Annotated in this window: 56 protein-coding genes, 2 tRNA genes and 1 pseudogene (1 of these 59 running past the window's edge); 33 read left to right on the forward strand and 26 right to left on the reverse strand. The window is 41.3% G+C overall.

Annotated elements, in window-relative coordinates; all coding sequences use genetic code 11:
* Nucleotides 1-199: 199 nt before the first annotated feature.
* From J8L97_RS07385 to J8L97_RS07395, 3 genes are all read right to left on the reverse strand, one after another.
* Nucleotides 200-1,576, reverse strand: a complete 1,377-nt coding sequence (locus tag J8L97_RS07385; RefSeq protein WP_211048471.1) for a lyase family protein — start codon at nt 1,574-1,576, stop codon at nt 200-202.
* Between the two features lie 8 nt (nt 1,577-1,584).
* On the reverse strand, nt 1,585-1,956 hold the full coding sequence (locus J8L97_RS07390) for a hypothetical protein (RefSeq protein ID WP_211048472.1): 372 nt from the start codon (nt 1,954-1,956) through the stop codon (nt 1,585-1,587).
* 83 nt (nt 1,957-2,039) lie between these two features.
* Nucleotides 2,040-2,219 (reverse strand): hypothetical protein, encoded by a 180-nt coding sequence (locus J8L97_RS07395; protein ID WP_192506211.1) that lies wholly within the window; start codon nt 2,217-2,219, stop codon nt 2,040-2,042.
* A 172-nt stretch (nt 2,220-2,391) separates the two neighbouring features.
* Here J8L97_RS07395 and J8L97_RS07400 point away from each other — a divergent pair, with 172 nt between their 5' ends.
* The gene (locus J8L97_RS07400) at nt 2,392-2,985 is read left to right on the forward strand and encodes a DUF938 domain-containing protein (RefSeq protein ID WP_210997408.1); all 594 of its coding nucleotides are present in this window, start codon (nt 2,392-2,394) and stop codon (nt 2,983-2,985) included.
* Here the strand turns inward: J8L97_RS07400 and J8L97_RS07405 are convergent.
* From J8L97_RS07405 to J8L97_RS23780, 5 genes are all read right to left on the reverse strand, one after another.
* Nucleotides 2,965-4,086, reverse strand: a complete 1,122-nt coding sequence (locus J8L97_RS07405) for a GNAT family N-acetyltransferase (RefSeq protein ID WP_247688573.1) — start codon at nt 4,084-4,086, stop codon at nt 2,965-2,967. The two genes, J8L97_RS07400 and J8L97_RS07405, sit on opposite strands and share 21 nt — an antisense overlap.
* Nucleotides 4,087-4,185: 99 nt before the next feature.
* On the reverse strand, nt 4,186-6,891 hold the full coding sequence (locus tag J8L97_RS07410) for an ATP-binding protein (protein WP_211048473.1): 2,706 nt from the start codon (nt 6,889-6,891) through the stop codon (nt 4,186-4,188).
* Nucleotides 6,892-7,131: 240 nt separating this feature from the next.
* Nucleotides 7,132-7,224 (reverse strand) — tRNA-Ser (locus J8L97_RS07415).
* Nucleotides 7,225-7,244: 20 nt separating this feature from the next.
* Nucleotides 7,245-7,335: transfer RNA gene (locus tag J8L97_RS07420), tRNA-Ser, on the reverse strand.
* A 189-nt stretch (nt 7,336-7,524) separates the two neighbouring features.
* Entirely contained in the window at nt 7,525-7,656 is a 132-nt protein-coding gene (locus J8L97_RS23780) for a hypothetical protein (protein WP_263973681.1), read from the reverse strand.
* A 284-nt stretch (nt 7,657-7,940) separates the two neighbouring features.
* On the opposite strand from J8L97_RS23780, the gene J8L97_RS07425 reads away from it, so the two are divergent.
* Complete coding sequence (locus J8L97_RS07425; protein ID WP_211048474.1) at nt 7,941-8,780, forward strand: diacylglycerol kinase family protein; 840 nt, start codon at nt 7,941-7,943, stop codon at nt 8,778-8,780.
* A gap of 46 nt (nt 8,781-8,826) precedes the next feature.
* Here J8L97_RS07425 and J8L97_RS07430 read toward each other — a convergent pair whose 3' ends face one another.
* On the reverse strand, nt 8,827-9,738 hold the full coding sequence (locus J8L97_RS07430) for a DMT family transporter (protein WP_211048475.1): 912 nt from the start codon (nt 9,736-9,738) through the stop codon (nt 8,827-8,829).
* A 132-nt stretch (nt 9,739-9,870) separates the two neighbouring features.
* Here J8L97_RS07430 and J8L97_RS07435 point away from each other — a divergent pair.
* Nucleotides 9,871-11,312: pseudogene (locus J8L97_RS07435) on the forward strand (PLP-dependent aminotransferase family protein).
* A gap of 62 nt (nt 11,313-11,374) precedes the next feature.
* On the opposite strand, the gene J8L97_RS07440 reads toward J8L97_RS07435, so the two are convergent.
* The gene (locus J8L97_RS07440) at nt 11,375-12,157 is read right to left on the reverse strand and encodes a DUF2884 family protein (protein WP_211048476.1); all 783 of its coding nucleotides are present in this window, start codon (nt 12,155-12,157) and stop codon (nt 11,375-11,377) included.
* Between the two features lie 303 nt (nt 12,158-12,460).
* Between J8L97_RS07440 and J8L97_RS07445 the strand changes: the two genes are divergently transcribed.
* The gene (locus J8L97_RS07445) at nt 12,461-12,643 is read left to right on the forward strand and encodes a PA3496 family putative envelope integrity protein (RefSeq protein WP_211048477.1); all 183 of its coding nucleotides are present in this window, start codon (nt 12,461-12,463) and stop codon (nt 12,641-12,643) included.
* A 55-nt stretch (nt 12,644-12,698) separates the two neighbouring features.
* Here J8L97_RS07445 and J8L97_RS07450 read toward each other — a convergent pair whose 3' ends face one another.
* Together J8L97_RS07450 and J8L97_RS07455 are read right to left on the reverse strand one after the other, a co-directional pair.
* Nucleotides 12,699-13,178 (reverse strand): glutathione peroxidase, encoded by a 480-nt coding sequence (locus J8L97_RS07450; RefSeq protein WP_211048478.1) that lies wholly within the window; start codon nt 13,176-13,178, stop codon nt 12,699-12,701.
* Nucleotides 13,179-13,229: 51 nt separating this feature from the next.
* Entirely contained in the window at nt 13,230-14,093 is an 864-nt protein-coding gene (locus tag J8L97_RS07455; RefSeq protein ID WP_211048480.1) for a LysR family transcriptional regulator, read from the reverse strand.
* Between the two features lie 172 nt (nt 14,094-14,265).
* Between J8L97_RS07455 and J8L97_RS07460 the strand changes: the two genes are divergently transcribed.
* Nucleotides 14,266-15,420, forward strand: coding sequence for an iron-containing alcohol dehydrogenase (locus J8L97_RS07460; RefSeq protein ID WP_211048482.1), 1,155 nt, complete (start codon nt 14,266-14,268; stop codon nt 15,418-15,420).
* A gap of 192 nt (nt 15,421-15,612) precedes the next feature.
* Nucleotides 15,613-16,260 (forward strand): cytochrome b/b6 domain-containing protein, encoded by a 648-nt coding sequence (locus tag J8L97_RS07465; RefSeq protein ID WP_211048484.1) that lies wholly within the window; start codon nt 15,613-15,615, stop codon nt 16,258-16,260.
* A gap of 57 nt (nt 16,261-16,317) precedes the next feature.
* Here J8L97_RS07465 and J8L97_RS07470 read toward each other — a convergent pair whose 3' ends face one another.
* A complete protein-coding gene (locus J8L97_RS07470) occupies nt 16,318-16,767 on the reverse strand; it encodes a cytochrome c (protein WP_211048485.1) in 450 nt (149 codons plus the stop codon).
* Nucleotides 16,768-17,148: 381 nt separating this feature from the next.
* Here J8L97_RS07470 and J8L97_RS07475 point away from each other — a divergent pair, with 381 nt between their 5' ends.
* Nucleotides 17,149-20,646 carry a S8 family serine peptidase gene (locus tag J8L97_RS07475; RefSeq protein WP_211048486.1) on the forward strand — a complete coding sequence of 1,166 codons (3,498 nt, stop codon included), beginning with the start codon at nt 17,149-17,151 and terminating at the stop codon, nt 20,644-20,646.
* 69 nt (nt 20,647-20,715) lie between these two features.
* Here the strand turns inward: J8L97_RS07475 and J8L97_RS07480 are convergent, their stop codons facing one another.
* Both J8L97_RS07480 and J8L97_RS07485 read right to left on the reverse strand, forming a co-directional pair.
* Complete coding sequence (locus J8L97_RS07480; RefSeq protein WP_192506197.1) at nt 20,716-21,177, reverse strand: DUF2721 domain-containing protein; 462 nt, start codon at nt 21,175-21,177, stop codon at nt 20,716-20,718.
* A gap of 24 nt (nt 21,178-21,201) precedes the next feature.
* Complete coding sequence (locus tag J8L97_RS07485) at nt 21,202-21,708, reverse strand: TlpA disulfide reductase family protein (RefSeq protein WP_211048487.1); 507 nt, start codon at nt 21,706-21,708, stop codon at nt 21,202-21,204.
* A gap of 146 nt (nt 21,709-21,854) precedes the next feature.
* On the opposite strand from J8L97_RS07485, the gene J8L97_RS07490 reads away from it, so the two are divergent.
* Complete coding sequence (locus J8L97_RS07490; RefSeq protein WP_211048488.1) at nt 21,855-22,289, forward strand: YqaA family protein; 435 nt, start codon at nt 21,855-21,857, stop codon at nt 22,287-22,289.
* 13 nt (nt 22,290-22,302) lie between these two features.
* Here J8L97_RS07490 and folX read toward each other — a convergent pair whose 3' ends face one another.
* From folX to J8L97_RS07520, 6 genes are all read right to left on the reverse strand, one after another.
* A complete protein-coding gene (gene folX, locus J8L97_RS07495) occupies nt 22,303-22,662 on the reverse strand; it encodes a dihydroneopterin triphosphate 2'-epimerase (protein ID WP_211048489.1) in 360 nt (119 codons plus the stop codon).
* 9 nt (nt 22,663-22,671) lie between these two features.
* Nucleotides 22,672-23,226, reverse strand: coding sequence for a GTP cyclohydrolase I FolE (gene folE / locus J8L97_RS07500; protein WP_192506193.1), 555 nt, complete (start codon nt 23,224-23,226; stop codon nt 22,672-22,674).
* Nucleotides 23,227-23,240: 14 nt separating this feature from the next.
* Nucleotides 23,241-23,948 (reverse strand): dihydromonapterin reductase, encoded by a 708-nt coding sequence (gene folM / locus J8L97_RS07505; RefSeq protein ID WP_210997390.1) that lies wholly within the window; start codon nt 23,946-23,948, stop codon nt 23,241-23,243.
* 503 nt (nt 23,949-24,451) lie between these two features.
* A complete protein-coding gene (gene nadE, locus J8L97_RS07510) occupies nt 24,452-25,282 on the reverse strand; it encodes an ammonia-dependent NAD(+) synthetase (protein WP_211048490.1) in 831 nt (276 codons plus the stop codon).
* Between the two features lie 60 nt (nt 25,283-25,342).
* On the reverse strand, nt 25,343-25,963 hold the full coding sequence (locus tag J8L97_RS07515; protein WP_211048491.1) for a YceH family protein: 621 nt from the start codon (nt 25,961-25,963) through the stop codon (nt 25,343-25,345).
* A gap of 26 nt (nt 25,964-25,989) precedes the next feature.
* Nucleotides 25,990-29,322, reverse strand: coding sequence for an ATP-binding protein (locus J8L97_RS07520; protein WP_211048492.1), 3,333 nt, complete (start codon nt 29,320-29,322; stop codon nt 25,990-25,992).
* A 234-nt stretch (nt 29,323-29,556) separates the two neighbouring features.
* On the opposite strand from J8L97_RS07520, the gene J8L97_RS07525 reads away from it, so the two are divergent.
* Nucleotides 29,557-31,851, forward strand: coding sequence for a penicillin acylase family protein (locus J8L97_RS07525; protein ID WP_211048494.1), 2,295 nt, complete (start codon nt 29,557-29,559; stop codon nt 31,849-31,851).
* Here the strand turns inward: J8L97_RS07525 and J8L97_RS07530 are convergent.
* Complete coding sequence (locus J8L97_RS07530) at nt 31,848-32,912, reverse strand: diguanylate cyclase (RefSeq protein ID WP_211048495.1); 1,065 nt, start codon at nt 32,910-32,912, stop codon at nt 31,848-31,850. The two genes, J8L97_RS07525 and J8L97_RS07530, sit on opposite strands and share 4 nt — an antisense overlap.
* Nucleotides 32,913-33,072: 160 nt before the next feature.
* On the opposite strand from J8L97_RS07530, the gene J8L97_RS07535 reads away from it, so the two are divergent.
* Nucleotides 33,073-33,888 carry an MBL fold metallo-hydrolase gene (locus tag J8L97_RS07535; RefSeq protein ID WP_247688578.1) on the forward strand — a complete coding sequence of 272 codons (816 nt, stop codon included), beginning with the start codon at nt 33,073-33,075 and terminating at the stop codon, nt 33,886-33,888.
* A gap of 9 nt (nt 33,889-33,897) precedes the next feature.
* Here J8L97_RS07535 and J8L97_RS07540 read toward each other — a convergent pair whose 3' ends face one another.
* Nucleotides 33,898-34,770: a DMT family transporter gene (locus J8L97_RS07540; protein WP_211048499.1), complete on the reverse strand. Its 873-nt coding sequence runs from the start codon at nt 34,768-34,770 to the stop codon at nt 33,898-33,900.
* A gap of 254 nt (nt 34,771-35,024) precedes the next feature.
* On the opposite strand from J8L97_RS07540, the gene J8L97_RS07545 reads away from it, so the two are divergent.
* Nucleotides 35,025-35,408 (forward strand): MAPEG family protein, encoded by a 384-nt coding sequence (locus J8L97_RS07545; RefSeq protein ID WP_192506183.1) that lies wholly within the window; start codon nt 35,025-35,027, stop codon nt 35,406-35,408.
* A gap of 36 nt (nt 35,409-35,444) precedes the next feature.
* Here J8L97_RS07545 and J8L97_RS07550 read toward each other — a convergent pair whose 3' ends face one another.
* The 3 genes from J8L97_RS07550 to J8L97_RS07560 form a co-directional block, all read right to left on the reverse strand.
* Nucleotides 35,445-36,653 (reverse strand): TonB family protein, encoded by a 1,209-nt coding sequence (locus J8L97_RS07550; protein ID WP_211048501.1) that lies wholly within the window; start codon nt 36,651-36,653, stop codon nt 35,445-35,447.
* A gap of 1 nt (nt 36,654) precedes the next feature.
* Entirely contained in the window at nt 36,655-37,038 is a 384-nt protein-coding gene (locus J8L97_RS07555) for a BlaI/MecI/CopY family transcriptional regulator (protein ID WP_211048503.1), read from the reverse strand.
* A gap of 61 nt (nt 37,039-37,099) precedes the next feature.
* Nucleotides 37,100-37,798, reverse strand: coding sequence for a pseudouridine synthase (locus tag J8L97_RS07560; RefSeq protein ID WP_211048505.1), 699 nt, complete (start codon nt 37,796-37,798; stop codon nt 37,100-37,102).
* 283 nt (nt 37,799-38,081) lie between these two features.
* Between J8L97_RS07560 and J8L97_RS07565 the strand changes: the two genes are divergently transcribed.
* From J8L97_RS07565 to J8L97_RS07670, 22 genes are all read left to right on the forward strand, one after another.
* Nucleotides 38,082-39,269, forward strand: coding sequence for a hypothetical protein (locus tag J8L97_RS07565; RefSeq protein WP_211048506.1), 1,188 nt, complete (start codon nt 38,082-38,084; stop codon nt 39,267-39,269).
* Between the two features lies 1 nt (nt 39,270).
* Nucleotides 39,271-40,323, forward strand: coding sequence for a sensor histidine kinase (locus J8L97_RS07570; protein WP_211048508.1), 1,053 nt, complete (start codon nt 39,271-39,273; stop codon nt 40,321-40,323).
* On the forward strand, nt 40,307-41,095 hold the full coding sequence (locus J8L97_RS07575) for a LytTR family DNA-binding domain-containing protein (RefSeq protein WP_211048510.1): 789 nt from the start codon (nt 40,307-40,309) through the stop codon (nt 41,093-41,095). Before J8L97_RS07570 ends, J8L97_RS07575 begins: the two co-directional genes overlap by 17 nt.
* A 735-nt stretch (nt 41,096-41,830) precedes the next feature.
* Nucleotides 41,831-42,427, forward strand: a complete 597-nt coding sequence (locus J8L97_RS07580; RefSeq protein WP_210997375.1) for a hypothetical protein — start codon at nt 41,831-41,833, stop codon at nt 42,425-42,427.
* A gap of 1 nt (nt 42,428) precedes the next feature.
* Nucleotides 42,429-43,124 (forward strand): ABC transporter ATP-binding protein, encoded by a 696-nt coding sequence (locus tag J8L97_RS07585; RefSeq protein WP_211048512.1) that lies wholly within the window; start codon nt 42,429-42,431, stop codon nt 43,122-43,124.
* Nucleotides 43,124-44,338: an FtsX-like permease family protein gene (locus J8L97_RS07590; RefSeq protein WP_211048514.1), complete on the forward strand. Its 1,215-nt coding sequence runs from the start codon at nt 43,124-43,126 to the stop codon at nt 44,336-44,338. The genes J8L97_RS07585 and J8L97_RS07590 overlap by 1 nt, the downstream gene beginning before the upstream one ends.
* Nucleotides 44,331-45,086, forward strand: coding sequence for an outer membrane lipoprotein-sorting protein (locus J8L97_RS07595; protein ID WP_211048516.1), 756 nt, complete (start codon nt 44,331-44,333; stop codon nt 45,084-45,086). Before J8L97_RS07590 ends, J8L97_RS07595 begins: the two co-directional genes overlap by 8 nt.
* An 11-nt stretch (nt 45,087-45,097) precedes the next feature.
* On the forward strand, nt 45,098-45,853 hold the full coding sequence (locus J8L97_RS07600) for a 4'-phosphopantetheinyl transferase superfamily protein (protein WP_211048518.1): 756 nt from the start codon (nt 45,098-45,100) through the stop codon (nt 45,851-45,853).
* Nucleotides 45,854-45,881: 28 nt separating this feature from the next.
* Nucleotides 45,882-46,043 (forward strand): hypothetical protein, encoded by a 162-nt coding sequence (locus J8L97_RS07605; RefSeq protein ID WP_211048521.1) that lies wholly within the window; start codon nt 45,882-45,884, stop codon nt 46,041-46,043.
* 29 nt (nt 46,044-46,072) lie between these two features.
* Entirely contained in the window at nt 46,073-46,864 is a 792-nt protein-coding gene (locus J8L97_RS07610) for a class II aldolase/adducin family protein (RefSeq protein ID WP_211048522.1), read from the forward strand.
* 245 nt (nt 46,865-47,109) lie between these two features.
* Nucleotides 47,110-47,724, forward strand: coding sequence for a DinB family protein (locus J8L97_RS07615; protein ID WP_211048524.1), 615 nt, complete (start codon nt 47,110-47,112; stop codon nt 47,722-47,724).
* A gap of 831 nt (nt 47,725-48,555) precedes the next feature.
* On the forward strand, nt 48,556-48,846 hold the full coding sequence (locus J8L97_RS07620) for a hypothetical protein (protein ID WP_211048526.1): 291 nt from the start codon (nt 48,556-48,558) through the stop codon (nt 48,844-48,846).
* A 10-nt stretch (nt 48,847-48,856) separates the two neighbouring features.
* The gene (locus J8L97_RS07625; protein ID WP_211048528.1) at nt 48,857-49,573 is read left to right on the forward strand and encodes an SDR family NAD(P)-dependent oxidoreductase; all 717 of its coding nucleotides are present in this window, start codon (nt 48,857-48,859) and stop codon (nt 49,571-49,573) included.
* Between the two features lie 44 nt (nt 49,574-49,617).
* Nucleotides 49,618-49,983 carry an acyl carrier protein gene (locus J8L97_RS07630; protein ID WP_211048530.1) on the forward strand — a complete coding sequence of 122 codons (366 nt, stop codon included), beginning with the start codon at nt 49,618-49,620 and terminating at the stop codon, nt 49,981-49,983.
* An 11-nt stretch (nt 49,984-49,994) separates the two neighbouring features.
* Nucleotides 49,995-51,092 (forward strand): beta-ketoacyl synthase, encoded by a 1,098-nt coding sequence (locus J8L97_RS07635; RefSeq protein WP_211048532.1) that lies wholly within the window; start codon nt 49,995-49,997, stop codon nt 51,090-51,092.
* Nucleotides 51,093-51,120: 28 nt separating this feature from the next.
* Nucleotides 51,121-52,407, forward strand: coding sequence for a beta-ketoacyl-[acyl-carrier-protein] synthase family protein (locus tag J8L97_RS07640; protein ID WP_211048534.1), 1,287 nt, complete (start codon nt 51,121-51,123; stop codon nt 52,405-52,407).
* Between the two features lie 17 nt (nt 52,408-52,424).
* Complete coding sequence (locus tag J8L97_RS07645) at nt 52,425-53,879, forward strand: class I adenylate-forming enzyme family protein (RefSeq protein ID WP_211048536.1); 1,455 nt, start codon at nt 52,425-52,427, stop codon at nt 53,877-53,879.
* Nucleotides 53,880-55,118 (forward strand): AMP-binding protein, encoded by a 1,239-nt coding sequence (locus J8L97_RS07650; RefSeq protein WP_211048538.1) that lies wholly within the window; start codon nt 53,880-53,882, stop codon nt 55,116-55,118. It abuts the gene before it with no gap.
* Between the two features lie 3 nt (nt 55,119-55,121).
* Nucleotides 55,122-55,493, forward strand: a complete 372-nt coding sequence (locus tag J8L97_RS07655) for a hypothetical protein (protein WP_211048540.1) — start codon at nt 55,122-55,124, stop codon at nt 55,491-55,493.
* Between the two features lie 13 nt (nt 55,494-55,506).
* Nucleotides 55,507-55,884: a hypothetical protein gene (locus J8L97_RS07660; RefSeq protein ID WP_211048542.1), complete on the forward strand. Its 378-nt coding sequence runs from the start codon at nt 55,507-55,509 to the stop codon at nt 55,882-55,884.
* The gene (locus J8L97_RS07665) at nt 55,874-56,473 is read left to right on the forward strand and encodes an amine oxidase (RefSeq protein ID WP_211048544.1); all 600 of its coding nucleotides are present in this window, start codon (nt 55,874-55,876) and stop codon (nt 56,471-56,473) included. The genes J8L97_RS07660 and J8L97_RS07665 overlap by 11 nt, the downstream gene beginning before the upstream one ends.
* A 17-nt stretch (nt 56,474-56,490) precedes the next feature.
* Nucleotides 56,491-57,671, forward strand: partial view of an acetyl-CoA carboxylase biotin carboxylase subunit family protein gene (locus J8L97_RS07670; protein WP_211048546.1) — the 5' portion only. 52 nt of this gene lie beyond the right edge of the window; 1,181 of the gene's 1,233 nt are visible here — the first part of the coding sequence; its start codon is at nt 56,491-56,493; the stop codon falls past the right edge of the window.

The following is a 57,671-nucleotide window of genomic DNA, read 5'->3' on the forward strand; positions in this document are numbered from 1 at the left end:
GTTTGAGCTGTTTGAGCTGTTTGAGCTGTTTGAGCTGTAGACCCACATCCGATTATGAAAAGAGGCAAAAGCGCACTGATGAGCAATTGTTGCATTGTAAGGGTATCCTGAGTTATTTATGATCCAGTTTGCCTTTGTTTTCACAACGATACAAGGCCATTGACGCTTAAAAGTATTAAACCAATGGCCTAAAGTAAATTTATAGCCCGCCCTGAGTTAACTTATTTGGATCGAGTAATGCGGTAAGTTCTTCGATGGATAGGTCGGTATTTTCACTGGCAACGTCAATGATTGGCCTACTTTCTTTGTAAGCTAATTTAGCAATTTTTGCTGCTTTCTCGTAACCGATAACAGGGTTTAATGCGGTCACTAATATAGGGTTTTTAGCGAGAGCTTTCTTTATGTTGCGTTCGTTTATCTCAAAACTAGAGATGGCTTTATCGGCAAGTAAACGGCTTACATTAGATAATACATCGATACTTTCTAATATGTTATGGGCAATAACTGGTAGCATAACATTCAGTTCGAAGTTACCAGATTGGCCCGCCACTGTAATTGTTGCGTCGTTGCCAATAACTTGAGCACTCACCATCGCTGCAGCTTCAGGTATTACAGGGTTTACTTTGCCGGGCATAATGGAAGAACCTGGCTGTAATGCTTCAAGCTCAATCTCGCTGAGGCCTGCTAATGGTCCAGAATTCATCCAGCGAAGGTCATTCGCAACCTTCATATTAGCGACAGCCAACGTTTTCAATTGGCCTGACAGTGCAACAATGGCATCTTGAGAGCCAATACTGTAAAAGAAGTTTTGACTTGCAGAGAAGCGAATTCCGATATTACTACTGAGGTATTGATTAAATAAGTTAGAAAACTTAGCGTCTGCATTTACGCCTGTTCCGACAGCAGTGCCACCTTGAGCTAGTTCAAATACTTTTTCAACGCTTGTTAGTATCCCTTGATACGCGTTATCTATTTGATGCTGCCACCCGCTTAGGCTTTGTGCAAATGTTATCGGCATAGCGTCCATTAAATGCGTTCTACCGGTTTTTACATGATGGCCAATACTTGCTGATTTTTGCTCAATACTCTGTGAAAGGTGCTTAAGTGCAGGTAATAAGTCATAAATAACAGCGATTGCACTACTTACGTGAATGGCCGTTGGTATGACATCATTAGAGCTTTGCCCCATATTAACATGGTCATTTGGATGGACATCTAGGCCGCTTTGCTGACTAGCAAGCGTGGCAATCACTTCATTGGCATTCATATTTGAACTCGTGCCTGAGCCTGTTTGAAATACATCTACAGGGAAATGTGCCAAATGTTCTCCATCAATAATACTTTGCGCAGCACTGATGATGGCTTTCGCTATATCTGTATCTAAGTGTCCTAATTCAGCATTAGTTTCAGCAGCTGCTTGTTTGATATAAGCCAGTGACTGGATGAAAGCGGCTGGCATGGTTAGGTTGCTGACTGTGAAATTATTGATGGCTCGTTGAGTTTGGGCTTGATATAAAGCGGTTTCAGGTACTTCTAAAGTACCCATACTGTCTGAAGCTTGGCGAAAGGTGGTCATGCTGACTCCTAAGAATAAGGGGTAAGTATATGGCTGATAACTCGTGCTTCATGTTCTATTTTTAGGAAGCGAGATCTGCCATGTGGAATGGATTTATAATAGCGCTTTAATGCGAGTAGTGGTTTATAAAGCTGGTCTTGACATTGCTGTCGCAATGCTTGATGCACTAGCGGGTCAGCAATGTTATGGAGAAGTTCATCAAAGGTTCTCTTTAAATATAGCTCTTGTAACAACATGCATTTATTGCATCCGTACCATTTGGCAAGTGTGATACCGGCATCGATAAACTGTGCCACAACCATGGGCGCTTCGAGCTGGGGTCTTTTACAATGAGTGGCTAGTTTTGGAGAATAAGAGCTGACAGCCTGATGAGGGTGCATAGCAAACCCTTTTAGTGTAACGATAACCATTATCATTACACTAAAAGGGTTTTAGCGCAATAGAAGAGTGTGTGTGGTCATGACTAGTTGTAACCGAGTATAAAGGTGTATGCTGTGGCTGGCACATCTTCTTGTTCTGTTGGCGTTAAGAGATCTTGCACTTCTTTACGGTATTCTTCACTAGTGACAAATAAGTTGTCGTCATGCTCGTTAACCAAGCCTGTGTCATTGATGGGCATATGCGTAATTGTTGAAATAAACATAATTGTTGTCCTATGGTTTGTTAATATATTACATAGTAGATAAAGCAGTGATTGTGCCAATAACAAAAAGGCATATAAAACATAATTTTAAGTTTTTTTCTCTGTGTATGCTTGCAATTTGCAATTGATATTGCATCAATATAGCGCAAAGATGAATGATCAAGGTGCATATATGAGTGTAGATAAACCCTTTTCTCAGGCATGTGAAAATAATAAAGAGCCTATTTTAAATATTTTAAAACCCTTACTTGCCACATGTGAAAAAGTCCTAGAAGTTGGTTCTGGAACAGGGCAACACAGTGTTCACTTTGCTCATGCTTTACCTCATTTACAATGGCAAGCCAGCGATCGAGCAGTCAATCATGCGGGTATTTTAAGTTGGCATCATGATGCGCAACTAAGTAACTTAAACGCGCCAATTGAGCTGGACTTACAGAATGCTTGGCCTCTAGAGGATGTGCCAGCCATTTATACGGCGAATACATTACACATTGTGAGTAAAAACTTAGTAGAAAGATTTTTTCTAGGAGTAAAAAAACATTTACGCCAACAGGGCTTATTGATTATCTATGGCCCATTTAACTATGATGGGCAGTTTACAAGCAGTAGTAATGCCGCATTTCACCAACATTTGTTGCAACGAGATCCGCACAGTGGGATCCGAGATGTTGAATGGATCATTGAGTTGGCACATCAAAGTGGGCTCGACTTATTAGCAGATCATGCTATGCCAGCGAATAACCGATTATTGGTCTTTAAAAGGTAGCTGAGTGAGGCATTGTTCGGCGTATTGCGCTACGTGCGTACGCTCCCGAGCGATGAAGTCTGTGATTGCACTGGCAAACATTGGATGTGCGACTTGGTGGGCTGAATAGGTGATAACAGGTTCAAAGCCTCTCGTTAATTTATGCTCACCTTGGGCACCAGCATCAAAGCGATTAAGTTTATTGTGTATCGCAAATTCAATGCCTTGGTAATAACATAATTCAAAATGGAGATGCTGATAATCAGCGAGCGATCCCCAATATCTTCCATATAAAGTGTCACCATCGCTTAGATAAAGGCTCGCGGCCACGAGGGCTTGGTTGCTGTAAGCTATACACAAATGTATATTATTCGACATTGAGTGCTTAATCTCATTAAAAAATGCCCAATTGAGGTAGCCTGAGTGGCCTGAGCGTTTTAAATAGGTTTGTTGATAACAAGCAAAAAAGCCTTGCATATGTTCCGTAGAGATATCGTCGCCACTTAACCACACAATGTCGAGTGATTGTGCAGAGATATGGTTGCGCTCTTTTTTAATCATTTTGCGTTTTCGGGCGGTCATGGTTGCTAAGAAATCATCAAAGCATTGAAAGTACTTATTTTGCCAATGGAACTGCACGGCATGGCGAACCATCATAGTATTACTAAAATGCCCTGCTTCGGTCAAAAAATTGATATGTGTACTAGACCATTGCTTTAGGGTCATTGCTTGTTGCAATACTTGGCAAATATATTCCACTATTTCGTCAGTGAGCTCTAATGTAAGTATGCGCCTCCCTGTTATTGGAGTAAATGGAATGCCAGAGAGCCACTTCGGGTAGTAAGCTAAATGGTGGTTTTCGTATGCTTCAGCCCAAGACCAGTCAAAAACATATTCGCCATATGAGTGAGATTTAATATAGCCAGGCACTAATGCAATTAACTGTGAATCTTGATAAATCGCTAAATGCTGAGGCTGCCAGCCAGTCTTATGAGTGACGCATTGGCTGTGCTCAAGTGCCGCAAGCCATTCATAGCGGCAGAATAAATCATGTTGCGCTAGAGTATTCCATTGTTGTAGTCCAATGGTTGAGATTTCGCTAAAGAATTGAGAGCTAAACATAATAATAACAAGTCACGGTGATTAAATAGTTCAATTTGGCATAAGTCCTTATCGTACGGGAGAAGGTATCGCAGTCCAAGTCTCTAAGGTAAATATGCTTTAACAGTACTGTGCTAAGCATTGGGCAAGTTTATCACGCTCCAAAGGTTTTGCTAGGTGTTGATTAAACCCTACTGCGAGGGCATGTGCTTTGTCTTCTGGCATAACATCAGCCGTTAAAGCAATGATGGGGAGTTGTGTCGCATCTTTTTTTTGTCTTATCAGTGACGTTGCTTGGTAGCCATCCATAACAGGCATTTGGCAGTCCATGAGTATCAAATCATACTCATCTACATCTACGGCATTGACTGCTTGTTGCCCATTTTCTACGATCGTATGGCTTATTTTAAATGTATCAAGCATCGCTTTAATGACAAGCTTATTAACAGGGTTATCCTCGGCAACTAAGATATGCAGCTTGTGCAGCTGTTGCGTATCAATCTCTAATTTGTGAGTTGTTGGTGGTTGGCTTAATTCACACTTGATGCTGAGTGTAAAACAACTTCCGTGCCCCACTTGACTGTCAATTGATAGGCTACCTTGCATTAGTTCTGCGAGTTCTTTAGCAATAGCTAAGCCAAGCCCCGTCCCTCCAAATTCACGAGATGTAGAGCTATCAGCTTGGTTAAAGGCATTAAAAACATCTTTATATTGAGATGCCTTGATACCAATACCTGTATCTGTGACGCTAAATAGCAACTGGCAATGCGGTGCTATTTCGTCCACTTCCAATTTTACGTTAATGCCACCATGCTGAGTGAATTTTACTGCGTTACTGCAAAGGTTAATAAGGATCTGTTCAATGCGCATTTCATCGCCTTTGACCCAGCATTCATTTTGTAAGTTGTGATGGATTGTCCAAGTAATATTTTTGTTGTTTGCTGAGGTCGCAAACATAGAATCAATTCGTTTTAATAAAGCTTGCAACTCAAAAGTATGCTTATCTAGGTGTAAACGGTTTGACTCAATTTTCGCGATATCTAAAATATCGTTCACGAGGTTTAATAAGGTTTTTGATGCGGAACCAATTCGATGGATATAGTTTTGCAGTTGGGCGGTATTTTGATTATCAATAGCCAAAGAAGCGAAGCCGATGACGGCATTTAAAGGTGTTCTAATTTCGTGGCTCATGTTCGCTAAAAAGCGACTTTTTGCTTGGTTGGCTTCATCTGACTGCTGCTTCGCTTTTGCTAATGATTGGGTTCGCCGCTCGACAAGATTATTTAAGGCATAGTGCTGATAATTAAAGAGTAATAAAATAAATGTTATCAGTGCCGTAATGGTTAACTGCAGCGTCAATAAAAATAAAGTTTGCAACTTGTTTACGTGGGAAGTAAATGCTTCTTTCACTGACAGTTTCATATGCCACTTTTGACCCGCAATATGCAAAGGAACAACCCATTTAGTTGTCGTTGTTTTTTTTTGCCCTTCATAGCTTTGATAAAAAGCATGATCATTTTTATCGTCAAAAAACGCAATATCAAATCGTTGTGCTTGGGCTTGTTTTAATACCTCATTCAACAGAATGTCTACTTGAATGACTCCCGTTGCGTACCCTTTGAGTGAGTGAGTTTGCTTAGTTAAGTGCTCATAAACAGGTGATACAAGCAAGTAAGCTGGAGATGGGCGGCTTTCTTGTACTAAAAATATAATATGAGTCGCTTGGGGTTCTTGTGCAATGAGTGCCTTTTTGAGTGCTCCTTGTCGTTGTGGGTTGGCATAAATATTAAGCCCAAGCGCACCGTAGTTACTTTGTTCTGGGGAGATATATTTCACTACAACCATCGGATCTGTGAGTAACAGTGGCTGACCTTTAATTTTAACATTAGGTCCGTAAAGTGTTTTTAATTGCTCATTCATTGCACTTTGTTTGTTTTGCTTTAAATAAGCGTTCCAAGATAGAGCGCGGATGAAAGTGTATTCTTTTCTTATTTCGTTGCTGATATCCATAAAAGATTGACGGTCAAAGTTTGGCGTTGATTGAAGCTGGTTAGCCAGTCTTTGAACTGCAAGCATACTGCGGTTCACATATCGATAAATAATATGCTCGATAATTTTCACTTCGCGCTCAGCTGCAATATGTGCATTTTTATTGTTGTTTTCATTATATAAGTAGGTTGTCATAGCAACTGAGAAAAAGAGTACGATACAGGCGCTCAAAGTACCCAATAAGTTATGCTTGGGGACCGGTTCATTAAGCCAGGGGTTAACTAGAATAAGGCAAACGGGCGCACAAATGAGTACCCCGAGGGAGTCACCAAGCCACCATGCCAGCATATTCTGCCAGTGGTCTGAAAAGTGATAATCCGGATGGTAAAAACTCAAAGATAGCACGCCGATATTTGCTGAAATGAGATTAACGGCAATACCGAGGATTAAAACAAAATAAACAATGTGTCTGCGACTATTGAGGAGGAGTGGGTGGCCTAGCCAATCGCGTAAAATATAACCCCCTAGCGTTGCTTGAATGAGTGCGCCTGTAGCAACAATAAACGTTTGTATTACGTTTGCAAAAGGCACCGTTTGTGGCTGCCAGCCATATACAGAACCCCAATTAAAAGCGAATGATGCAAACAGTAATCCAGGGATGAATCGCCAGCCCCATATATACACGCCAATTAATGCTATGCCAGCAGGCAACCAAATAGGAAGGACTTGATCCTGAAAAGCAAAAGCACTGAGTACTTTCCCGGAACAGAAATAGCCAAATACAAAAAGTGCATAGCAGAGCAAGCTTTGCCAATTGTGCTTAAAAGTTAACGTCATAGAGTTTTAGGGTAATGGTTCGCTCATTGAGTATAGCCGCGTTTTTTGATGAAGGCACGGATGTAAGTTGATGTTTAGTGCAACTTTAATACGTCGATTTAAACAGCTCGCGGTGCATGGGTGATAAAATTAAATGGGCAGATGATAGTATTTATATTACTTAACGAATGATGTTACTACAAAACATATTAGGCATAAAAAAACCGCGCTTTATTAAAAAGTGCGGTTTCTTATAAGAAATGGCGGAGAAGGAGGGATTCGAACCCTCGATAGGGCTACAAACCCTATACTCCCTTAGCAGGGGAGCGCCTTCAGCCACTCGGCCACCTCTCCGGCGCAAAACTGTAAAAATATGGCGGAGAGATAGGGATTTGAACCCTAGAAGGGCTACAAACCCTTGCCGGTTTTCAAGACCGGTGCTTTCGACCACTCAGCCATCTCTCCAGAGCCACTGATAATACTTAGCGAAAGAGCTGCTGTAAACTACTTTTGAACTGTTTGCACAAAATTTACACTGTTTTTCGTGATTTATTTAAAAAACAAGAAAAATGTCGTAAATTTATGGAGTTGGAGTAGGTGGACTTTGTATTAGAGGTCACTCATTAACGGGTGGTGACCTCAGTGACAAGGTCATCACTTAAGAAGAGACACGAAGCTTAAAGCATATAATTTACCGAAGCGATTTAAATAGGTCATCCAGTCAAAGCGTACTTTGGTTGGTGTTGGTGTTACAGTTTCATTATAAGTGGTTGCAGAATTAAGCATGGTCGGTTCCTATCAAGTCAAAGAGTATGTAAAACAAGGCTATTTTGCGTGCGATTAGATTAAAAATAAAGCGATAAAAATTACCGCTTTCGGATAAGTAAAACTAATGTATTTTTGTTTTTTTATTTTTGTTTGTTTTTTATTGTGCAATTCTATTCAGTTTTTTAATGTTTTGTTTTTTTGTATTTTGTTGTTTATTTTTGATTTTTATTTTTTTTGTGGTTTTTTTGAGTTTTATTTTGACTAATTATTCATATTAATTAATTTAATTATTTAGGGGTTCTATGCTGGTTGTAGTGAAACCAAGTGCTGCAGTGAGTACTCAGCGGCACGTAGATTGGGTAAAAAAACAAATTCAATGTAAAAAAATGACTTGTGACTGGTTTTTTACCATGGGAAACTTTATTAATGATGTAAAAAATATCCGTCAGTTATCGCAAGGACAGGATGTTGTAGTCGTTATTGGTGGCGACGGAACGTTACATTTAGTGATCAATGGCATTGTGGGGTTAACTTGCCGCTTTGCATTGTTACCTGCAGGAACAGGTAATGATTTTGCAAGGCAGTTTGGTTATTCATTATCACAGTGGCGGCAGAGTATTTTTTCAACTAAATATTCGGCGATTGATGTAGGCAAGGTAAATTCGCGGTACTTCGTCAACATGATGGGGGTTGGCTTCAGTGCTAAAGTAGTGAGATCAATCAAATCTCAGAGCAAGCGAAATAAGTTAAGTTATGTTTGGGCTGGGCTATTGAACCTTGTTTCGTACCAAAGTGTGAAGGTTGCAAGCTCGCTCGGTCACCCGACTCCTATGATGATGATGTTGATAGCGAACGGTCGATATTTTGCAGCAGGTCTGCCTTGTGCGCCTAGCGCTGATGCTCAAAGTGGGACTCTGACTTGCCTAGAATTTCATGCCGATTCACTTATTACAAGGCTGATGACTTTTTTGTTAATGCTGTTCGCTCAACATGAGCGGTTATCTATTGTACATAAAATAGAGTCACAGCAATTTAGTATTGATGCTGTGGGGTTAGATATAGAAGCCGATGGAGAGATCATAGGAGAAACTCCTGCGCACGTTAGTTGTTTTCCGAAAGCGGTTGAAATATGTATTTTGTAATAAAAATAAACGCCGTCAGTGACTGACGGCGTTTGAGTGACAAGGCTTAGCTTCTCAGTGGGAATTGAATTAAATGTAGTTTCAGTTTATCAAAAGGGGTAAGTACGATGGCATTACCTAGCAGCACTAAGCTAAAACCGATGAAAGTATTCGATTGCCAAGTAAAGTTTTCAAAATATGTACTCAATAGCACAGCGACCAAAGGGAACAACACGATAATGTAGCTGGCCTTTTCAGGCCCTATATTTTTAAGCAATGAGAAGTAGCTTGCAAAAGCAATAACAGTACCAAACACTGCGAGGTATAAAAGTGAGCTCCAATATTGCCAGTTGGCGTGAATGAGCAGTGATTCACCAGCTAAAACAACATAGGCACCGAGCAGTATACTGCTATATAGCATGCCCCATGCGTTGCCTTGCAGAACACCAATGTTGTTATTTGAATTTCTTACACTGACCATGTTGCCGAATGAGGCAATTAATGTACCGAGTAGCGCAAGTCCTAGGCCAATTATCGCGCCACTATTGAGGTCAAATTGTCGTAAGTCATGCCAAAAAAGCGCGGTAATCCCGAATAACCCGAACGTAGCGCCAAAATATATTCTTTTGGCAATGGGCTTGCCAAAGAATAAGCGCGTATTGATAATGTTGAGCACTAAAAGTAGAGAAAATGCAATGGATGCCATGGCTGAGTTTAGATACCCTTGTGCGAAGTACAGCATCAAGTAATTTAAGCCGAAGTTCCCCATTGCGAGCAAGATGAAAAAGCAATGGTTTTTAAGGTTAAACCGCATGGGCATGCGTTTTATAATGACATAAGCCCACATGCAAATGGCTGCAAGGGTAAACCTTAGGCACAATGAGACAACTTCATTAACTTCACCTAGCTGAAACTCAATCGCTAACCACGTTGACCCCCAAATTAATACGGTCATTGTATACAGTAGTATACTTTTCATTTCATGCCCTTTAAGGTTTGTAAGTATAAACTTACTATTTATTATGATGAGAAGATGTACTATTGTAGAGACTTAATGTGTATATGCTATATACAGAATAAGTAAAAAAAGACCTATACAGATGAGTGGTATATGAGTTTTGTTATTTCGAAACGGCACAAACGATTTTTGTATGAGCAAGTGATCACACTTGTTGATGATATGGTTTGCCAGGGCACTTTATGTCCTGGTGATAAGCTGCCATCATTGCGAGCAATGGCAAGTAAGCTTGAGGTGAGTATTCCCACTGTAAAGCAGGCGTATCAAACATTAGAGGCTCAAGGTAAGGTAAGAGCGCAAGAGAAATCGGGCTATTTCTTACAAGCCGCACAGGTCAGCAGTTCAATGCCTAAGCGGGTCAGTTGCCGCAAAAACCGGTTGTGGTGAATAAACAGCAACTTATAGAGCAGGTGTATGACGCGATTCATCAACCTCATGTTGTGTCATTTGGTATTGCGAATCCAGTGATGGTTGCCAGCACTGAAAAGGTATTAGCGAAATTAATGCGTCGAGCTATGCACAACATGGGGGAGGGTATGCTGAGTTATGGTGCAATGGATGGCTTACACCGATTAAAGCAGCAAATTGCATACCGTTACTTAGATTTGGGTTTAGCGGTTAATACAGAAGAGCTCGTGATCACCAATGGGGCTCAAGAAGCGTTAGCCATAGCACTGCAGTGTGTTGCCTGCGTTGGTGATGTGGTGGCGATCGAGTCTCCTTGCTATTTTGGTATTGTAGAACTAGTGGAAAGTCTTGGACTGAGAGCTATTGAAATTCCAGTGTGTCCCGATGACGGTGTATGGCTGTCTGATCTAAATGAAGCGTTGCTCAAACATGATATAAAGGCGTGTGTATTTTCTACAAGTATCAATAATCCGTTAGGCTCGTTTATGCCAGATGTTCGTCGCAGGGCACTGGTTGAGTTGTTAGAGCGACATCAGGTCACGCTGATTGAGGATGATGTTTACGGGGATTTGCACTTTACTGAGCGACGTGGAAAGCCTGCCCAGTGTTTTACATCATCGGGCCATGTTATTACATGCGCCTCTTTTTCAAAAACGGCAGCGCCAAGCTATCGTGTTGGCTGGATGGTGGCGGGTCCTCATATTGCAAAAGCACGACGTTTAAAACGTGCGTTAAGTTGCTCCAGTTCATTGATGAATCAATGGGTGCTAGCTGACTATTTGGCTGGTGGAGAATATGACCGGCATCTAAAGCTGATGCGTAAGCGCTTACTAGATAATAAAGCGCAGATGGTTGCTGCATTGCGTCGATATTTTCCAAGTTCAGTACGATTGAGCGATCCACAAGGAGGGTGTGTTATTTGGGTCGATTTGGGTCGTCAATATAGCGGCTCCAAATTGTTTCAATTGGCCATTACACAAGGGGTCAGTATTACACCTGGTGTACTGTTTAGCGCGGGTACGCAATATGAATCATGTATACGCATGAGTTATGGCTTAGTATGGAGTGAGGTTGTAGAGCAGGCCATTGCTTTGTTAGGTCAGCTTTTGCCTGAAGCAAAAAAATAGCCAGTTGTTGACTGGCTATTTCAGTTGGGAGATAGTTTTTCAACGTTGCGTATTGGCTACCTTTATTGGGCGTTAAAAACAGAGTAACCTGTAAACTCGGGAATATTTTGGCTTAACTGTTGCTCTTTTTGGGCTATGTCTTCAAATTGACCGCATAGTTGATTTGCTTGCTTTTCTATGACTCGAGCTTGCATTTCAACTTTTTCTTCTATGGCTTGTCCCATAGTCTCCATGCGTTGCTCGAAGCTACTCATATCACCATTTGAATTCGTCATTTCAGACCCAATTGCCACTAAAATACTACCAATAGACTCCATCATGGCACCTTGGAGTGCTGATTCGATCCGTTCTTCAAACTGTTGGTCGAAGTTATTACCAAATTGGTCAAATGTTTGCTTCCCCATAACAAAAGCGCCGTCTTGGTAGAAGGTCTCGTTAATTTCAAGGTGCAGCTCATCGAGTACAGAGCCGATAGAGTCTAGACTGTTTAGCTGTAGTGTATTGCTTACTTCATCTAATGCTACCCCAGCTATTTTTACACCTTCTAGCGCAATATTTGCTACTTTTGGTAACTGAACGCGTAACGAGTCAGCGTAGTTGCGCATGGCATCTTGTTGCGTTGGTGTTAGGGACACTCTTTCACCATCCTTTAATACGTCCCCATTGTCATTAATTGTCCACTTACTTTGTTGTGCCGTGGTGATGTGTAATTGTTCTGGTGTGATCATTACATCATTTTTGAACTCAACTTGGCACTCATCGGAGTTGAATTGCAATGAGTGACTATGGGTTGCAAGTGCGCTAGAGCTTGTAACAAATGCGCCGATAATAAGTAATTTTTTCATGACAATGCCTTGATTTTAATTGGGTTAGTTTTTAATAATCAAGATGAGTGCCAGTTTTATTTTTGTTACTTATCAATTACATATGCTTTTTAGTTGTGATGAAGGAGCTGGTTAAATGGTAAAGAAGACTAAATGTTAGCGAAGTTGACCATAAAAAATGATGGATAAGCATTTTTCATTTACACGATAAAAAATTCTCATTGTTCAGAATGGTAATTTCGAACTAAACACTAAGAAGTGAACAGCAGTAAGCCACTTGATGAAAGTGGATACGCTGTTTTTGTAACGTGATTGGAGCAGACTGTGGGTAAAACATATTCATATGATGGGCTTGATGATGATTTTACAGCTAGTGAATTTGATGAGTTAGAGCGAAGTCAACATGATAAGCAAAGACGTAAAGTGAAACGTAAGATTGAGGACTATCTTGAGCAGAAGCGGTTGCGTAAAGATGTTGGTGATAGCGATTTTGATTATTTGGAGTAGGTAAATGTATCAGATATAAATAAGCTCAGAAGTATGGTGCCTTTAACCTTAAGCGCTATGCTAGCGCTTTTTCAATGTCATTGCGTAGCTTATTGGGCTTTGTTGTGGGGGCATAACGTTTGATTGGCTGCCCTGCTTTGTTAATTAAAAATTTACTAAAGTTCCACTTGATCCGTTGCCCAAACAGGCCGGGTAGCTGTGCTTTAAGGTAAATATAGACAGGGTGAGTATGCTCTCCATTGACGTCAATTTTTTCCATGATGGTAAAATCAACCCCGTAATTAATTAAGCAACCTTGCTGAATTTGTTCTGGACTACCGGGTTCTTGTTGACCAAATTGATTACAGGGAAAGCCGATTATCACCAGCCCTTGTTCAGCATACTGCTGATGTAGCGCTTGTAACCCTTCGTATTGCGGTGTTAAGCCACATTTACTTGCTGTGTTTACAATCAGCACCGTTTTACCTTGCAAAGACGAGAAGTCGAATGGTTGGCCTTGTAATGTGGTGGCAGAAAACTGATAAAAGGTATCCATAAGAGGTCCTATTTTTGGGTTTTTAATGATAACAACTACTCTAGCATACACTTAATTAACGTGTTCGAGTAAAAAATCAATTAATAACCGTACTCGATACGGCATGAGATCTTTGCGTGGGTAAACTAACCACGTGGCATTATCGTGCACTTGAAAGTCTGGCAAAAGGTAAATGAGCCTGCCACTTGCAATAGACTCGGCAACAATATCTTGTGCTAAATGTGCAATTCCTAACCCTTGTATACATGCATTGAGAATAGCGTGCGGATTGTTGCTACGCCAATTGCCTGCTACTTTAACCTCTTCCACTTGCTGAGTAATATTAAACCGCCAGCGGTTATTAATAGCAATTAAACAGTTGTGATTGGCCAATTCATAGGGATGAATTGGGATAGGGGTGTTTGCTATGTATTCAGGGCTAGCGACAAGACTCATAGGACGATGACACAACTTTCGCGCGATGAGGTTCGAATCTTGAAGCCTGCCAAAGCGAATGGCTAAGTCGAACCCCTCTTCTATTAAATCAATATTTCGATTATTAAAATCAAACTCTATGCTTACTTCAGGGTAACGTTTTAAAAACTCAGCAACAATGGGGGCGATGCTGTTGGCGACAAAATCCCCAGCCCCACTGATGCGAATTAACCCTTTGGGTTGCCTTTGAATACCCTGAATATGATTTGTTGCATCGACTAGCTCCTGCTGAATAACTTTAAGCTTAATCGCATATTCTCGACCACTGTCTGTGAGGTTTTGGGTACGTGTGGTGCGATGAATTAATATGGTACCAAGACGCTGCTCTAACTGTTGAATTTGTCTGCTAACGTAAGATGTTGATACATCAAGTACATTGGCTGCTTTACTAAAGCTGCCGTGTTCAACAACCGCTAAGAAAACATCTAACCCTTGCCACATGATATGACCTCTCTATATATAGATAAATTCATTATATACGCTTTATTATTGCTGTGTAGCAAAAGTAATTTGCCATTTGACAGCTGTTTGTTTATCTATATTGAAATTAAACTACGCACAATCAAAAGGTGAAACAGATCACAACATCTCGGTTATCGGAGCAAGTAAAGTAATGTTAAATTTTAATTTTGTAAATCCAACCCATATTCACTTTGGTGCGCAACAGATTTTAGAAATCAAGCACAATATATCGGCAACCGCTAAGGTGTTGGTGGTATATGGTGGGGGCAGTATTAAGAAAAATGGGATCTATAATCAAGTTGTGGAAGCGCTAAGCGGGTTTGAGTGGGGTGAGTTCTCTGGTATTGAACCTAACCCGAGTTATCAAACATGTATGCGTGCTGTTGAGCTGATAAAAGCTGAAGGTTATGATTTTATCTTGGCCGTTGGTGGTGGTTCTGTGATTGATGGGTGTAAGTTTATTGCTGCGGCCTCGATGTTTGACGCAGAGCCTTGGGATATTCTTGCTAAGGGCGCACAAATTAGTAAAGCACTGCCAATTGGTGTGGTGCTGACGTTGCCCGCTACTGGATCTGAGTCAAATAGTTTCAGCGTTATCTCAAACATTGAAACTGAAGACAAACTACCGTTTGCGTCTGCATTAGTACAGCCTCAGTTTGCCGTACTGGATCCAAATGTGATGCAATCACTTCCTAAGCGCCAGCTGACTAATGGGGTTGTTGATGCGTTTGTACATACTATGGAGCAGTATTTAACCTATCCTGTCGATGCCAAAGTTCAAGATCGCTTCGCTGAAGGATTACTGTTAACGTTAATTGAAGAGGGGCCTAAAGTATTAAATGATGAGGCCAGTTATCAAACACGCGCAAATGTTATGTGGTCTGCAACCATGGCATTGAATGGTTTGATTGGCGCTGGGGTACCACAAGATTGGGCAACACATATGATTGGACATGAGATCACCGCTTTATATGGGTTAGATCATGCACAAACTTTAGCAATTGTTTTACCTCGTATGATGGTACAGCAGCGGCAAGAAAAGCGTGAAAAATTATTACAGTATGCAGAACGGGTCTTTGGCTTAGATATTACAGATCCTGAAGGGGCTATTTCAGAAGCAATCTTGCTGACTGAACAGTTTTTTCATCAGGTTAATATGCCTACACGTTTTAGTGATTATGGTTTGGGTGAAGAGGTTGCGCAGCAAGTATGTGCGCAATTAGAACGCCATGGCATGGTGGCATTAGGTGAACATCAAACTGTTACCTTAGAAAAAAGTAAACGCATATTGTTAGCGAGCGTGTAATGTCCATTACACAGCTTGTTATTTTGACGATGTATGATATATCACAGCGACATGAGACATAGCTTGCCATTCTATCGCAATTTTAGCTGATAAGGTCAGACTTTCATCGCATCTATTGATGCGTTGCTCTAAAGAGTTTGTCATACTCAAAGCGATTCAAATAACCCAATAGAGACTTGAGGGGGGGGCGCAATGGTTAAAGTTTGGGATGGCTTTGTTAGGGGGTTTCATTGGTTATTGGTGTGCGGGATTGCAATCTTGTATATCAGTGGTGATGAGGGGTGTCTGGACCTACACTTCGTGACGGGGTATGTGTTGTTGGCATTGATGTTAACTCGTATTATATGGGGTTGCTTTGGCAGTAGTACCGCGCGGTTAGCTTCACTTTTTCACTCGCCTAAGGCTGTAATGAATGCATTACTAAAAGATCAACCGACAACGGGGCATAACCCAGCTGGAAGTGTGATGGTTTTAGTCTTTTTTACTCTGATATTCATCCAGCTATTAAGTGGGTTAATGAGTAGTGACGATATATTAATTGAAGGACCGTTAGTACAGTATGTGCCATATGCATGGGTGGAGCTTGCTAATGATTTACATCGAGACAACATTGACTTGTTACTGATGGCGATTGGAATACATATTGGTGCGATTGCATTCTACCGCATGAAAGGAAAAAAACTGGTTAAGACATTGGTGACGGGGTATACCACAGAATCGGCGGATAAGCCGTTTATGCGTTCCGGAAAGGTGGCTTATATCATTTTTGTTGTGCTTTCCACTGGGGTATTGTATTTATGGGGTCAGGAGCCTTTGATGGCTTTATTTACCGTCGGTTAGACAATAGATAAAACGGTGTGTTCACACCGTTTTATACTTTAGCTCGGTAGTATAAACCTAGTCTTTAAATGACTTATGGCAATCTTTACAGCCTTTGGCCCAGTTTTTAAAAGCAGGCTCAATGATTTTTTTATCACCCGATTGTGCAGCAACAGCGAGTGCTTGTGCATATTCCGCAAATGATTTTGCTTTTGCGTCAAACTTAGCTCGGTCACTCCAAATTGCAGGTAATGCACTTGTATCACCTTTGCCTGAGCCAGTAATAAAAGCTTCCCATGGCAGACTTGAAAGGCTTGCTGCATTATTAGCGCGTTGAGCAAATTTGTCTGCATTAAAAGGCACCTTACCTTTTAGCATGTCACCCATATCACCAATTTGATAACGAATTAATTGAAATGCCGCTTTCCTATATTCGATAGCGTCTTCTGGTTTATCAAAGAGTGAGTTTGCTAATACATTGGTTGATAAAGTCGATAAAAATGCACTTAATATAATCAGTTTTTTCATGTTTTGCCCCTAAGTTATGTGACTTAATGTTTTACGTAAATGCATTGGAAAAGGCAAGTACCATGCGGCCACTCTGATTAAATGATGGTGAATAACAGGGTTAAGGGGGCGATAAGTCACTTTTATGATAATGTTGTTTACTTTTTTTTACAAAAAAATATCCATTAATTTCAGTTGGTTATGTTGGTATTTTGTGTTTGTGTAAATTAGTGATTTAGTTTGTGTATTTTTGGTGTTGATTACGTCGGTACTTTCACACTATATTAATGTTCCTTTGCATTGGTCAAATAAGATCAACAAACGCAATAGTTACCAATGTAAAGGTTAACAATAAAGATGGTGGCTGTTAAAACAGTTAACAACAAGTCCTAGGGGAATTTAATGTCTAAGCTAATCAAGAAATCAACAATTGCAGCTGCGGTTGGTAGTGTACTATTAACAGCGGGTGTTTCTGCAAACACGGCAAATATGGTAAATAACTTTGCCAATTTCGATGCTGTTAAAGTGACAGCGCAAGATACGAAAAAGAATGAGCCAACGTCTTATTTAATCGTACTTAAAGCAACGTCAGCGGCGAGCTTATATGCACAGGGCACATACCAGTCGGGTGATGCACGTGCAACAATGGCGCAAATTTCACAACTTCAACAAGCGTTAACGCTTGAACTAAATAGTTTAGACTTCAATGCGAAAGTTATTGGTCAAACACGTGTCTTAGCCCCTACACTCATTGTTGAAGCGTCAAAAGAAGCGCTAGCAGCGATTGAAAAAGACGCACGCGTAGAACGTGTGTTACCTATGTTTGATTCTGAATTGCACATTGCAGAATCATCTGACTACATTAAAGCAACGCCAGTACGTACTGAAGGTTTGGCTACAGGTATGGGCCAAAAGGTCGCTGTACTAGATACGGGTATTGATTATACTCACAAAATCTTCAATGAAGCTGCCGGTACAGTTGAAGCGTATGAAGCTGCTCAAGCAGATCCAACAACTGTTGCATGGCCTCAAGGCCAAGTTAAAGGCGGTTACGATTATATGCGTAACGATGCCGACCCAATTGAGCATGATCCAGAGGTTCCTACTGAAGAGGATGAACCAACAAATCATGGTACATCGGTTTCTCACTCAGTGACAGGTGTTGCACCAGACGTTGAACTATATGTTTATTCTGTATGTGGCGGTGGTTGTCCAAGCGCAGCACAAGCAGCAGCACTAGAATCAGCAATGGATCCTAATGGGGATGGCGATATTTCAGACCGTGTAGATGTGATCAACATGTCACTTGGTGGTGAGTTCGGTGATACATACACTGGCAGTGGTACACAATACCTTATTCAACGCGCTGTTGATTTGGGTGTGAATATGGTTATTTCAGCAGGTAATGACGGTGACCATCCATTCCGTATCGGTGGTCCAAGTACTACGCCGAATGCACTGTCAGTGGGTGCAATGACACACCCAACATTAGAAGAAGGTGTTGCATCCGGTACTGTTGCAGGTGCTGAGACGGTTATTCAAGCTGCAAGCTTTGGTCCACAGGACGCGTTCTCGTTCAGCAACACGAATGCAGAGCTTGTATACCCTGATGCAAACCAAAATGGTTGTGATGCATTTGCTGATGATGTGGACTTCACAGGTAAGGCGGTATTGATTGACCGTGGTGCATGTGCATTTGCAACAAAAGTATTAAATGCACAAGCTAAAGGCGCAGCATTTGTACTGATTGCTAATAATAATGATGATGGTACTCCTGCGCCAATGGGTGGTAGCTCTACAGAAGTCACTATCTTCTCTGTAGGTGTGAACTTCCAAGCGGGTAAAGCAATAAAAGATAAACTAGCAGCGGGTGAAACGGCTGAGTATGCAATCCAAGTAGTGATGAAGAATGTTGCTGGTGCAGTGGCAGACTTCTCTTCACGTGGTCCTTCAGTGAATGGTCTATTAAAACCAGAAATCACAGCGCCAGGTGTGAAGATTCAAGTTGCAGCAACGGGCACACAGGATAAGGTTGCAGGCGCAACGGGTACTTCGTTCTCAGGCCCAATGACAGCAGGTGCTGTGGCACTTGTTCGTGAAGCGTTACCTGAGCGCAATGCATACGAAATTAAAGCAACCATCATGAACACTGCTGATCTGAACGTAACAGTTGAAGCAACATCGATTAACCCTGATTCACCATTGGCACCTATTAGTTTGATTGGTGCAGGTTTAGTGAACGTTGATAAAGCAGTTAAATCACCGGTTGCGGCATGGGTCTATCACTCAGAGTTTGATACTAACCAAGCGGCGTTGTCATTTGGTTTTGAGAATGTGTCAGAAGTAACGGCATACACTAAAACTGTGACATTGAAAAACTTCTCAAACGAAGCTAAGACCTATAACCTTCGCACGCAAGCGCGTTATGAAAATGATGCTGCAACGGGTGCTGCTAGCTGGGAAATGCCTGAATCTGTTACTGTACCAGCAGGTCAAATTGTTGAGTTTGATGTAACCTTGACGATTGACCCTGCTAAGTTACCACAGTGGAAACTGAAGAACCCACTTAATGCGGATGAGCTAGCTGAGCGTAGCCCTGCATTGACTTTATCTGAATTTGATGGCGCATTAGTCTTTGATGACCCAAATACTGAAGGTGACCATGATTTACACATTGTTTATCATGCCCTACCGAAAGCGAACGTTGGCTTAGAGCTAGGTTATGAGCTAATGAACGGCAAGGTTAAAGTTGTTGCAACAAACAATGGCTTTAAAGATATTACCCCTATGTCAGAGCAATTAGTTGCAACGGGTACTGAGGTAAGTAAGTCTGAAAAAGATTTCAACATTTTAGCCACTACATTCAACGCTGTGACGGCTGAAGGGTGTGATACTGGTGTGGCATTTACTGCTTCAATCATGCTACGCGATGAGCTAACACACTTGCGTCGAGCAGGTGGTTATGCAATGAATTTAGACCTTGATAACGACGGCACGTACGACTACGCATTAGCGCAGTATAGCGATGTAGGTCGCCGTGCTGTAATACCAGGGCGTTCACGCACTGTAAGTGGTCAAATTGTTGATGGTGCACCACAATGGGCATTGTTAACAAGTATGTATCATACAGCGGGTTCAAACACAGTAACCTTCTCTGGGTGTTCAGACATAATTGGCCTTGAGGAGAAAAACCTTGGTGATGCAATCACGATTGAAGCGTCTGTAGGATATGGTTATGATATCGGTGCATACGATGTAACTGATACACTCACGGGTACAACGACATTTGCAACATCTCCAGCGACATTCACAAATGCAGCAGGTGATGCTGTTACTGAGATTAAGCCGGGTGAAAAAGCATACATCAATGCTGATTCTGCATTTGCACTTACTTCTGGTGAACTCGAAGGTGTGATGGCAGCGGTAACTCCTGCAGTATTAGAAAATGAAAACCCATTTACAGCGCCGAAATTGAACGCTGCTGAATTTTCAGTAGAAGAAAATACAGCGAAAGATACTGTGATTGGTCAGCTAGAATTAGAAACACAAGAAAATACCCTTGAAGTTAAAGAGTATTTTGTGAAATCTTCTTCACACACTGCTTTCACAGTAAACATGAACGGTGAAGTGATCGTTGCTAATGCTGATGTGCTTGATTTCGAAGCAGGTAACAACACAGCGAAATTAATGGTTGTTGCAATTGATGTATTTGGTAATGCATCAGAAGCTGCTGAAGTGACAGTAACAATTACGAATACAGTTGATACGGAAGCTGAGCAACCGGCTCCAGAAGAGCCAACAGTACTTCCAGCATCAACAAGTTCTTCTTCAGGTTCTTTGGCTTGGTTAGCACTATTGGCTGCTCCGTTTGCTGCGCTACGTCGTCGTAAACAAAAGTAAGTTGATAGCTAAAATTAAAAACGCCAGTCAATGACTGGCGTTTTTTTTGTGCTGAATAAGGTGATTGTATTATTCTAAATCTTTAAAAATCATACCTCGACGCATACTTCTAGTGGCTAAAAATACTTCAGCAAGCAACGCTAAAAATGCCCCCATCAATAACATCATTGCCGCAATAAAACAGCTTGAGAGTGTGATACCCACTGGTATTTTATATAGGTGTGAAGTGAAGAGTAGCATCACGACGGCACACACCAGCAGAGCACTTAAGACACTCATACTAAAAGCAATGTGGATACAGCGAGACCGTTTTAACAGGGCACGCATCTCAGTACATAAAGATGCTTTCAAAGCGTCATCTTGACTAGAGTTGACTTTTCGGTCAAGTAATCTTGCCCTGTCAGTGATACGGGCGAGTCGATTTGATAAAACACCGAGCGTTGCTGCAATACCTGTGATCAAAAAGACGGGTGCAACAGCTGTTTGTATGACTTTAGCCATGGTTAATATATTTACTATATCATTGCTCATTTAGACCTCTGTTATTATCGCCAACTACCAAATGACTTGATCTAGTATGTTAGCTTGCTCACCAATGAGGGTTTTTACGACGTTATTGTGTTTATCTAGTAGAATTAGGCGTGGGACTCCTTTGTTGGCATATTGCTTATAAATAGCTCTATCTGGATCTGCAACTAAGTCAAAAGGCAATTGATAGTCGATATTAAATTTACTCAGCGTTGTGCTATTTTCTTCACGGCCAATGGCGATAATTTGTACTGATGAGTCATGAAGTAAAGAAGATGCTTGAAGTTCCTTTAACGTTCTTTGAGAGTCAGAGCACCAGGTAGCAAAGAGAATAACCAACTTATTTTTGTTTGGATTGAGTGTTATGGGCGTCCCTTGAATATTATTGAAGTGTGTATGTTTAAATGCTTGCCCTACTTGAATGTATGTCTCATATCTACTATCAACATTGACCGGCTCCGTAACGGTATTACATCCGGATAAATTGGCGCATAAAAGAGTGCTAATGAGTGTTGCACTTAGCTTGTTTATCATTATTATTCTCCATTGTGACTTATTAAGAGTACGGTATTTGATATATTTTTCAGCCGCACGTTACTCACCCTACCTTACATTTCATTGAGTTATAAGTATTATTTTCTCGATATAGGTGCAGCGTAAACAATACATTAGGAGTGCGTGTGCTAGAGTTTTTTGGATTGTTCTTCTCGGCATTGAGCTCAGCTACTTTATTGCCGGGAACATCAGAAGTGGTGTTGTCTTCAATGGCGATTGGTAGCAGTACCATCTGGTTACTTTGGTGCGTTGCAACATTTGGTAACGTGCTTGGCAGTTGTATTAATTACTGGTTAGGGAAAAATATCACGTACTATCGAGACAAAGCGTGGTTCCCGGTGTCTGAAGAACAAACAAAGCGTGCTGAACAGCTATTCAACCGCTATGGAGTGTGGAGCTTATGTTTGGCATGGGTGCCTATTATAGGAGATCCTCTCACTTTAATTGCCGGGTTATGTAAATTACGGTTCTGGGTATTTGTTATTATTGTTGGGTTAAGTAAAGGTGCCCGATACGGCTTTGTGTTACTGGGGGTGGTAAATATTGAGCGACTGATTTAGCCGCTCAAAAGCATTATTGAGACCAAGCTAGCGTCAGAGAAACTGAATCTGCAAAGCGCAGAGCATGTGGCTTGTCGACTCGAACTTTTGTATAAGTGACACTTGGGTGGCGATGGCATTCACTTAGAATATCAGCCACTAATTTTTCTAAAAGCAGAAAGTGCCCACTTTCGACAAGATTAATGACCGCTTTCGTGACGGTTTTATAATTGAGGGCATGTTCGACTTCATCACCACTAACACAGGCGATATCCGCAGGGTAGTGGATCTCTAAATTGAGTACGACATCCTGCTTTTTTTCTCGTTCTTCAGGATTGAATCCAATAAAAGTACGCAATCTTAAGTTGGTGATATTGATGATCGCATTTTGCATAAACAATCCTTAGTTTTTGACTAACTGTAAAAACTCATTACGTGTTTTTGGATCTTCACGAAAGTTACCTAGCATAACGGAAGTCCGCATTTTAGAGTTTTGTTTTTCGACACCTCGCATCATCATACACATGTGCTTTGCTTCTACAATCACGCCAACTCCTTTTGCACCCGTCACTTCTTCAACAGCTTTTGCTATTTGGTGGGTGAGTTGTTCCTGAATTTGAAAGCGCCGCGCATACATGTCAACAATACGGGCAAATTTAGATAAACCCAACACTTTCCCATTGGGGATATATGCGATATGGCAACGGCCCACAAAAGGTAATAGGTGATGTTCGCACATAGAATAAAGCTCAATATCTTGAATCAATACCATATCATCCGCATCAGAGGTGAATACGGCGTTATTTGTGATGTCATCGAGCGTCTCTCGGTAGCCTTTTGTTAGATATTCCATGGCTTTGGCAGCCCGTTTTGGCGTGTCCAATAGGCCTTCTCTATTGCTATCTTCGCCAACGGCTTCAATGATTTGGTGATAGCTGTTTTTTAATTCTTCGTGCATAACAAGTTCTCTATCTATTTTAGGTGGCGTCCGCCGTCAACTGGCAGGGTACGTCCTGTAATGTAGTTACTATTGAGCAGTAGCTCGACGCTATTGACGATTTCTCGACAACCAGGCTCAATAGCCATTAGTGACTTTTTAAGGGTTTTTTCTCGGTATTCAGACGAATCATGTTCATTGAAAATAATAAGACTGGGTGCTATCGAGTTTACTTTGATATTTGGAGCAAACTTCGCTGCGAATGATTTGCTCAAATTATCTAATGCTGCTTTACTGGCCGCGTATGCGATATGTTTGGCGCTACCGGTTTCTGCAACGTAATCGGTTAAATGAATAATGTCACTGACGCTACTATGGGCAAGTAGTAAGTCACTCAATGCAAGGTTGAGCAAATAAGGGACTTTGGTATGAATTCGCATCATGCTATCAAATAAGTCATTAAAATTGTGATTCTTTTCTTCACAATCCCAACTAGATGCATTATGTATCACCGCTTTCAAGCTAGAGTGCCGCATGCGAATTTCAGAAACCAGCTGGTCGATCGCATTTGTTTCGCTAAAGTCACATTGAATACATGTAACCCCTTGCTGCTCAAGCTCATGTATGACGTTATGTCGTGTACGGTACGTCATTATTACAGGTTGATTAGTTGTAATAAAATGTTGTACCAGAGCTAAGCCAATGCGTTGCGCCGCGCCTGTAATTAATATTGGAGCAGTCATTAAAGCTAAAAACCTTCGTATAAAAGTAGGAATAATATAACTATAACTTAATTTTTGCGTGTTGTTTTACTTTGTTGATCTGTAGCTTGTTAGATCATATTAAAATATTTAGAGAGCGACATGAATTTTTTATGTTGGGCAGTTGTGTGGTCACTTAAGCAAAGCACTCAACTTAGAGTGCTTTGCACCTTACACTATTGGGTTTTCAAGTGTGCATCGAAAAACGCTAAAAAAGCGCTCAAGGTGGTATGGCGATGTGCTTAAAAGCTGAGATCGTGGTGGCTGGGCTCAAGTTCAATGTATTGACGGCTTTGTTTTCGTCGAGTAATTTATCGTACATGCGGTACTAGGCGGTGGTCGTTCTCCTGAAGATAAGGCTTGGTTTGTGAATAACAGTGCGAATAATATTGAGATGAAGCGTAAAATTCCCTCTTTTGCTAGCTTAAAATATGAAAAGAGGGATGCTGTTATCTTTATCGGGATATCACAAGGCGGAGCGCAAATTAATCATAAACTGTGGGGATTGGCTGGCGTTTGTGCTGAGTGCGAACATAAATACTGATGAGTTTATTACTGATGTGATCTGAGACATCTTTACCTTCTAAGAAGTCATCTATTTGATCATAACTGAGTCCTAACGCTTCTTCATCTGTTAACCCTGGGCGATCACATTCCAGATCTGCAGTGGGTGCTTTATTGACTAACATTTCTGGTGCATTTAACTGTGCTGCCAGTGCTCTTACTTGGCGTTTTGATAAACCAAATAGAGGGGCCAAATCGCATGCACCATCACCAAACTTAGTATAAAAACCAGTGAGGTTTTCGGCACTGTGATCAGTCCCGACGACTAGCCCTTGGGTTAACCCTGCTATTTCATATTGTGCGACCATTCGTTGGCGTGCCTTTACATTGCCTTTGACAAAATCGACTGATGACTCGGTAGGTAACGGAATATTGGCATCATTCATGGCGCATAATGCTTGCTCATGCATAGCATCAGCGGCGGGTTTGATATTGACTGTGATACGTTTACTCGGTTGAATAAATGAGAGTGCAAGTTGTGCTTCATCTTCATCGGCTTGCACGCCATATGGCAAGCGCATAGCGATAAATTGATAACAAACTTCACTTTGTTGTTGATTAAGCTCGTCAACAGCAAGTTGGCAAAGACGCCCACATGTTGATGAGTCCACTCCGCCACTAATACCTAAAACTAATGTGACACAATGCGCGTCAACTAAACGTTGTTTAATAAAGTTCACTCGACGGGATACTTCACAAGCAGCATCTATAGTAGGTTGAACTTTCATTTCAGCCAAAATATCTTGGCGCATATGGGGTTCCTCAATGAACAATTATTGCAAACTGCTATTATGTTTTTATCTGAGCTAAAATTAAAGGCCTAAATGTTGTTTGATTGCAGCAAGCTCGGTTCGTAGCTGAGATATTTCGTCAACTAGTGACTCTAATTCAGAATGAGATAGCTGTTTACTCACAAGAGGTTCATGAACCGTTGGTTTGTGGTCACCGAGTAAATGTTGATAACGACTTTCACGTTTGCCTGGTTCCCGCTCTAGTTTACAAATGAGCGTTTGGCTTTGCATTTCCTCTAATGTGTTTTCAACGTCGCTTACGTTATTGAATTCAGCTAGACGCGCCGAGCGAGTCCGTAACTCTCCTGGTGTTTGCGGGCCTCTAAGGAGCATGATGCATAGTATAGCGCGCTGCTTTTCAGTGAGTTGCAAATCACTAAATTCTGTATTGCAAAAACGATGGCTGTATTTATTTACGCGACCAGAGAGGCCTTCATCTAAAAGCACCACCCGTTGGTTTTCTAGTTGTGTAAGGGTATCAAGTACTTCCGATTCAGTTAAAGATAACACTGGCTCTCTATTTGATTTTTGATTACATGCATTGGTTAGCGCATTTAATGATAGTGGGTAGTGTTCGGGCGTTGTCGTTTGCTTTTCAAGTAAGCAACCGATGATCCTTTGCTCATTGGGTGTGAGTTTCATACCACTGTTCCTATATTGTTTATTATTTACTTTACGCTATCAGCGGTAGTTTGACTAACCTCTTGCGTCCATTTTCGTAATGCTTTTTCTAAATCCGTAAATTCAATAGGTTTACTTAGGTAATCGTCCATACCAGCTGCGAGGCATTTCTCTTTATCGCCTTGCATCGCATTGGCGGTTAAAGCGATGATAGGAGTCGATTGATGACTTTGACCAGCGACAGCTTGGCGTATTTGACCGGTTGTCTGGTATCCATCCAATTCAGGCATTTGGCAATCCATGAGAATGGCATCATATCGACTGGCATGTTTTAGGTGTTCAATTGCCAAGCGACCATTATCAACACACGTAATTTTGGTATTGAGTCGCTTTAGTAAAGCGAGCGCGACAACTTGGTTCACTTTATTGTCTTCTACTAACAGAATACGTGCATCGATAGCACCTAACTTAGCTGGAGGTATCGCTTCTTTCGTCGTGCTTAGTGTACATAATTTAAGTGCATTGGCTGGTGTGAGCGGTTGTAGAAAGACCAAGTCAAGGTCTAAATGACTAAATCGCTCATTGCTACTGAGCTTATTACTGATCACTGCAAAACAACAGTCAGGCTGTTGTGTGATTTTTTTTAACAGGGAGAGTTGATAATCAGAGGCGTCATTAACAATCGACTCGGCAATAATGATTGCAGGCGAGGTTAGGCGTTTTTCTTGGAGTAAAGCCATCGCCGCAGGCAAACTTTCAAAATGCTCACTGGGGATCCGCCATGCATCTAATAAATGATGAGCAGCCAATTCGTGTTGTTGATGCGGGTCGATAATACAGAGTCCATCACATGGCGTATTGAGCGGCGCTATTTCTTTCGCTTCATGCAAATCGATGTAAAAGGCAAACGTGCTACCGACTCCTAATTTACTATAGGCATTGAGTGCGCCACCCAATAATTGACACAGCTGCCTAGCAATTGTTAGCCCTAGACCAGTACCACCAAAGCGGCGAGTTGTTGAAGGATCTGCTTGAGTGAACGAATCAAAGATTTTATCTAATTGTGTTTTACTTATGCCCACACCAGAGTCTTCAATGCTGCACCATAAGCGCATTGAAGCGGGTTGTTGCTCGGTGTAGCAGGTTAAGGTGACTTTACCATGTTCTGTAAACGTAATCGCATTGCTCAGTAGGTTATTTAATACCTGTTTGAGTCGATGAGGGTCTGTTTTGGCGTGCTGAACTTGCATATTACGGCTATCGATAAATAGCTCTGTATGTTGCTCAATCGCTTTGGGGGCAAAGTTGCTGATACTATCACTGAGGATTTGGATTAAATCACATTCAATCACTTCAATATCGAGTTTGCCCGCTTCGATTTTTGAAAAATCAAGAATATCGTTAATGATGGTGAGTAATGACCCCGCTGAATTTTGGGCTAAATTTAGGTGGTGGCGTTGAGATTGATCAATGTTCGAATTAAGGACAATGTCGAGCATACCTAAAATACCATTCATGGGAGTACGAATTTCATGACTCATGCTCGCCAAAAAATCGGCTTTTATTTTTGCAGACTGTTCGGCGATTTCCTTTGCCATGAGTGCTTGTTGTTTGGCTTTTTGCTGCTCTTGACTCGCAAATAAGCTGCCAAGCATTGCTGATATAGCCCGAATAAAACGCTCATCACTGTGTCCCCAGTCGGGGTTTGGCAAAGTATACTCGGCGCATAATAAACCAATCACGTTATCTTTATATGTGATGGTGCACCCAAATAAGGCATTGACTTCAAAGGGTCCTAAATAATGCTCACTTAACCCAAGTGTACACTCATGGCTATGGGCAAAGTTAGCTCTAATAAGTTGATTTTTCTGTACATTGTAAAATAGTTCAGGTAAATGATTTTTACGCCAAGGGGGGAAGTGTTGCAAGCTATCTTGTCGAGTATTGCTAAAGCAGCTTGGTATGAGTAAGGTTTTTTCTTCATTAAAGACCCAGATACTTGCCCGGGAAGCATTCAAACCTTGGCAAATGGCATCTACAGCAAGACTTTGTGCATTGTCGACGAGGTTATTGAGTACGGCATCGTGACTACTTAGTTGCGCGAGTAACTCGTTATTACGGGCAATTTTATCATGTTCTATTTCCATATTTTTACGGGTTTGAATATTTTGTACTGAACCGAATATCTCTACCGTCCACCGATTATTTTGGTTTGCTTTGCCTTTCATTAATATCCAGCGCTCATGTCCTTGTGCGGTTACAATAATTAACTCTTCCTCGAAGCTGGTCCCATGTTTGATAGTTTGTTCAATGGCTCGCTGGAAGTTGCGTCGATGTAGTCCTTCTTTAAAAAACTCAGTAGAACTCATCCAAGTTGCTTGATAATGATCGGGTACTTCGAATATGCGTTTCGTTACTTCAGACCAAGTAATATTGCGGGTTTTTAAATCAACGGACCAAGCTCCGACCTCGGCAAGGTTGCCCATAGACGTTAAAGTTTGGGCATTATCATGGAGCTGCTTGATGAGTTTGTTAAAGAAAATAAAGGCTGATATAAACAAAAGTATAATGGTTAACAATGCGAGACGAAAAGGCCAAATGGCTGAAACTTCAGGCTCCCAGCCAAATCGAGGTACCGCATATAGTTGCCATTTTCCAGAAGCAATGGCGATGTTAAATGTCAAAGGCTGTAAGTGGAGTATGTCTTCATTGCCATGAAAAAAAGCGCCTTGTTCACCGAGTCCATTTTTTCCACGAATAGCAATGCGGTAGTTCGCATCCAGCATATCTAAATTAACGGTTTTAAATAATTTTTTCATATCAATGACGACTGAGAGTAATCCCCAGAAAGAACCATCAGGATTGTAAACGGGTACTCTAGCAATGAGTGCTTCCCCCCCTTGAATAAGGGTCAATGGGCCAGCAAGAACGATTTTTTTGCTATCTCTGGCCCTGATGGCATCTTTACTTTGAGTAGGGTGTGTTAAGTAATTTAGCCCAAGTGCCTTTTCGTTTCCTTTTAGTGGGTAGGTCATTGAGAGGATCATATCAGGTGCCGCACCGAGGTTTCGTAATACATTACTTGAGCGAAATAGAGGTTGTGCGATATATTCAAACCGTTTTTGATCTAACTGTACTTCGTTGGTTAAGGCGATGGCTAAGCCCCGCACCAGTTGTATATTGGCGGCTAGTACGCCTTCAATTTGGGTGCGATAAACATTCACTTCTTCATAGGCACGGCTGCGCTCAACTTCAATCAATCGGTTGTAATTAACTGTGTCTACGTACCAACCAAAGCACAGTACAGTACATAAAATAAACCAATAGCCTAGCTTTAAAGAGCGAGCTTTCCTTGGTGCATGTAATTGGGTATTGAGCATTACCTAACTTATTCTGCTGAGCATCCTTTAACTATAGTCTAGCCAATCGGTGAGCAAAAGTGAGTATTATCATAAAAGTCATAATGGTACTTGAAACCGATGACAGAATGGACTTTGTACAGTTCTTACGTCGTTAATCACACTAGCGAGTATGATTTGCGATAGCGTAGACATATCACTTTCATATAGATGTGGTTATGATAAAAATAATTTTTAATAGGGAAGGATTAAACAATGCTACCTTGGTTGAAGCGAATAACGGCTGGCTTGGTTTTATTGGCACTGGCCGCAACAGCAAGTTTATATGGTCTACTGTCTTTGAGTTTACCGGCTCTCGATGGGACAGGAACGAGCAGCGCTGTAATAGCGCCAGTTCAAATTGAACGGGATAGTTTAGGTCAAGCAGTGATCACCGCAAATTCACGAGATGACGCAGCCTATGGATTAGGCTTTGCACATGGTCAAGACCGGTTTTTTCAAATGGACTTACTGCGCAGAAATGCGGCTGGGGAGCTGAGTGAGCTGTTTGGTAAAGCCGCAATCAATTTAGATGAAAAAATGCGTTTTCATCAATTGCGAAAACGCAGTGAAAAAATTGTGACCCAGTTACCACCAGGCCAAAGAAGTATATTACGTGCTTACGCCCAGGGGGTGAATGAAGGTAAGGCACAAGTTGGCTTTGACAGTTTTGAGTATCTGCTAACAGGAGCAAGTGCACGACCTTGGAAAAGTGAAGACAGTATACTTGCTATATTTAGTATGTATTTGGATCTGCAATCAGCCAACTTTGAGCGAGACAAAGCATTGCTTTATGTCGACCATATTTTCGGTGAAGAAATGCGAACATTTATACTACAGCCTAGTCATTACCAAGCGGCGTTAGATGGCTCAATGATAGCCAAAGTAGAAAAGCCTATACCCACTTTAGAGCGTACAGGCATTCAGGCTTTGATTGGTGAAATAGGTACTACTGATTTGTATGGCAGTAACAATTGGGCCGTAACAGGCACATTGACCGGCACCGGAAAGGCCATGCTGTCAGATGATATGCATTTAGGTTTGGCCGTTCCATCGATTTGGTATCGCTCACAATTAAACTACATGATGCAAGGTAAAACAGTGCAAGTAACGGGGGTCTCATTACCGGGTGCACCGGCCATCGTGGTGGGCACCAATGATAACATTGCATGGGGGTTTACCAATGGGTATTTAGATACCGCAGACTGGATTGCGCTGTCGGAACAGGATAAAACGTGGCAAGAAGAGGAACATATTCAATTACCCAATCAGCAGTCCCATCGTTATTCACTATTAATGAGTGAGTATGGCCCAGTAGAAACGTTTAATGGTAAAAAGTATGCGTTAAGCTGGGTCGCTCATCAGCCATATGCTGTTAACTTAAAATTGCTCGAAATGGAATCACTAGAAACAGTACAAGCAGCTTTGGCATTGGCGCCTGAAGTTGGCATACCTGTACAAAATATGCTGGTGGTTGATAGTTTAGGCAATGCGGGGTGGCGTCCAGCAGGGGCCATCCCAGCAAGAACGAATCCAGTGGATACAGCAGATGAAGCGCAAAATTACTCGTCGCAATGGCAATATAATGAGGAGACTCGTCCCGCACTTTTCAATCCCGAAGATGGCAAGTTATGGACTGCGAATTCTCGGGTGGTGTCAGTACAACAGCACAAACGTTACGGTGACGGCGGGTATGCATTAGGGGCAAGAGCCGTGCAAATAAGGGATAGACTACTCGCGCAATCGCAGTTTAATGAAACCGATTTCAATCAGCTTCAGCAAGATAACAAAGCATTATTTCTTACGCGCTGGCATCAGCACTTGGTTGATTTACTCAGTGAAGATGAAACAATGAAAACGCGTTATGCACGTGATTTGCAGCACCTTGCTCAGTGGCAAGCTTGTGCATGTGAAACGTCGGTTGGCTATACTTTGGTAAAACGTTTTAGAGAAAGTGTTATAGATAGTGCGTTTGCGCCAGTTGAAGCGAAAATGAAGATGTCGGGAGGAAGTTTACGTTACATTAAACGTTATCTTGAGCCAGCGATTTGGCAACTTATTGAAAAAAAACCAGATAGCTGGTTGAATCATCATGATAACTGGTCAGTATTACAGCGCCAAGCTTACGAGAACGCCAAACAAAAACTCAGTGATGAATTCGGTCCAGACCTAGAAAATTGGCAGTGGGGCACTGTTAATGCATTACAGATTAAGCACCCGTTTAGTAAGCAATTACCTATTTTAAGTCGCTTTTTAGATATGCCAATACAGCCAGCATTTGGAGACACATTTATGCCTGCAGTTCAAGGCCCAAGCTTTGGCGCGTCACAGCGGTTTATCGCACAACCGGGCATGCTTGGTAATGCAATTATGACCATGGCTGGTGGGCAAAGTGGACACCCATTATCACCTTTTTATCGAGCGGGTTTTGATGATTATGCGCAAGGCAAAGCAACGGCATTATTACCAGGTATGTTGACACACTCATTGACAATAAAGCCTATGAATTAACGTATATTTGGTACTGCATACAAAGTAGAAGCGGTCGTGACTTGATTTCGACCGTTCTCTTTACTGGTATAAAGCGCATTGTCAGCTTGTTGAAGCGCTTTGTAAAAGTCGACTTTCGTGGGCCACATGGTTAAACCAAAACTCATTGTGACGGTACTATCAAAATGTTCAAAGATCTCGTGTGTAATGGCATAGCGTAACTTGTCAACTCGGGCGAGGGCGTCTACTTGCACTGTGTTGGGCATGACAATCAGGAATTCTTCGCCGCCCCAGCGAGCACAGATATCGACCGGCCGAGTATGACTGGCAATAACCAAAGCCACTCTCTTTAATATTTCATCCCCTTGAGCATGACCGTAATCATCATTTATTTGTTTAAAATGGTCAATATCAGCCATGATAATACATAATTCTTCATGGTTTTCGTCGCAGTGATACTTTGCATGTGTGATAAGTTCTTGCGCATATCGTCGATTGTACATTTGTGTGAGTGGGTCACGAGCGGCGAGTTTAGTTAATGTTTGCCGTTGCGCCATGGTGACATCACGAATTAATGCAATGGTGAAAATCATTGGGATACCGCATATTAAGACATTGGCAAAGTGAACGTATTGCAGCCAATCGCGGTACGCATATTTATAAGTGACATCAGCAAACCATATATGCATAGCTGCAAAGAGTGTGATCATGATAACCGACAGCCCAACCGCAGGTTTTAGCTTCAAATTATTGTCGAGTAACAGTAGGCAAGATACAGTCCATAAATAATATTGGAAACCGAGCTGCATACCCAGCATTGCGCATACGACGATAGCGTGAATGGCCACTTCAGCGCTAAATAAACGCAATGCTAATGAGCGGTGCTGGATATTGAGCAAGTAAATTCCCAGAGCCCATGTTAATACACTCAAGATATTTAATAGTCCTAATATTGGGATACTCAGTGCAAAAAACAGTATAACTAAAAGGGCATGCAAACCTAAGCAATACCAAGCAACACGCTTAAGTAATGTGAGCTTAACTTGTTCGACCTGATCTGGTTGGCTGTGTGGATGTTGCAAAGCGAGTGAGCCCTTATCAAGGTAACCGATAAAAGTATAGATGATATTGTTTGCTTTTTATTCTATTTTAATAAGGGCTGACTTTATCTTACTTGATGAAATCGACATAATAGAGGGTGCTATGACGTTCCATATCAGAATAAAAATAGTGACATTGCTTATGGCGTGTCTTTGTACAAATGCAATGGCAGTGAATTTTAAAACGCACAAAGTTACCGAAAATATCTATGTCCTATTTGGGCAAGGTGGCAATATTGCAATCCATCTCGGTGAAGATGGTATTTACATTGTTGATGACCAATTTGCAAAGCTCTCAAAACAAATAAAAAAGCAGATCAGTGCGTTAAAACCGGGCTTTCCTGAATTTGTAATAAATACGCATTTTCATGGTGACCATACCGGCGGTAATGAAGCATTTGCGCGTTCAGGTAGTCATGTTATTGCACATGACAATGTGCATAAAAGGTTATTGGCAAAACATGGCAGTGAGTCACACTATTTACCAAAAATAAGCTTTAGCCACGACTTGGCTTTACATTTTAATAATGAGCAGGCGCAAGTTAAGCACTTTTCACATGCGCATACCGATGGAGATGCCGTCGTCACTTTTACACGGGCTAACGTGGTGCATATGGGGGATTTATATTTTAATTTAGGGGGATTGCCATTTATAGATGTTGATCATGGCGGTTCGGTGAATGGACTACTCAAAGCATTGCGGGCAATATGTTTGAGCATTGATGATGAAACGGTTGTGATACCAGGGCATGGTCAAATTTCCAACAAAAACCAGCTGCTACAGTATATTGCATTAATAGAAAAAGCCCGTTTTTTAATATTACAGGCAATGAAGAGCGCTAAAACTGAAGAGCAAATGGTACAATTGGATCCCCTCTCAACGTTAGCGATAACGTATGCTAACTGGTTACCTAAAGAGCGAGTAACACGGTTGTTTTATCGCTCTTTAGCGCAGTGAAGGCCTTTTCTAGGTGAGCATGACTAAGCAGGCTGCAAGCGCAATGAGAATAAGGCCTAGACTATCGCGCGTTTTAAGTGGCTGTTTTAGCCACCATACTGAAATGGCCATCGTAAAAAAAACTTCAATTTGACCTAGGGTTTTTACATAGGCCACATGTTGTAAACTCATAGCGCTAAACCAGCCGATGGAACCAATACAGCTAGTTAAGCTGATCCAACTCACTTGGGTGCGGTGTTGCCATAGAGTTGTTATGCTGTGTGGCTCTTTGCAGCGTAAATAAGCCCCTAATATCAGGGTTTGTATACTGATCACTAACAAAAGCACCCACCCTGCACTGTGTGGAAAGGGTAATCCGGTGATTAAACTTGCTTCACGAACCCATAAAGAGGTTAGGGCGAAGGCCGTTCCGCAACATAATCCTAAAAGAGCGGTTGTAGGGTTAAAGTTTTTAAGGCTAAAACCGCTCAGGAGCAGCACTGCAATACTGCCTAATGCAACCCCAAACCAACCCAAATAGGACAGTGCAGAGCCGAAAAACAACATGCCTAAAATAGCTGCTACCAGCGCTTCAATTTTAGCAAGGCCCGCGCCGATGGCATAGTTACTTTGTTTAAATAGCAAGACCATCAAGCCAGTAGCGATAATCTGTATTACACTTGCAGCCACAATATAGCTTAAAAAAGGTGCACTTAGGGATAAGCTAGGAGCCGGTTGCCAGTAATATAAACCTAGTAGATAGATACCAGCAATTGGGCTGGCTAAGAGAAAGCGAGAGAGGGTAACTGCGGCAACAGATGCATGTTGGCTTAGTTTACTTTGTAATGCATTACGCCAAGCTTGTGAGAAGGCTGCTAAAACAGAAAAAGCGATCCATTCCATATTTTTATTCTAATTATGAGAGGGGGAAGTTAACCTAACAATATTGAGATTAATTGGCTACTGGTTAATCACACCTTTTTCTATGAATAGATGTGAGGACACTCTTGCAGAGCCTTTTTAGCGTTATTTAATTATACTGTGCAGCGATGCGACTTATTATTTTTCCAACAGAATCCACAGGGCGACTTTTTTATTACCATACCGTTATGTTAACTTATTTGTTTATCAGTTTATGAATAATTAAAGGAGTTACTATGACAACCCTATTAACGTGTGCGTTGATAGCTGTTTTGTTGCCCTATATTGCAAAACTACCGGTCGCAATTGAAATGAATAAACTAGGGGGGTATGACAATCGGCACCCTCGAGCTCAACAATCAAAATTAGACGGGTTCGGTGCGAGAGCTTTGGCTGCACATCAAAATAGCTTTGAGTCACTCATTGTGTTTTCGGTTGCTTTGGCTGTTGTGCTTGGCACCAATAGTGTTAATGCAGTGACTGAGTCTTTGGCTATCACCCATGTTGTCGCGAGAGTTTTATATTGTGCTTTTTATTATACCAACGTAGATAAGTTACGTTCGTTGGTATGGTTGGTTGGGTTAGGTTCTGCTGTTGCAATGATAGGTGTCAGCATGTAGTTGTACAAAGAGCAACGTTGTTGCTCTTTTCTTTGGCTAATTCGTCACATCAATGCGTTCAAATTGGGTTTGTTTTGGAGCATTAACCGCGAGGTTATCGAGTTTAAAATCGAGCTGCACTCGATAAACCTGAGAAGGGGTGTTTGACGGCGTATATTGCCATTGGCGCAAGGCCAAAATAGCATTATTTTCAAATGTATTCTCCGGCTGTGCAGCAATGACTTTTATATTATTTGTATGGCCACGTTCGTCAACGGTATAGGCCAATTGCACATACCCTGAAATACCATCATTAGCCGCTTCGACCGGATATTTAGGTTCAACACGCATAATGGGTTTGACTATGAGTTTTGATGTTGCTTTTTCCGTCTTCGTGGTGCTGTTAAGTGCGACGGCACCGATTGATGTAAAAGCACAGGTCAGCAGTAGTAATTTGGCGGTGCGTGATGAGCCTGAGGTATTTTTAAGGTAGTTGAGTCTTTGTAACATGGTGTTTTTATCTCCGTAATGGGTATAAGCAAAATGTTGTTTTTTATCACTTTCAATACAACTTATCAGCGCTTTGGCATAGTGTACTTGTTGATGATGGGACTTGTTTTTTAGGACTGTTTCGTCGCAGGCGAGTTCTTGAATACGACGGAAGCTGTGATAACCACACCAAATGAGCGGGTTGAACCAGTTTAATGAGCAGAACGAATAAAAGCAGAGATTCCATATGTTGTCATAGCGCGTGATGTGCGTATGCTCATGTTCAAGCATTAATGATAAAGCCGTTTCATCGAATTGTTGTTCATAGCCGTGAGGAAATACGATTTTGGGGTGTATTAATCCAATGACCATAGGACTGGCTATTTGAGCGCTGGTATAGGTGATGCTATCACGATGATTTAAATTACATGGCTGTAAAGCTAATTGTTGATGAAAGCGTAAATGTTGCCACAGCATAGTGAAAATGAATAAGGTAAAACCGAGCAAATAGATGAGCGACCAATTAAACACCCATGTTTCAACGTGTGGTAGCGGGTTTGACACGCTGATATATTGCATTGGGCCGTATGTCAGGGGTTTAAGCTCATTGGGTATACTGATCAATATCAATGCACAGGGTAAAATCCACCACTGCTGGTAAATAAACCGCGCTCCCAGCTTATGTAATGTTATGCGTTCGCAAAAGATAAGCCCTAACACGATAAGGCTCAGCAATAATTGAACTTCGAATACCCAATTTATCAGTATGGCGAACATGTTACTTTCCTTTTCCTTGTTCTTGTTCCCACTTGTCAATTACTTGCTTTAGTTCATCAATGTCACGCTGTGACAATTGTTGTGTTTTAGCAAAGCCACTTACTAAGGGTGCAATACGACCTTGAAATAACCGTTGAATAAAGCTGCTACTTTCCTTGTGGGTGTATTCATCTCGTTCGATAGTCGGGGTGTAAATATATTCCCGACCTTGTTTTTCAAATGTTATGGCATTTTTTTTAACCAGCCGGCCAAGGAGTGTTTTGATGGTTTTTTCATGCCACTGAGTGTCGTCACTCAAACGTTTAATAATGTCACTGGCTTTGGCAGGGTAACCTGCCCAAAGCGCTTCCATGACCGCAAATTCTGCTTTTGATAATTTAATCATATGATAGCTTACAAGTGTAATCCTTAAGATCAGATTACACCTGTAATCATAAAAGGCAAGTTTATTTTTGTTCGATTTTTAAGTCATTGATAGAAATGAGCTGGTGTGTTCCTTCAGCGAGGGTGTCAGGATCTAATGTATAGTTTGCGATTTTAACTCTAAATAAATCAATCACCTGATAACCACAATGTTGACTCATTTTACGTATTTGACGGTTGAGGCCTTGCTGCAAAGTGATCATAAAGCGGTCAGTGCTGATTGATTTTACGTCACATGGCAGCGTGACTTTGTTATCAATTGGGATACCATTGGCCATTCTTTCACAAAATAACGGGTCGAGAGGACGGTCGACTTTGACTAAGTAAACTTTTTTTTCGTGGTGTTCAGGGTGGAGCATCTGATTACACAATTCGCCATTATTGGTGAGTAATAGCAAACCTCTAGAGTCTTTATCTAAACGGCCTATTGGGTAGACCCGTTGAGATTTTGGTAAGTAGTGAATAAGGCTTGCTGGGTCATTTTCGTTGAGCTTGCAATCGATACCGACAGGTTTATGGTAAGCGTAAAGTACTTTATCAGGTAGGGTCGTGATTTGCTTGCCGTGCACAGTAACAATATCTTTTTCCGTGACATGATCAATGTGATTGGCACACCTTCCATTGACACGAACCTCTCCTGCATCAATTAAACGAGAGGCTTGTCGGCGAGAGCAAACACCTGCATGGCCTAAAAATTTAGCAAGGCGTATAGGCTGATTCATGTGTTCCCTTTGTACTATGGTGTTTTCATGGTGGTGAGTGATATATCGCTATGAAACTATTACGACCATTGGCGACGCTAGGTATTGTATCAGGTTAGTTGGCATGATGGGTATTGCGATAACTTACAGGTTTGTCGACTCTGTCATTGTCATCAATCGTATTGCTATTAACTCAGCATTTCATCAGCCTCAAGTACCTCTTATCTGCTCCATTCTCCGTTTATCACCTTCTTAACATTAACCAAGATGAGTTCGATAGACTGAAATGAGATGGAGGATTGTAATGCAAAAATTATTTAATACTAAAGTGGTGGTGTGCTTGTTATGTTGTCTTTGTTTACAAGCAAATGCCGCTTTAACAACCGATATAAAATATCGAATGAACATTCAGGACCTGACTGCAACGGGTCAGGATATTTTTGTGGCAAGTAATACAACGTCATTATTCTCAGCGCTTGATATAAGCACCGAATATGAAGGGCTACGTGTCGCAGCAACGGCAAGTTGGCTTAAAGTTGGGGGGCAACGCGACACCGATGTGCAAGTATCAGAAGCTTTTTACGACTTTACTATTGAGAATTGGTTCATGTCTGCGGGTAAGAAAAAAGTAGATTGGGATGTTGGATACGGATTTCGACCGCTAGATATGTTTTCACCGACTGATTCCTTGGCCATTTATACGGCAATACCACCAGGTGCGATTATGGTCACGGGAGATTACTTTTTAGAGTCTGGAAATGTCACACTTATCTGTAATGAGAGTAGTCCTGATTATCTAGAACGCGGCGTAAAAGTGAATAAAAGTACCGGGTGTGGGGGCCGATATTATGGCTATTTTGAGGGTTTCGAAGCACAAGTTTTAGGACACTATGATGAAGACTTAGGTATGCGGGTTGGAGGCAGTGCACTTACGGTCATTGGAGAAAACCTTGAGTTGCATGGTTCATTGTTGTGGCAAGAAAATTATAGAACGCCCGCTTTGTACAATATCCATATTGGTCAAAATGATCGGATTTCAGGCGTTAATACTCAATGGAAAAATAATAGTATTCAAGCATTGCTTGGCGTGAATTATAGTTTTCAATCGGGTATTACCGTGATTGCGGAATACTGGCATGATGGACGAGCACCCAGTGATAGGCAGTGGCGTGATGTAATAAACCTATCACAGTCAACATCAGATCAACATCAGTTGCAGATGTTGCGCTCTCATTTTGCGACTCAGAGTTTATTTCAAGATAATGCAATGGTGCATATACGGACCTCCAGTACTCAGTGGTCACCCTCACTTACATTGCTCACAAACCCTAATGATAACAGTGTGTTAATTGATGGTGAGTTGTGTTATGGTGGTGTGACTGCTAGCCAATTGTGTATGGGAATAAGGCAGTATACGGGCGGTGCCGAAACAATTTATGAACAATTGAGCTATGAACGAACGTGGTATTTTACGATGGAAATCAACTTATAAAATGCAATCAACAACACCGCAAACTGATTTTGAAAAAAATGGATTCAAGAATCTAAAGTTAGCCATAATTTGTGTGGTACTTGGACTGTCAATTTATGCAATTGGCTGGGCTAAGTATGCAATTATATCTGTTTTAATATCACTAGGAGTCGGATTTACTATTCGCTTTTCGCGCTATTGGCTCGGTACGCATTATCCAAAGATGGGGTTAGCCTTACAGTATTTCTTTGCTGTGATATTGTCATTTCTGGTGTGGGGTCTGACACCGTTACTTCTTAAAGTTGTAAAAAGCTCAGGAGGCTATGTTGATGACTTACAACAGTATTTAGGTATTTTTTTAGTTGGTGGATTTATCATGGTGGTGGTAAGTTTTATTTACTACCGCAGCGAACAAACCTTACTGCTAAAACGTTCTTTATATCGAATTGAATTAGAGCAAGCCCAAAAAGATAAGCTGCTATTAGAAACTCAATTACGGCTTTTACAGTCCCAGATTGAGCCGCACTTTTTATTTAATACATTGGCGAATATTCAGGCATTAATTGCAGTTGATGCTAAGCAAGCAAGCAAAATGTTGCTGGCTTTAACTGCATTGTTAAGACAAAGTTTAGATAGAACAAGAACAGAGTGGTTAACGATCGGTCACGAACTTCGATTTAACAAAGCTTATTTAGCAATACAAAAAATAAGACTCGGCGACCGCCTCAACGTTGAATATGATGTCACCGATAAAATTACCGACAATATTCTTTTTCCACCTATGTTACTGCAACCACTTATCGAAAATGCGGTAATACATGGAATTGAGCAAATAAAAACGGGGGGCACGCTAAAGCTCTCGGTGACGCGAGATCAACATATGATGATTGTTACTTTGAGTAACCATTGTAATGAGGTTGGCAGCAAGCGCACAGGCACTCAAGTTGGATTGACAAATGTACGAGACCGACTTGAGCAATTATATGGAGATAAAGCTCAGCTTAACTATGATGCGAGTCAAGCTGGCTTTGTAACAGTCACTTTAGAGGTCCCGATTGATGTCTCAACACACTAAAGTTGTTATCGCAGATGATGAACCTTTACTAAAAGCACATTTAAAGTTGATGCTGGAAACTGTGTGGCCAGATATTGATGTTGTCGGGCAAGCTTCGGATGGGGAAGAAGCGCTCGCTTTTATCGATGAGTTTTCACCTGATGTGGTGTTTTTAGATATTAATATGCCAACTATCAATGGGCTGGAGGTTTCTAGGGCATTGTGTGATTATGATGATCCGCCCTATGTGGTATTCGTGACCGCGTATGATGAATATGCCGTAGATGCTTTTGAGAACCAGGCAATAGATTATTTACTCAAACCGATAGAAGAAGAACGGTTAGAAAAAACGGTTGCCAGAGTGCAGAAGATGCTTAGCAGTCAATCTTCGTCTCCGAGTCAAAAACTGCAATTGAGTGAACTATTCGAAGAATTGGTAGAAGCGACTAAGCCAGCGCCAAAGAATGAATATTTAAAATGGATTAAAACAAGTAAAAACAATGAATTACATCTTATTGACGTAGGCGATGTTGATTATTTTATCGCGGATAATAAATACACGGAAGTCAGTGTAGAGGAGGAAAAGTTTTTGATAAAAACCTCTATTTTAGCATTAGAGAATGAGCTTAACCCTGATGTTTTTTGGCGAATCCATCGCAACTGTATTGTTAAAGTAGATAGAATTCAACGCGTTGTTAAGGATGAGTTAGGTCATGTTTATATCGACCTTAAAAATAATGCTGAGCAGCTGTTAGTAAGTAGAAAATATCAAAGTTTATTCAAGCAAATGTAGGGGCTGTTGATCTTTCAGGTTCATTTTTGCAGCAGTTTGATTGGCTTTTATACAAGGCAGAGGCTGCGTAGCATGGTTCTTCCATGTGAGTCAGCCGATAACATAGTAGAAATGCCAATCAAGCGCTGCCTATCGGTTCTTTTGAGCACCCCTTTCTCTTTGTTGCTTAATATTCGCTTAGATTACTAGGCCACATATTAAGCGCCGCGATAAAAGCATGCTCAAAGAGAACAAAAATAGAACAGCAAAGATCAACAGCCCCTAATTGAAAATGGGTTTTTCCTTTGGCTACCTAAACACAACAGGCAGTCAGTCAGCGTAGTCTAAATACCAGATATATTCTCGAATTATATGAGATTGTGTTGTACGTATTTAGGTGATCTCCCAGCCTTCCCAATATCAATAGCTTAAAGCCAGATAATGTGATGACCGATGATATGCCAGCCGGTGTTTTTTGACTGCCTTCAGGTTTGCATTGTATGTCGGATAATCGCAAATAAATCATGTATGGAAAAAAGAGGCGTGGAACATTGAGTGCGTTATCAACCTAGTATCTCAGCTTAGTTTCTTCTTCTAATATCTATCTTGTCATACCTTTTGTGTTATTGGGCTTACACTTTATCCTCGATATTTACCATTTATCACTCATAAACTACCGATTGTCACCTCCTTACCCACAGTGTTGTTTCACGCCTTAATATGTACACATCAGTATTATAACAACGGATGAATCACATGACTAAGCACTCAATAATAACATTACTTTTTTCGGGACTTTCACTAATAGGCTCAGTGTCTACTTTTGCGTCATCAATACCTGCGGAGGTATTGAGCGCATATCAGCAAGGGCTGTCAGGAGATCAAGAGAAGAACCAGGCAGCATTCAATGCTTTGTCAAAGATTAATGAGGCGTCACCTAACCCTGTGGTATTGGCCTTATTAGGCAGTTCCGAAACAACACAAGCAAGATATACCAATAAGCCTTGGCAGAAAATGAAATTTGCAGAAAAAGGCATTGCTAAGTTGAGTAAAGCGATTAAGCAAGCAAAAGATTTACCGTACCTTCAGCAAGCAAGAGTGAATGTAACGGCTGGTTGTACTTTTTCTCAGTTACCAAAAATGATGAATCGGGCTGAACATGGACGTTACCTGCTCAACCAAGTTATGGAGCAAAAATCGCAGTTCGGCAGTTTAGAGCCCACTTTACAAGCATCAGCTTACCGCTGTGCTTCGATTGCCGCTAAAAAGTTGGACGATGAAAAAGGGGCTGAACAATTTATGGCATTGGCTCAAAGTGTCGCAGGTCAATCACCAGCAGGTTTAAAGGAATAACATGCTTAGTTTCAACAATATAAAAAAATCATATACAACGGGGGATGTGACCGTTGCAGCTTTAAAAGGTGTGTCGGCAAATATTCGCAAGGGTGAAACTGTGGCACTGTGTGGGCCTTCGGGCAGCGGAAAGTCAACGTTGTTGAATATTTGTGGTCTACTCGATGATCGGTATGAAGGTGACATCTGGTTAAACAACACTCCCATTCCAAAGAATAAAAATGATTTAACCCAAATTCGTCGTGAAAAATTAGGCTTTATCTTTCAAAGATATAACTTAATCCCAGTGATGTCGGTGCTTGAAAATATTGAATATCCATTACTCATGCTAGATATGAATAAGCGTCAACGTATGGATCAGGTAATTGAAATTGCACATAAGGTTGGCTTAAAAGATCATATTTCGAAACGGCCAGATCAACTATCTGGGGGCCAGCAACAACGGGTTGCCATTGCGAGGGCTTTGGTCAAACGACCTGAAATCGTTATTGCGGATGAACCAACAGCAAACTTAGATACGTCGACAGCAAATATGGTGATTGATCTTATGAGAGATTTAGGTAACGACATGGGGAGTACATTTATTGTTGCCACCCATGATCATCGTATGACAGATCGTTGTCATCGAGTCTTGGATCTTGCCGATGGCATGCTACAAGAAGTGCAATCTCAGTTAGATACAAGGAGGGCAAGCTAATGCGTTGGATTATTTTTGCATTTTTAAATGTACTTAGAAATGGGCGACGCTCTCTTTTTACCATACTTGTTTCAGCGGTTGCGGTTGCAGCAATATTAACGACCAGCGGATTTGCATTGTTCACGTATGAGTCTCTCGCAGAGAAAGCAGCTAGGGATGAAGGTAATTTCATTATTACACATGCCAAATTTTTGGAAGAAGAGGAAGATACGCCACTAGAGTATGGGTTGTCTGATACGCAAGTGCTGCGCAGTCAGTTGGCTGAAGATGAAGAAATTAAAAGCATTTTACCAAGAATAAACTTTAATGGACTTATTTCTAATGGTGAAAAGAGCTCAATATTCATTGGTTTAGGTGTAGAACCTGAAGAGTTCATGGTAAAAGGCCCATTCTTGAGTATGCTCTCTGGGCAAGCATTATCTGATTTTGGAGATGAGAATCAAGCGCAAATTGTGTTAGGGAAGGATTTAGCTCGAAGCTTAAAAGTAAAGGTTGGGGACTATGTGACACTTATGTCAACCACCACCGATGGGGCGCTTAACGCACTTGATTTTGTGGTTCGTGGTATTTATACCACAGGCGTACCTGACTTGGATAAGCGACAGTTATACGTCAAGTTATCTGATGCGCAATCACTACTATATACCGATAAAGTGAGTTCGCTTTCGGTGTATCTTTTTGACCTCAACGCAACACAACGAAAAGTGGCACAGTATCAATCTCGTGACCAGTCACTACTATTTGTACCTTGGTGGGAAAAGGCGTTTTATTATCAGTCAGTTAAGGCTTTATATAACCGTATATTCGGATTGTTAGGCGGTATTATGGTGTTATTAGTTTTCTTTTCAATATCGAATACTATGGCAATGACCGTTACAGAAAGAACACGAGAAATAGGGACTGTTGCAGCAATGGGGTCTTATCAATGGGAGATCATTCGTAATTTTATTCTGGAATCAAGCATTATAGGCTTTTTAGGCGCGGTCATAGGTATCGTCATTTCAATTATTGTGTCATGGGGCTTGGTATATCTAGGTCTAGAAATGCCACCACCGCCAGGTAGTAATCAAGGCTATCCACTAACGATAACTTTTTCTTGGGAAATAGCACTTTCGGTGATGAGCGTGATGGTGGTTGTATGCGTACTAGCGGCATTCAGGGCTGCATATAAGGGAAGTTCAAAATCAATTACGGAGGCGCTTAGCCATGTATAAAAAGATAATTAATAATATGCTATCGATATGTTTGGTGAGCAGCTGCTCATGGGGTGCGATAGCTCAGGCTGATGTAAACCCTTTACAGGTACTTAAAGCGGTCGATGCCTATAGGAGCGAATCTAATACTGTCAAAGTTTCAGCGACGGTCCGTGCATATAAGCAAGATGAGTTGCGAAATTCAAAGCAATATGACGTTTATTCAACGTCAGCAAAGCGCTCACTGGTTGTGTTTAAGTCTGATTCTGAAAAAGGTCAAAAAGTACTGATGAAAGGCAGTGATTATTGGATGTTCATGCCTAAAAGCCGTCGACCGATCCGGATCACGCCAATGCAAAAGTTGTTGGGGGAAGCATCCCTTGGTGACATTGCTACGCTCAGCTGGAGTGAAGATTATACCGTCAAGCAAACAACGGATATGGACTCATTGTGGCAGTTTGAGCTTCATGCCATATCACCTAAGCTCAGCTATCAAAAAATTATACTTAATATACGCAAAGATAATTACTTTCCTGAAGAGGCTGAATTGTATTTGCGTTCAGGCATGCATGCCAAGACAGCTCAATTTGAGCAAGGTGAACGTAATGGCAAACAAAAGGTGACGGCAATGGCGTTGCACGATGAAATGCGCAAAGGGCATAAAACAGTGATTGAATATGATTTAATCGAACCGATTTCTGTACCAGATAGGTTGTTTAACCCTCAAATCTTGATACGAAGTGACTTGGATCGCTTACTAACTGAGTAAGGAGGTAGTAAATGCTATTAAGCCTAGATGAAAATCAAATAGATATTTGGCAAACCTCAGTGAGCTTATTTCAGGAAAATCACGCCATCGGCGAGTTAGAGGCTATGTTAACTGAGTCAGATTTAGAAGCAATTGCATTAATAAGAAGGCCGTCAGAGAAGTTAGTCAAAATTGTATCTCGCGCATTCTTAAGGTCAGTACTTGCGAAGTACACAGGGTTAGCGCCACAGGCGATTCAATTTGAGCGGGGTTTGCATGGGAAGCCGCAGTTGGTCAATGAAGGTTTATCACTGGAGTTTAATCTTTCTCATAGCGATAACGTGTTAGCGTGCGCGTTAAGTAAAAAGAACCCAATTGGGGTCGATGTTGAGCGAATTAGGTTTAAGCGAAATTTAATACGCCTTGGTCACACTGTCTTTTCAGAGGATGAAAAGAGAGAATTTGAAGGCTTGTCTGACGCGGCTAAAGAAGCCTATTTCTTTGACCGTTGGACTTTGAAAGAGTCGCTGATCAAAGCAACGGGCCAAGGGCTTACTACTAAGTTAAATAACGTCTCATTTGGCCAAAGTGATGCCAGTGCAAGTTTTAGCGTCGCAGGTGTTCAATCTAAGGTGGTTGAGAGTGAATATGCGAGTTGGCTTTGGCCTATTTCACCGCAGCACCGTTTGGCTGTGACACTGTGTACGAGTGAGAGTAATCATAATCAAATTACAATTAGAAGCTTTAACTTTTTGCCTGGTCGTACCATAAATGAAATTGCAGCATAAATAAAATTATAAAAATCAAGGAATAAAAGTGATTATTAAAAAAAAGAAACGCATATTAAAAAAATTAAGTACTAAAAGGTCACAACAACAGCAGTACCCAACCGCAGCTGTCGTAGGAGGCTCAGCTAAACTATCATTGCCTTCGGACACTGGCTGTACAAGTTTTGTTATGTGCCAAGAAGTGAATTAAGGGTAGCAGTCATTCAGCAGGAATTTAATATGACATTAATAGATAACAATGCGCTGGTTTTAAATTCGAAAGATAAACCTTTCATAAAGTATGACACATCGGTTGAAGGGATCAGAGCGGATAGAAAAGTTAAGTTAGCGGCTGCGTTTAGATTATTTGCAAAGTATGGATTTGATGAAGGGGTTGCGGGGCATATTACGGTAAGAGATCCAAAATACCTTGATCATTTTTGGGTTAACCCATTGGGTAAGAGTTTTGATCAAATTACGGTATCTGATTTATTGCTGGTCAATCACGATGGGCAAGTTGTTGAGGGTGATGGCTTGCTCAATGGGGCTGCTTTTACAATCCATGCCCATATTCACGCTGCTAGGAAAGATGTTGTGGCAGCAGCCCACGCACATTCGACTTACGGTAAAACTTTTTCGACTTTGGGGAAGCAGTTGTTACCCATTACCCAAGACGCGTGTGCTTTCTTTAATGATCATGTCGTACTAGAACAGTTTGGTGGCGTGGTGCTTGATAAGTCAGAGGGTGAGCTGATAGTAGAAGCTTTGGCTCGCAATAAAGGAATGATTTTACAAAATCATGGATTACTTACTGTAGGGAGAAGTGTTGAATCTGCTAGTTGGTGGTACATCGCAATGGAGCGAGCTTGTCAGGTTCAGCTTATGGCGGAAGCGGCTGGCTCTCCAAGGCTGATAGAGGAGAGTATCGCTAAGCAAACGTATAAGCATATTGGGAGAGAGCGGACCGGTTGGTATAATTTTTTGTCATTATATGAAAGCATCAAAAAGCAACACCCTGACCTCACAAACTAACTTGAATTTATTTTTCTAAACAATTAAAAATTTCAGAGCATGGCTGTACAAAAGATTTGATATAGCCAAGTCTTAATTGATATTACGTGATCGCTGCATTTTCAGCTCAATACAAAAAGAGAGAAATAGTGAACACCAAATTGAAACTGAGACACTGAAGCTGGTTAGCAAAGCGTGATCCAAGGGCTAATCAAGATTTAGGAGGTATCTGGAAAATAGTTGGAACAATTGAAACAGGAGAACTTATGGACCAACAAACAACAATAAAAAATGAAGCGTTTCGCTCAAAGTTCTACATGCAAAATGATTTTTTTTGCCGCACAATGGACGTGTTTGAGGACAAAGATTTAAATTATCGCCCTCAAGTAGGAATGCTATCAGTAAAAGGCCAAGTGTTGCACGTCGTTGGATCGCTAGAGCTATTTGTGAGCGCTTATTTTTCTAAGTTTTCACATATGGCTGAAGTAAAACATGAATCTTTTAGACCAGCGGAGTTGTGGAGTGGCGACAGTCAACCAGTGATTGATTTAGCATGGGCTGAGAGAGCGGATAGAACGCATTATGAAATAAATTTGAGCGTGGATGATGTCTTGGATATTTTTACTAAGACGATGTTTTACATAAGAGATCTATTTGCAATGCTATCACTGGAGCAGTTGCAAGAGCCTATTGGAGAGAATACCTTAGTTCCCAGTTACTTTGATGGATATGGCGTTGTTGAAATGATGTTAGATCATACAGCGCATCATCGAGGGGCTTTAGCACAGTACGCGCGTTTATTAGGGTACTCACCGAAAATTCCATATTTCGATATGGAAGAGGCGCTACATGAAAAACAAGTGAGAATCGGAACAAGCTAAGATGTATTTTTTACTGACTATGGTGAGTGTGCCTCCTTTAGTGGCAGACGTTAAGCGCGACTAAATGGCCTATGTACTTTCACTGCATAATAAATAATACATGCTAGAAAACAAAGTTAAAGTGATAGCACCCTTATCGCTGTTAGCATATTCGACTTGATCTTCCATATATATCAATGGTGAGCCTAATGCGACTTTTTATGGAGCTAGGTCGACCCTGCCCATTATTGCTCACACATAAGTATGTTTATGTGTGAGCAATACCCCATTGCAACCAACTAATATTTTTATCTTATTAGAGCTGCTTATACCAGCGTGATTGGCAGGCGACTGCGTATGCTGTTAAAGAGATGGCTTTTAATATCTTGAGTATGTTGATGAAATACCATCACGGACGTCGGTACACAAAATGTATTGTGCAATATTTAAGTTACATGTGGGCGCATTTTTGAATTAGCGTGTTCCAGGTATCTTTAATACCGATTTTTGGTCTAATTGCAGGCACACTGTCAAATCTAAAGACATAAAAAAACGTGGTTGGTGAAGAACAATATCATTTTGCTGTGCTCACACGGAATGAAAATACGCATTGTTATAAGCTTTTCACCCGCCAATCAAACCCTTCTACTCAAAACTATTAATAAACCTGCTGAAAATATAAGTGCAACATTCTAAGTTATTGTTTTTTATGCTTTCTTTTATTCAAAGGTTTATCGAAGTTTTTCCAAACTACTTTTTAGTTCAAGTAGTGAAAAATGCACTCATCGACATTGAGACAAACAATATAAAACGTTTCTCTTACATACATAAATGAGTTAGGAAGTGTAAATCATGTTTTCAACGAAAGTAGCAGTATTAATTAAACGAGCATTAGTAGTTAGCGTTGCGGTTACCTCTTTATCAGCAATTGCGAATGAAGAAGTAAAGCCAACACACAAGCATGTATCAGAATCAACTTACTTATTTAAAAAGAAAGTAGCGTGGGCATATAAACAAGTCGCAATGGAGACGATGTGGGCGAATCAACAACGCGGTAAAGGACTAAAGAGAGTGCAGAAGTGCGACCCGTACCCGCGATGCAAAATCAGAGCCGTGCTATTGAAAAATAAACAAAATAACTGAGGGGATTCAAATGAAAGCATTGATCATTGGAGGAACGTCTGAAATAGGTCAGGCAATTATAAATAAATTAGTTGAAAGTGGTTATGACGTGTTGTTTACGTACAACAGTAATGAAGACAAAGCGAAAACAGTGTCGGAGCTAAGCCCTGGGAAAATTAAGTTCTGTCAGCTCAATTTAATTGATACGCACGCTGTTAACCAGTTCGCAAGCTCACTTAAAACTGATTTTAATCCAGACGTTTTAGTGAATGTGGCCGGTATTACTCATGATTCGCTTTCTTTTGGTGATATTCAAGAGAGTTTAATGAAAGTTCACACTGTGAACTTCCTATCTCCAGCAACAGTTACAGCAAGAGCTGCTGAGTTAATGATGGCTAATCGCAAAGGGCACATTATTAATATCAGCTCTGTTGCTGCGAAAAGTCCGAAAACCGGTAATGGCGCTTATGGCAGTGCAAAAGCCGCACTGGAAAGGTTTACAGCATCACTGTCGGTGGAGATTGCACGCTTTAAAGTAAGGACGCTTAACGTCGCACCTGCTTTTGTAAATACGCCGATGTTCAGTGAATTTGCTAACGGTAAAGAGAGAGATGTCATCCGTTCTTTACCTCTGAGAGAAATTCTTGAAGTGGAAGATGTTGCCAATGCGGTACATGCCTTCGTAACGGGAAATATCAAGTCAACGGGTATCACTTTGTCACTGACAAACGGTGCTCCAGTTTTATAAAAATTAATCAATAAAATCAAAAATTAAAAATAGGAAGAAAAATTATGAATCAATCTGAAATCGCCACTATTGCAGCAAACATCTTATATCTAGACGATGTGAGCGAAATTGAATTTGATCGGTCATTATTCGGTGACTACTCAATGTCTTCACTTGATTACGTAGATTTTGCGTTTGAGCTTAAAGGTGAGTCAGGAAAAGAGTTTGATCCAGATGAACTTTGGCCAATCAATACCATGATGGATAACCCTGAGTTTTATCAAAATGGGCAATGGACAGATGCCGGTCGTGCAGCATTAACTAAGGTATTTACTGGGTTTACTGAGTTACCACAAGAAGATTTAACGCCAGAGTCATTATACAACTTATTCAGTGTTGATTTTATCCAACACCGCATTAGCACGCTTTAAAGGGGCAAAATATGTCTGCAGTGTATGTAAAAGCAGCAGGTATTCAAACAGAGTATTTTGATGAGCTAATGACCTTGGATGCGGTAATTAACCGCAACCAAGAGCGAGTAAAAAGTTCTGAAAGTAATATCTATAAGCCATTGAATCGTAAGCTTTCAAAGTCAGAGGTGGCTGCGATAGCAAGAGAAGACAGGTCTATTTTGAATGACTTATCGACACTTATTCTCAATGCAATCGGAGATTTATTGGCCCATTGCCCCGAAGGAGAGGTAAGAAATTCTGAACAGACACCTCTCTATGCTGGAACGGATGGTGTATCTGAATATAACTTTTCGGCCTTGTACAAAATCATCGAAAAGCATGGTGGTGTGAGCGGCGCGTTAGAAAACTTGGGTGAGCTCAGCAAAATGAGTAACCCAATTAATATGATGCGTTTTTTATCAACAAACCCCCTCTATCATGCGTCGAAACGGCTTGAATTAAGAGGTGGAGGTTACCCGATTAGAGGCATGTCATTATCTGGTTTGCAAGCATTTGAGGACGCCTTTTCAGATATAAAGCATGGTCGAGAAAAGCAAGGGATTGTCGTGGGTGCAGGTAGCATGCGCAATTTTGACACATTATTAGTGTTCGACAAGTTAGGTTTGTTAAGTAAAGACGAAAATGAGCGAGAAATAGACCCATCATTTGGGGCGGCAACAGTGTGCCTCAGTGATGATAAAGATGAAGCGCTTGCTCAAGTACTTGCAGTAGATAGTCGCTACAACCCATCGCCATTTCCTTCAGCTCGAGATTGGCACGCCCTGATGGAATCAGTGCAACAGCAAGGCTTTGATATTGACGTCATTGTGACTTACTGCAACGGGGTAAAAACGAATAACGAGAATGAACTTGCGGCTGTACGAGATGTATTTCCAAACATAGAGCAGAAAAATTATAAATCAGTTTTTGGTTATACAAGTAAGGCAAACAACCTCTTGGACTTATCGGCGGCTCTGATCGATGAAAGTATTCCTGATGGGGCGACGGTTCTAATTAATGGTGCAGGTTTCGGTGTTGGTATTGGGTACATTGTCGTTAAAAAATGTAAAAACATAATCAATAAATAATAAAAATATATAAATCATGGGTATAGGTATGGATAAGCAGGATAATGTTTGTATAAGTGCATACGGGGCGATTACCCCGTTGGGCCAAACACTCGATGAGATAAGCCATAGTTTACAGCATGGGATAAGCGGTATCCGTGAAGTAAAAAAGTTTGATACTACTACGTTTAAAACCAAGTGGGCGGGATTACCAGAGTTTGGTAATGAGAATATTCATTGGCCTAAAAAACCCGGCCAACCCAACCGTCCTGGCGAGCTCATTTATGCTGAAAAAGCGGTTAAACAATTAGTTGCACATTTTAACCCTCTTGAAAAGTACAGTGCAGATCGTATTGGGTGCGTAATAGGTATTGATGAGCCTGGCGTTGATCCTGAACGTACAACCGAGTTTACCGCTAAATTAGGCGCAGATAAAAGCAAGAAGCGGGATGAATACATTCCGTCAGGCACTGAATTCTATCGAATATCAGAAATGTTGGATTTAGACGTCACGTCAGCATTAAAAGTGATACACAAACATATTCCATTTAGTGGTTATACCCGTTGTCATGTCGGGTTATGTTCAGCTTCATTACAAGCATTGGGTATGGCAAGGCAAGCGATTTTGGATGGTAAAGCAGATGCGATGATTGTAGGTGGAGTGTCAGCTAAAGTAACGCCATTTAACCTTGCACAATTAGAGGCTGTCGGTGCCGTATGTACAGATCCACTCTTGGAAGGAGCGGCTCGCTGTCGTCCATTTGATATTCGACGCTCGGGCTTCATGCCAGCAGAAGGATCAATTCTGTTTATTCTTGAAAAGGAAGAGGCTATAGAGGAGCGAGAAGGTAAAAAGTACTGCCGCTTAAAAGGCTATGGGGCCAGTTTAGCTGCACAACATATCGTAGCACCGCACACCGAGGGTCGCGAAATGCAGCTCTGCATGGAACGAGCTATAGAACAAGCTGATTTACCGCTGGATTCATTTAGTTTTATTAATGCACATGGTACATCGACAAAACTCAATGATTTTCATGAGACCCAAGTTTTAGAGGGGATTTTTGGTGAAGGTAATGTACCACCGGTGACGTCGACAAAATCTTTGCACGGACATTTAATTGCCTCAGCAGGGGCAATGGAAGTACTCGGAGTGATGGCATCGTTTAGGGATGGATTTGTTCCTGCAGTGGCAAACTTGGAAGAACAAGACCCTGCGATCAAGGTACCAGTAGTAAAAGAGACGCTGCACAAACCAATTGTAAATGTTTTAAAGAACTCATTTGGCATGGGTGGATTGGCTGCATCAATGGTGTTGCAAAACCCTTCAGAGTCATAAGGTTGGAGAGTCCCACAATGCGCTTTATTAATTTAATTAAACCAAATAGTACTTGGGTTGCACGATATAAAGACGACACGGTCGATGCTGAATATGTATCCAACCTGTTGGCAACTGTTGGAATGGGCCCGCTTGGTGAGCTTAGTCAAGAAAAATTACATGTATTCTGCGTATTTAACCCATTGCAGGCGTTGCTTTCGTACTTTGTTGGGTCTCATTTAGGCTTAACCTGTGCGGTGGTTTCTCCCCGTAGTTTAGATAAACTTTTGGATGGATTTGATAAAAGGCAGCTTGGGACAATTATTACGCCTTTAGGAAGACGATCTCCATCGCTGCCCGCTGACGTTGAATTTTTAGCGCTGAACTTTTCGCCACCACTGTTAGAGCATGAACGATCAGCACCAGACAGTCATCGACCAGCACGTTTTATATTTTGTACATCAGGCTCAACAGGGAAAGCGAAGCGTGTTGTGCATTGTGAAACAAGTTTAGTGTCCAATGCAAAAGTTGTGGCGGAATACCTCCGCTTAAGTGATCAAGATCACTCATATTGTGTATTTCCTATGCAATATATGTATGGGTTATCGACTTCACTTTGCGCATTACACAGTAACAGCATTATTGAATATGGAGATTTTGTAAGCCCAGCTTTGGTTGCGAGCTATGTCAAATCAAAGCCAATAACGGTGTTACCGCTTTTGGGGGAGTGGAGTCATGAAGTGAGTCAGGAATGGCGCAGAGCGTACACGCCTAAGAGACTGATTTTATTAAATGCATCGGATCGTTTATTAGAATCTCAAGCTGCAGAGCTGCTGCCATGGGCAACTGAATTTTGGAATAACCTCGGTCAGACGGAATCAGCCCCACGCATTTTTGCACTTGAGCTAAAACAATTTAAAAACCTTCACCAAGTTTGCCACAACAATACGGTGTCAGTGGGTTATCCAGTAGATAAAAATATAGAAGTTAAGCTGGTTAATAAAAACGCTACGACAGGTGTTGGCAATCTTTATTATAAAACACCATTCAAAATGCTCGGTTATTTGCAAGATAATGGGGATTTACAGGAAGTGGGCACTTACTCTGATAGTGGGGATTTATTCGTTCAAGATGACCAAGGACGGTGGCATTGGGTTGCAAGAAGTAGTCATACAATTAAGGTCAATGGAGAGCTTGTGCCGTTGACATCAGTTACCAATAAAATTCTTAACTATAAAGAGGTATCTGGTGTTGGGTATGTGACGAATAAGAAAGGGGAGCTATGCACATTTATTGAATCATCAACAATGAATGATGCATTACGTGTTGAACTCACATCCCTGTTAACGCATACCTTACGCGGAAAGAGGTCAAGAGTCTCGCTAGTTCATAAGTTACCTAGAACTGAAAATGGCAAATTAGATTTGTCAGAATTACGCCAGAAGAGTTTAGAAAACTCAAAAATTAACAATTTAAATCAACAGGATATGTAAATGAACGACGTAACTCAGCAATTGCAATTACAACATACGGCTTTTGATAAAAAGCGTATCCAAGCGATTGTAAATAAGTATTGGGGGCTGAGCTTCCCTGAAGACACGCCACCACAAATTGACGACTATGAGTCATTCGCAGCCCGCGTGCCAGAAATGGATAAGGCGAGTTACATTAAATTGTCAGAGCAAGCGTTTGCTAACCATAGAGAGGTGCCTTTAATCATTGGAGGATCAAGTGGCACCTCTGGGCAAAGTAAATTGGTTATCGAAAAAACGAATACACCGGGTTCTAGACCAAGCGAAGATGACATTCAATTTATCACAGAATTGAGAATGTCAGGGGTGCTCAATCCAGGAGACATTGCTGCGAACCTTTTTATGGTCGGAATGTATTCAATTCTACATCATGGCTTTAACCGTATTATTGAAGCGTGCTACGCCTCGGTTCTCCCGCTAGGGATGCTGAACCCAGAACATACAGAAACTCAATTAGCGTTTATGAAGCAGCACAATGTCAACGTATTAACTGGAACGCCCGGCACGTTAATTCAGATTGCGCATGCGGTTAAAGCGACGGGCGTCGAGCTAAATATTGAACGAATCCTTTATACCGGTGAGCGCTTAGGCGAAGCGAAAGCCAAGGTATTGCGAGACGCTTTTCCGAATGTACGTATCGTGGGTTTCTACGGACTATCGGAATGCGGCTTTATGGCAATAGAAGAAGTGAGTGAACGTTATAAAGTGCGTCAAAACGCATACTTCTTAGAGCTTAATCAACAAGGACGCTTACTGGTTACCTGTTTGAATGAAGAGACTCCAGTGCCATTTTTACGTTTTGACACTGGCGATGCGGTTTCATTAGTTGCGCGTGGCGATCAAGTCATTATGGGGGGAATTGACCGTTCAGACACGAGCTTTAACTTTGTTGGTAACTTGGTCGACATGAAGGTGCTACGCGATATCGCAGCGATGGCGATTAATGAACGTGATGTGCTTCTGGAAGCGTTACTCGATACTAACGATTTGGGTCAGGATTTATTGATAATACGAGTCTTGCATGATGCGTTAGATGATGTTCAAAAAGGCCAAATATCAAATGCTTTATTGGCTTATGAAGAACTAAAAGAAGCGTTAGATAAAGACACTGGTTTAATCACAATTGAGTTTGATAGTACACAATCAGCCAGTTTAACTGGACGAAATAAACATCGCCAGATTTTGGATGAGAGAGCATAGACAATGAATAGCCGATTTTTGGATATATGTCAGTTGGAGCATGTTGAAAATGGCAAGGGCACTGGCGTCCTTGCATTACAAAATTACCAAGGATTGATGGGAGTGAGACCACTATTTCTTGCTCTGGAAGGAATACATCAAGCTGCTGTTCGGATTGGAAAAAAGGTGATTGCAGGAGCGAGTGCTAGAGACATACGTGTTCTTCCGGTCAATATAAATCAATTCAGCCAGGCTGATGAACTAGAACTAAAGGCGTACCAGTTTACATGTGAAGCGGAGCCTTTTGGTCCTTCTGCACGTGTGACCGTTACAGTGTTGGATGAGCAAACCGGTGATTCAGTAGCGCAAGCCCAGATCACCGTCGCTAAACTCTAAATGAGGAAAAATAATGATAATCAATAGCGACAATCAAGCAATATTTACCAATATAAAGTGGGTCAGTGAAACGACATTTGAATTCTCATTGGATGGTGGACATTTTTTATTTAATGAGCACTTTCCTAACTTTCCAGTTGTCCCGGCATCATTGATAGTTGAACTGCTACATCAAAATTTAGCACAGATGTTAGCGATGAAGAATACCAAGTTGCTGATAAAAAATGCGAAGTTTTTGGGCCCTATGGTCCCAGGTCAAATATACCGTTGTCAGTTTCAAGCAAAATCAGATGACGTGTATTTATTTACGATATCTGATTTGACAAACAAAGCTTATAACAAAGGTCTCATGACATTAGAGGTTGATTCAAGGAGGCAGCATGCTGCGTAAAATACTTTTAGGGGTGGGGCCGTGGATCACATTCAGCTTAGTACTTAGGTTTGGCACCATTGAGCTTATCAATGTTGCTTGGATCGCATTTTTTGTATTACACACATATTTTGGACGTCAGTACCTTAAAGCTGGGAACCCGCTCTCATGGGTGTCATCGATGCTGTTTTTAACCCTGTTTGCGAATGGGATATTTGGTTGGTCTTACTGGGCGCTTCAGTACGGAGCTCAGATTTGTTATAGCGTATTTGCGCTCACGGCATTGCTGTCAGTGGTAGCAAATAAACCATTCACCTTGACACACTCCAAACTCACGACACCAGAAGAGTTTTGGGGGCATCCAATATTTCTTAAAACAAATAAAGTGGTATCACTATTTTGGGCGGCCGGGTTTGCATTAAATGGCACTGTAATGATGTTTGAAGCAAGTTACCCATGGCTATCACTTTTGACCACTTATTTGGTACTGACACTGGCAATTGTGTTCAGCGACCGTTATCCAATCCATATTAGAAATAAAGCAATGCAAATGCGGGAAAAAGCTGAACGTGAAGCCGCAATGAAAGCAGCTGCGCCTTCAGTGGCTTAACCAAAGGAAATTTTATTATGACAAAACAAATGTTAATCATTGCTCGTGGTGAGTACGAAAGCTTTTTAAAACTCGATGGTAGCAGTATTTTTGATAACTTACCGTGTGGTGGGGTGATTTTAGCTGATAAAGGGAACGAAAAAGTATTTGGTAGGCTAACAGATAAGTTTAAGGTAGAGACCATTCGCTTTTCTGATGAACACACGCTGCTAGAAAAAGCGCAGCAACTGCATCTGGAATATCAATTTAGTGCTGTTGCTACCCTAGATGAGTCAAATATAGGCTTAGCTGCACGCACTCGTGAACTGCTTAAAATTGAGGGTATGCAAAGTGATGAAGGCTTGCGCTTCAGAGATAAAGTGGCGATGAAGCAGCAGCTAAAAAATACGAACGTAAAGTTTCCACAATACACGTGTTGTGCTGACTTGGAAGCTGCGAGCGGCATGCTAAAGCAGTTTGGCAAGTTGGTTATTAAACCTAAGGATGGCTTTGGCAGTAAAGAAGTCGTGTTTGTGAGCACAGACAGTGAGCTGCAGGAATGGGCGAAAAAGCATGAGAGCAACCTAGCTAGATTTGAAGCTGAAGAATTTATTGAAGGTCAACTCTTTCATATCAACGCGATGATTATTAATGGTGAGACAAAGTTAACGGCACCTGCGGCATATTTACCGGGGATGAGTAATATTGATTTTTCTGCCGGGACGCCATTCATTAGTGTGATTGTGGAAGATGAACAATTGAAACAAGCACTGATTGAGTTTTCGGATCAAGTTAATGCAGCCTTTGAGATTAAAAATGGGGTGACTCATTTAGAATGTTTTGTATCACCGAGCGGAGAATTGACTTTCTGTGAAGTTGGTTTACGCCCTGGCGGTGGCGGTATTGTGTGGATGATAGAGTCTCAATATGGGGTAAATTACAGCGAAGCCGTACTTGCTATTGAAGCAGGATGCACTGGCATTCTTCCTAAGATAAACACACAAAGAGTTGATGTCGCTGGGCTTATAGGTATTCGCTCTAACATATCGGGTTTTGTTACTGACTGTATGTCGGTGGATGATTTAGCGGATAAGAGAATAAAATTGAAGCAATCATTTGTACAGCCAGGCTCATTTAAAGCCGCTTCGGCACACTGTACTGACTTTTTAAGTTTGTTTGTGTTTGATTCGAAGAACACGGATGAATTTCACCTTATGTG

It is taken from the genome of Pseudoalteromonas sp. MMG012, assembly GCF_018100875.1.
GTDB lineage: Bacteria > Pseudomonadota > Gammaproteobacteria > Enterobacterales > Alteromonadaceae > Pseudoalteromonas > Pseudoalteromonas aurantia.

Excerpts from the sequence above, each read along its gene's own strand:
- J8L97_RS07395 (WP_192506211.1), bottom strand. The coding sequence starts at position 2,219 with ATGTTTATTTCAACAATTACGCATATGCCCATCAATGACACAGGCTTG.
- folX (WP_211048489.1), bottom strand. The coding sequence starts at position 22,662 with ATGCAAAATGCGATCATCAATATCACCAACTTAAGATTGCGTACTTTT.
- J8L97_RS07575 (WP_211048510.1), top strand. The coding sequence starts at position 40,307 with ATGTCTCAACACACTAAAGTTGTTATCGCAGATGATGAACCTTTACTA.
- J8L97_RS07635 (WP_211048532.1), top strand. The coding sequence starts at position 49,995 with ATGTCTGCAGTGTATGTAAAAGCAGCAGGTATTCAAACAGAGTATTTT.
- J8L97_RS07535 (WP_247688578.1), top strand. The coding sequence starts at position 33,073 with ATGGCGTGTCTTTGTACAAATGCAATGGCAGTGAATTTTAAAACGCAC.
- J8L97_RS07595 (WP_211048516.1), top strand. The coding sequence starts at position 44,331 with ATGTATAAAAAGATAATTAATAATATGCTATCGATATGTTTGGTGAGC.
- J8L97_RS07570 (WP_211048508.1), top strand. The coding sequence starts at position 39,271 with ATGCAATCAACAACACCGCAAACTGATTTTGAAAAAAATGGATTCAAG.
- J8L97_RS07475 (WP_211048486.1), top strand. The coding sequence starts at position 17,149 with ATGTCTAAGCTAATCAAGAAATCAACAATTGCAGCTGCGGTTGGTAGT.
- J8L97_RS07615 (WP_211048524.1), top strand. The coding sequence starts at position 47,110 with ATGGACCAACAAACAACAATAAAAAATGAAGCGTTTCGCTCAAAGTTC.
- J8L97_RS07565 (WP_211048506.1), top strand. The coding sequence starts at position 38,082 with ATGCAAAAATTATTTAATACTAAAGTGGTGGTGTGCTTGTTATGTTGT.
- J8L97_RS07405 (WP_247688573.1), bottom strand. The coding sequence starts at position 4,086 with ATGTTTAGCTCTCAATTCTTTAGCGAAATCTCAACCATTGGACTACAA.
- J8L97_RS07655 (WP_211048540.1), top strand. The coding sequence starts at position 55,122 with ATGAATAGCCGATTTTTGGATATATGTCAGTTGGAGCATGTTGAAAAT.
- J8L97_RS07450 (WP_211048478.1), bottom strand. The coding sequence starts at position 13,178 with ATGGATACCTTTTATCAGTTTTCTGCCACCACATTACAAGGCCAACCA.
- J8L97_RS07455 (WP_211048480.1), bottom strand. The coding sequence starts at position 14,093 with ATGTGGCAAGGGTTAGATGTTTTCTTAGCGGTTGTTGAACACGGCAGC.
- J8L97_RS07640 (WP_211048534.1), top strand. The coding sequence starts at position 51,121 with ATGGATAAGCAGGATAATGTTTGTATAAGTGCATACGGGGCGATTACC.
- J8L97_RS07465 (WP_211048484.1), top strand. The coding sequence starts at position 15,613 with ATGGTTAAAGTTTGGGATGGCTTTGTTAGGGGGTTTCATTGGTTATTG.
- J8L97_RS07545 (WP_192506183.1), top strand. The coding sequence starts at position 35,025 with ATGACAACCCTATTAACGTGTGCGTTGATAGCTGTTTTGTTGCCCTAT.
- J8L97_RS07580 (WP_210997375.1), top strand. The coding sequence starts at position 41,831 with ATGACTAAGCACTCAATAATAACATTACTTTTTTCGGGACTTTCACTA.
- J8L97_RS07560 (WP_211048505.1), bottom strand. The coding sequence starts at position 37,798 with ATGAATCAGCCTATACGCCTTGCTAAATTTTTAGGCCATGCAGGTGTT.
- J8L97_RS07600 (WP_211048518.1), top strand. The coding sequence starts at position 45,098 with ATGCTATTAAGCCTAGATGAAAATCAAATAGATATTTGGCAAACCTCA.
- J8L97_RS07440 (WP_211048476.1), bottom strand. The coding sequence starts at position 12,157 with ATGAAAAAATTACTTATTATCGGCGCATTTGTTACAAGCTCTAGCGCA.
- J8L97_RS07630 (WP_211048530.1), top strand. The coding sequence starts at position 49,618 with ATGAATCAATCTGAAATCGCCACTATTGCAGCAAACATCTTATATCTA.
- J8L97_RS07550 (WP_211048501.1), bottom strand. The coding sequence starts at position 36,653 with ATGTTCGCCATACTGATAAATTGGGTATTCGAAGTTCAATTATTGCTG.
- J8L97_RS07650 (WP_211048538.1), top strand. The coding sequence starts at position 53,880 with ATGAACGACGTAACTCAGCAATTGCAATTACAACATACGGCTTTTGAT.
- J8L97_RS07460 (WP_211048482.1), top strand. The coding sequence starts at position 14,266 with ATGTTAAATTTTAATTTTGTAAATCCAACCCATATTCACTTTGGTGCG.
- J8L97_RS23780 (WP_263973681.1), bottom strand. The coding sequence starts at position 7,656 with ATGCTTAATTCTGCAACCACTTATAATGAAACTGTAACACCAACACCA.
- J8L97_RS07555 (WP_211048503.1), bottom strand. The coding sequence starts at position 37,038 with ATGATTAAATTATCAAAAGCAGAATTTGCGGTCATGGAAGCGCTTTGG.
- J8L97_RS07385 (WP_211048471.1), bottom strand. The coding sequence starts at position 1,576 with ATGACCACCTTTCGCCAAGCTTCAGACAGTATGGGTACTTTAGAAGTA.
- J8L97_RS07430 (WP_211048475.1), bottom strand. The coding sequence starts at position 9,738 with ATGAAAAGTATACTACTGTATACAATGACCGTATTAATTTGGGGGTCA.
- J8L97_RS07625 (WP_211048528.1), top strand. The coding sequence starts at position 48,857 with ATGAAAGCATTGATCATTGGAGGAACGTCTGAAATAGGTCAGGCAATT.
- J8L97_RS07665 (WP_211048544.1), top strand. The coding sequence starts at position 55,874 with ATGCTGCGTAAAATACTTTTAGGGGTGGGGCCGTGGATCACATTCAGC.
- nadE (WP_211048490.1), bottom strand. The coding sequence starts at position 25,282 with ATGCGCCAAGATATTTTGGCTGAAATGAAAGTTCAACCTACTATAGAT.
- folE (WP_192506193.1), bottom strand. The coding sequence starts at position 23,226 with ATGCACGAAGAATTAAAAAACAGCTATCACCAAATCATTGAAGCCGTT.
- J8L97_RS07660 (WP_211048542.1), top strand. The coding sequence starts at position 55,507 with ATGATAATCAATAGCGACAATCAAGCAATATTTACCAATATAAAGTGG.
- J8L97_RS07390 (WP_211048472.1), bottom strand. The coding sequence starts at position 1,956 with ATGCACCCTCATCAGGCTGTCAGCTCTTATTCTCCAAAACTAGCCACT.
- J8L97_RS07525 (WP_211048494.1), top strand. The coding sequence starts at position 29,557 with ATGCTACCTTGGTTGAAGCGAATAACGGCTGGCTTGGTTTTATTGGCA.
- J8L97_RS07470 (WP_211048485.1), bottom strand. The coding sequence starts at position 16,767 with ATGAAAAAACTGATTATATTAAGTGCATTTTTATCGACTTTATCAACC.
- folM (WP_210997390.1), bottom strand. The coding sequence starts at position 23,948 with ATGACTGCTCCAATATTAATTACAGGCGCGGCGCAACGCATTGGCTTA.
- J8L97_RS07585 (WP_211048512.1), top strand. The coding sequence starts at position 42,429 with ATGCTTAGTTTCAACAATATAAAAAAATCATATACAACGGGGGATGTG.
- J8L97_RS07515 (WP_211048491.1), bottom strand. The coding sequence starts at position 25,963 with ATGAAACTCACACCCAATGAGCAAAGGATCATCGGTTGCTTACTTGAA.
- J8L97_RS07620 (WP_211048526.1), top strand. The coding sequence starts at position 48,556 with ATGTTTTCAACGAAAGTAGCAGTATTAATTAAACGAGCATTAGTAGTT.
- J8L97_RS07400 (WP_210997408.1), top strand. The coding sequence starts at position 2,392 with ATGAGTGTAGATAAACCCTTTTCTCAGGCATGTGAAAATAATAAAGAG.
- J8L97_RS07645 (WP_211048536.1), top strand. The coding sequence starts at position 52,425 with ATGCGCTTTATTAATTTAATTAAACCAAATAGTACTTGGGTTGCACGA.
- J8L97_RS07480 (WP_192506197.1), bottom strand. The coding sequence starts at position 21,177 with ATGAGCAATGATATAGTAAATATATTAACCATGGCTAAAGTCATACAA.
- J8L97_RS07540 (WP_211048499.1), bottom strand. The coding sequence starts at position 34,770 with ATGGAATGGATCGCTTTTTCTGTTTTAGCAGCCTTCTCACAAGCTTGG.
- J8L97_RS07610 (WP_211048522.1), top strand. The coding sequence starts at position 46,073 with ATGACATTAATAGATAACAATGCGCTGGTTTTAAATTCGAAAGATAAA.
- J8L97_RS07410 (WP_211048473.1), bottom strand. The coding sequence starts at position 6,891 with ATGACGTTAACTTTTAAGCACAATTGGCAAAGCTTGCTCTGCTATGCA.
- J8L97_RS07520 (WP_211048492.1), bottom strand. The coding sequence starts at position 29,322 with ATGCTCAATACCCAATTACATGCACCAAGGAAAGCTCGCTCTTTAAAG.
- J8L97_RS07425 (WP_211048474.1), top strand. The coding sequence starts at position 7,941 with ATGCTGGTTGTAGTGAAACCAAGTGCTGCAGTGAGTACTCAGCGGCAC.
- J8L97_RS07590 (WP_211048514.1), top strand. The coding sequence starts at position 43,124 with ATGCGTTGGATTATTTTTGCATTTTTAAATGTACTTAGAAATGGGCGA.
- J8L97_RS07485 (WP_211048487.1), bottom strand. The coding sequence starts at position 21,708 with ATGATAAACAAGCTAAGTGCAACACTCATTAGCACTCTTTTATGCGCC.